The organism is Natronococcus amylolyticus DSM 10524 (assembly GCF_000337675.1).
Taxonomy (GTDB): Archaea; Halobacteriota; Halobacteria; order Halobacteriales; family Natrialbaceae; genus Natronococcus; species Natronococcus amylolyticus.
The window spans coordinates 54,629-112,299 of sequence record NZ_AOIB01000021.1 but is presented as its reverse complement, the minus strand read 5'-3'; the positions used below and the strand labels follow the sequence as shown (position 1 = coordinate 112,299).

Sequence of the window (57,671 nt, the reverse complement as noted above, 5' to 3'; positions counted from 1 at the left end):
GTGTAGGTCGGGGAGTGGTCGCTCGAGGCGGGACGCTCGTCGTCGATGCGGTCGGCCGCAGTCGTCCCGGGGCCGTCGCTCGAGCGACGACGCGCGCGTCCGGAGACGCTACTGATGGCGGTCGAACACCTCCGTTGAACGGTCGCGGAGCATACCCCTGCGTACGCGGCGGATCGTCTTGAATCCAGTGCACGACCGAGAACCGTCGACGGAGCCGGCCTCCGAGGAAGGAACGAGGACGCGGCCTACCGCGTGTTGAGGTCGTCCTTGTCCTTGATAAGTTCCGTCTCGGCCTCGCCGCTCGAGTGTTCGTTGACGGTGTCGTAGAACTCGTTCTGTAGCCCCGCGGGGAACGTTAGCACGCCGATCCAGGAGCCGTCGGCCTGCCACTCCTCGCGCTCGAGGTCGCCGAACTCGCGGATCTTCGACTGTGCGCTGCCGGCGTGCTCGGCGGGGATCTGGACGGCCATCGTCACCTCCTCGAACCGGATCGGGATCACGGGCCGCAGATCGTCGAGCGCGTCGTCGACCTGCTGCTGGGCGGGTTCCATCGGGTCGACGGTGAAGCCGGCCTCCTCGAGGGCGTTGTCGATCCGTTCGGGAGGGTGGGGCGCGTTGTCCATCTGCGGGTTGACCGCGTTGCGCGTGATCGTGTCGATCAGCTGTTTGCGCTTTCGCTCCTGCATCTCGCGGCGCTGGTCGGCCGTGATCTGGATCTCCCCCTCCCTGATGACCTCGGGGATGATCTCCATCGGATCGGTCGTGTCGAACACCTTCTCGAGGTCGTCCTCGGCGGGGCGGTCCCCGCGGGAGGCGTTCTCGAAGACGTCCTCGGCGGCGATGACGTCCTCGAGATCGTCCTCGAAATCGCCGCGTTTGATCGCCAGCGCTGCGTCCGGGTCGACAAGCACTTCGAAACGCGCCCCGTGTGACTCGAGTCGCGCCGTCACCGCCTCGTCGAGCGATATCATACCCGAGCATACCTCCGGCCGGGTAAAAGAGCTTTTCCTGCCGGCGTTTCGGCGATTACTCGTCGGTGTCCTCGTCCTCGCCGTCGTCGAGCAGGTCGTTCTCCTCGAGGTGGGTCTCGATCTTGTCGTGGTCGAACTGCTCGAAGGACTCGCTCTCGACGTCGATCGTGGCGAGTCCGACCTCGCTCGGCAGCAAGGAGCCGTCGTTGACCGACGCGAGCGCGTCGAGCGCGAGGGCGATGCCGCCGTCGAGGTCGGCCTCGTCGTCGTAGTTCTCCTCTAAGTACTCCTGGAGTTCGCCGCGGTCCGAGCCGACCGCCAGGGCCTTCCACTCGTAGGGCGTCCCCGAGGGATCGGTCTCGAACAGTCGCGGCTCGCCGTTGTCGATACCGCCGACGATCAGGGCGACGCCGAACGGCCGCGCCCCACCGACCTGGGTGTACTGCTGGATGTGGTCGGTGACCTCCTTCGTCAGCGTCTCGACGCCGATCGGTTCGCCGTAGCGGAGGTGGTTGACCTGCGCCTGCCGACGGGCGAAGTCGATCAGCTGGCGGGCGTCGGCCACGTGGCCGGCGCTCGCGATGCCGACGTGGTCGTCGGCCTTGTGAATCTTCTCGACGCTCGAGTCCTCCAGCAGCGGGGAGGGGACTCGCTTGTCGACGGCGAGCACGACGCCATCGCTGGTTCGCACGCCGATGCTTGCTGTGCCTCGCTTGACCGCCTCGCGAGCGTACTCGACCTGGTACAGTCGGCCGTCGGGCGAGAAGATCGTGATGCCGCGGTCGTACGCCTGCTGTTGTTGTTGTCCCTGCATAGTATCACGCGAAACTGCAATCGAGGTCTGTCGCGCCCACGAACGCGTCATCGAGTCGCACGTCTGCAGACCCGTCGCGCACGACGGCGACTCGCTCCTCGTTCCGGAACACGACGTTTCTCTCCTTCGATTCTTGCCGGCGGCGTCCTAAATAGTTTTCTTCACCGGCACGGATCGTGCCACTGATACCGCAGACCCGAATCCCGACCGCAGCGCCGTCGATCTCGTCGATACAGGCGATCGCCGCCCTGGCAGGTTCGGTCTCGCCGCGGCGGACCCGAACGATCGCGGAACCGGTTCCGTCTTCGAACTCGAAACGAACGACCGTCAAATCGGCCGCGGCGCTGCCCGGATCGCCGAGCAGGTTCTGGCCCGCGTACCAACACTCCCGCTGGAACGCCCGCCGGCCGATCTCGGCGCCAGGCCAGCCCTCGAGCTCGAGGGCGAGGTAGCGCCACCGGGGCTGGAGGTGTTTCGGGAGGTGTTTCATTCGTCGGGAGCCTCGGCCTCGGCGACCGGACTCCGCTCGGCGACCAGCACGCCGACCTGGTCGTGGACCCGCTCGACGGCCGTCAGCGAGAAGCCTGCGCTCGTGAACGCGTCCGCGAGCGTACCGACCGTCGCCGGGTCGTCGACGTCGGGCGAATAAAACGGCGCCTCGGGGTCGGGCTCCCCGAAGAACATCACGTCGCCGAGGACGAACGTTCGGGGCTCGAGGCCGGCGATCACGTCGATCGCCTCCCGTTTCTCCTCGTCCGAGAGGTGGTGCATCGCGAAGTTCGACGTGACGATGTCGACGGGGCCGTCGTACTCGGGTTCGCGGAACGTGCCGCGGTCGAGTTCCACGTTCTCGAGACCCTCATCCTGGGCTTTCGCCCGTGCCTCGTCCATCATCCCCTCGCTGATGTCCCGACCGACGACCCGCTCGGCGTCGGGCGCGAGCGCGAGCGCGATGGCGCCCGTTCCGGTTCCCAGATCGAGGACGACGTCCTCGGCGTCGGGGGCGGCGTGTTCGATCACCAGGTTCGCGCAGGCGCGGTACTCGTCGGATTTCGACTCGTCGTACTCGCTGGCTTTCTTGTCGAAGCGGGCGGCGTGTTCCTCAGGACTCTTCTTCATATCTGCCCCGTTCGACCCCCGGCTCAATGAACGACTCGGAGTGGACGTGACGATTGCGCTCGGCCAGTCGCCCCCACTCGGCGAGGCCGTCCTCGACGAACGCCCCCGAGAGGCCGATCTCCTCGCCTAACGCCTGCAGTTCGCGGGGCGCGCGAAGCTCGAGGTGCGACGCCGGGTCTGCGCTGACCACGTAGGGTGCGTCGTAGTAGTCGACGATCTCCTCGAGCTTCCGCAGTGACTGGATTGCCCGCACCCGACGACCGCCGCTCGCTCGGAGGACGCCCGAGAGGTCGAACTCGATGCGGACGCCGTTCTCGACGGCTGCCTTCACCAGCACGTGGTTGACGTCGCCGTCGCCGGCCATCGGGCCAGCCAGCACGTCGATCTTCGCCTGCTCGACGGCGAACCGGTTCAGGGCGTCGGTCCCGCCCTCGAGCGCGAGGATCGTATGTGAGGGACGGAAGTTGCCGACGGAGCCGCTCGCCTGCTCAGGGTCGTTGGCCCGGATCTCGACGCCGTCGACGACGTCGATCCCGTACTCGTCGGCGATCGCGTCGGCATCGTAGTCGGCTCGAGTTCCGGAGTGGTTGCGCACGACCACGCCCTCGTAGCCGTAGTCGGCCGCCCGTTTCGCGAGCCTGGCGACCGTGCTCTGTCCCTCGGGATGGGCGCGGACGGCCTCGTACATACTCGAATGCTCTCGCGGCCGCGACTTGGGGTTTGCGTCACGTGCTCGCCCGGTCCACCCTCGAGCAACGGATTACGGCCGGGAGCGCGCTCGCCGAAGTTCGGCGAGTGCGCGACCCGGGGAAGGGCAGGCAGACTCACGGTACTCACCGCGAGCGAACCCGAAGGGTGAGCGAGCGGGCCGACGACTGACTCGGAGTGAGTGAAACGAACGGAGAGAAAGGAGGAGTGCTTTTGATCAACCTTTTACCGAGGGACAGCGCGCTGGCGGCGGCTCTGATGCCGCCAGCGCGTAAGACCGCAGAGTAAAAGGTTGTTAGTTGAGAATCGACTGCGCCACAGTTGCGAGCTGACCGTTGTCGGCCTCGGTGAGTCGCTCGTCGCCGATCTTCAGGCGCAGGCGCGGACGGCCGACGTCGATGGGAACCTTCTCGGTGTCGATCAGGCCCATGTCCTCGAGCTTGGTCTTCGTTCGGCTGAACGTCGCCTTGCTGGCGATGCCGACGTCCTCGCCCCACTTGCTGATGTCGTACAGCAGGGCCTCGTTTTTCGCGGCGACGAGCAGCGAGATCGTGACCTCGTCGAGTCCGTCGCCGTCACCGCGGGCGGTCTCGAGCGAGTCGAGGATCGCGCTGAAGTCCTCCTGTGCGTCGGGGCTGATCTCCTCGGAGAGCGTGTTCTGGACGTCCGAGATCGGCGGCGTCCGGAGGTTGAACTGCGAGGCGTCCTCCCAGCGGGTCGCGTAGGCGTCGTGGGTGTCCTCGACGAAGCTCTCGTCGTCGGTGACGAGTCCGCCGACGCGGTCGTTGGCGTGAACGATGGCGACGACGCTGTCCTCGGTGACGAGCAGGGAGTTCTCGGGAGCCTCCTCGAGCGAGCGCAGCGAGAGCGCGCCCTGGCTGACGAGGTCGGCTGCGTTCGAGGCGACGATGAAGTCGTCCATGACGTCTTTGAGTGTCCGTTCGTCGGCGAGCATGTGCACCGACGGGAGGTCGCCCTCGAAGGCGGTTGCCACGGAGACGAACTGTTCGATGGCATCCCGGGAGGGGTTTACCATGTACACGTCGCCGCTCGCGTCTTCGAGTACCGATTCGAGGATATCGTCAATCTGGTGATTGAGTAAATTCGAGGTCATGCCAATACAGAAGTAAACGAGGTACAGTTACTTAATTTTGGTGGCCGTTTTTCCCGGCAGAACCGACGGTTTCCGCTGTGGCGAGACAGGGGGATCGCGAGACCACCGTCGAATCAGGCCGTCCGGGGCTCGTCCGACCACCTATTTCTGCCCACATTTAGTGACAGTAAATTAGTATTGTAGCTCGCTGCATCTATATTTATATTTGAAATTACGACAAAACTTATGTTCACCTTCTGTTATTGTAGGGTTGCATGGGTGCATTTGGTAACCTGATCGAGGCGGTGCGGATGGGTGTCGAACGACGAGTACGAACTAGCGGCGACGACCGCTCGCTCCTCCGAGCGAGCGGCGTCAGCACGTACAGCGGCCCGTAGCGGTTCAGACTAACCGCGACCACAGTTCTCCGGACCAGTAGATATCGCCGTCGTAGATGACCGACGACTCCGTATCCTTGAGCAGTGACAAAAGTTCCGATCGATCCAACGTGAAACTGGATTCGTTGCCACAGAGGTAGGCGTACTCGCTGCCGGTCGTGTGTGGCACGTAGTACGATCCCGTCGCACGCGTCGAGTAGCAGTCGAACGTCGCCAGATACCGGTCGCTCTCGAGTTCCTCGAGGGTAATCGTCGTCGGGAGCCGGCTGTCGCTCTGGGTGAGCGAGTGGGTTCCGTCGCCGACGACGGCGTAGTCCTTGCCCATCATGATCCGGCGGCGGGCGAGTCGAAGCGCGCGCTCGATACTGAACCCGCGAACGAGTAGCTTGGCGAACGTCGATCCGACCTTGATGGCGTGGTCGTTCAACACCTTCCGGAACGTGACCGCGCCCGCGACGCTCCCCTTCTCGATCAGCTCCATGCCCTCGTAGTAGGAGCCACAGGCGTTGAGGAAGAACGTCTGTGCGGAACACTGCTCGAGGCTCGATGCCGAGAGCGTCCCGTCGGTACAGCGGAGGCCGTCGGTTTCGCAGTGACCGATGTAGTGGACGAAGTCGTACTCGCTCTCGAACACTGTCGCGAGTTCGGCCCTCGTCAGCCCCTCCTCGACGGTGATGTCGATCCGGACCTCGTTCGAACGTCGCCGGTATATCTCGGCGACGTCGTCGTGTTCCCCGGCCATCTCGGGATCGTTCAGGACGACACAGATCGAGGTCGACTCGCTCGAGCGCTCGAGGTACTCCAGTCGGTTGTGGTAGGCAGCCGCCGTCGATTTGAAAACGTCGATCGGGACGCCGTCGGCGAGCCAGCCGTGAACCCGTGCGTCCCGGAGATCGGGTTTGACGATGTCGACCGACGCGACCTGTCCGGAGTGGGCTCCCCCCGGCGAGCCGTTTCCGCCGCGATAGAAGTCGGTCAGCGAGCGTTCGATCAGCTCCTGGCCCTCGAGTTCGGAGGTTCGGGGCGTGTACAGCAGGCTCATTCGGTCGAGCAGGAACGGCAGCGTCTCGACGGTTTCGTACTCGGGAGCGACGTACGTCGCGAGGTGCCACTCCGGAAGGCGGTGCTCGACCGCCTCGTAGGGAACGTCGAGGTAGGTCGCGAGCCGCGTCGAGGGTGGCGCCTCGTAGAGCCGCTCGGCGTCGAGTTCGAGGACGTCGAGCAGACTGGACTCGGCGAGTTGGGTCCCGTACGGGCCGACGTTGCGGGCCAGACAGTCCAGAAAGAACGTCTTCCGGAGGAGCCGTTCGACGTCTCGTTCGAGACCCGGCATGGGTGCCAGCTCTCGTTCGACGCCCTGGTCGGGAACGCGAAGCCGCGGGCGCGTTCCGACGATGTCGTCGCTGTTTGTCGTTCGCACCGTCGCCTGGAGGTAGTACGCGAGCGACGCGGTAGCGTACAGCGCCTCGTAGTTGGGCGGGACGACGAACTCGATGCCGCTCTCTCGGTGCTCGGATCGGATCCCCTCGGGGATCTCCAGTTCGTCGCCGAACTCGATCAGCGGTGGATGACCGCGCAGCGTCGGATACGTGCGGTCGGGGCTGGTTGTCTTGTACGAGGAGGCGAGATGGGAGATAGCCGTCGCGATTTCGGACGGGGAGTCGGGGACGGTAATCGTTCCGGCGGGACGCTCGTGGCGACTTCGAAGGCCGACGATGACACGAATCGGCTCCGGAAAGGAGACCACGATCGACTCGAAGTCGTCGGTCTTCCGGATCGTCGCGCGCCCGGAAAAGCGGAGGTAGCTCTTGATCTCCGTGTCCACGTCGATCACGTACTCGTCAGGCGGCAGGGAGAGGGGTTTGCCGCCCGGATCGAGCTCGTACCGCGCGCTCGAGCCGAGCGCGAACGCGTAGACGACGGCGTTCGGGAACCGAAGCTCTTCGGTCGTGACGGTGATCGTCTCGTCGACCGGGCGCGGTATCTCCTGGCCGGAGCCAACGACGGAGAGGTCGCTCCCGACGACGGTGAGTTCGGCGTTATCCGTGTCCATCACGTGGAGCGTTTCCCCGGCCGTCGCCCACTCGATCATTCGGTATGCTCAATACCCGCCCGATTAGTTAGGTGTATCGGACGTGTCCTCCGATCCGGAACGTTTCGCCGGACGAGAGCTACTGGCTCGACTTGCCGTAGACGGGTACACTTATGCGCCCACCGAACCGCACACCAGATATGGATCACGAGCACGTCCGGGACGTCGACCCCGCCGTCGCCGACGCACTCGAGGGAGAGGTCGATCGACAGCGGGAGTCGCTCCAGATGATCGCCAGCGAAAACCACGTCAGTCGCGCCGTCATCGACGCCCAGGGAAGCGCCCTGACGAACAAGTACGCCGAGGGCTACCCCGGCGAGCGCTACTACGGCGGCTGCGAGTACGCCGACGAGGTCGAGGAGCTGGCGATCGACCGCGCCACGGAGCTGTTCGGCGCCGAGCACGTCAACGTCCAGCCCCATTCGGGCACCCAGGCCAACCAGGCCGTCTACTTTGCGATGCTCGAGCCCGGTGATAAGATCCTCTCGCTCGATCTGAACCACGGCGGCCACCTGAGCCACGGCCACCCCGCGAACTTCGTCGGTCAGCTCTACGACGTCGAGCAGTACGAGGTCGACCCCGAAACCGGCTACCTCGACTACGAGGGGCTTGCCGAGCACGCCGCCGAGTTCGAACCCGACGTCATCGTCTCGGGGTACTCGGCGTACCCCCGGGAGGTCGAGTGGGAGCGCATCCAAGAGGCCGCCGACGACGTCGGCGCCTACCACCTCGCGGACATCGCCCACATCACCGGACTCGTCGCCGCTGGGGTCCACGAGTCGCCGGTCGGCGTCGCCGACTTCGTCACCGGCAGTACGCACAAGACGATTCGCTCGGGTCGGGGTGGTATCGTGATGTGCGACGAGGAGTACGCCGACGACATCGACGCCGCCGTCTTCCCCGGCGGCCAGGGCGGCCCACTGATGCACAACGTCGCCGGCAAGGCTGTCGGCTTCAAGGAGGCCCTCGAGTCGGAGTTCGAAGAGTACGCCTCTCAGACCGTCGCCAACGCGAAGGCCCTCGGCGAGGGACTCTCGGAGCACGGCTTCTCGCTGGTCTCGGGCGGAACCGACAACCACCTCGTGCTGGTCGACCTCCGTGAGAGCCATCCCGACACCTCCGGCGGCGACGCCGAGGAGGCCCTCGAGGACGCCGGCATCGTCCTCAACGGGAATACGGTTCCCGGCGAGACCCGCTCGCCGTTCGACCCCTCGGGGATCCGCGCCGGCACGGCCGGACTGACGACCCGAGGGTTCGACGAGGACGACTGCCGCGAGGTCGCCGACCTGATCGCTCGCGTCGTCGACGCCCCCGATGACGAGGACGTCATCGCCGAGGTCCGTGAGGACGTCGAGACGCTGTGTACGGAGAACCCGCTGTATGAGTAGTCGGGCCGATTCGGACCGGTTGTGTTCGGCTTTTCGCGTTTGTTTCCACCGGTGACTCGTGTCCAAATGTGCACCCGGCACGGTCTCCTGTGGCGCGCGGTGGCGTCCTAGTCGTCGTTGCCACCGCTGTTTTCGTCGATGGCCTCGTGTTTGTGGAGCAGGGTCATCCTCTCGCGGAGGTCTTCGCCTTCCTCGCCGTAGGTTCGCACACGATAGACGTACAACAGCGATACCAGTCCGATCCAGACGGCCTGTAGTACGAGCGCCGACGGAGCACCGAGGGCGACGAAGATCATGAACGCACCCGAGACGGCGACGTTGCCGACGGCGACGACCTTCAGCAGCCACAGCGGGAGCTTGTAGAACGAGTACTGGTAGCGCTGGGGGAACGTCTTCGGCAGGTTCCACAGCGCGACGGCGCTGATCATGAAGCTGATGAAGATGCCGGTGACCGTCACGGTGACGAGCCAGTCGAGGACGTCGACTGTGAGGATCCCGTCTAGGGGCCCCATTAGCGGCGTAGCGAGCAGCGGCGGGAGACTGAGCAACAGGAGCGCGCGATGTGGGGTATTGTACCGATCGTGGATTCCCGCGAAGAAGCCGGGGACGACGTCGTCACGGGCCGCACGCATGATCGTTCGCGAGTAGGAGGTGTACAGCGTATTGGTCGTCGTCGCCGCGGCGACGAGCGCGCCGAGCGCGACAAACGCGATCGCCCAGTCAGGCATGACGCCATCTGCAACGGCCGCGAGACCGCCCTCGACGGCCTGTCCATCCTCACCGACGATCGACTCCCACGGAACCGCACCGACGAGCGCCACGACGGTTCCGATCGTCAGGACGGCGACGAGCGCCATCCCGGCAGCTAGCACACGCGGGATGTTCTTCGCCGGATTCTCGAGTTCCTCGCCGATCTCGATGATCATGGCGAAGCCCTGGAAGGGGATGTACAGCGTCACGGCGGCCAGGAAGAAGGGCGCGTAGCCGTCGGCGAACGGTTCGCCCTCGCCCGCCGGGAACAGCGGCGTGACGTTCGACGCCTCGAAGGAGGTGAGTCCGCCGGCGATGAACGTCAGCATCGCCGCCATCAGGAAACAGACCAGAAGGATCTGGACGTTCGCGGCCAGTCGCACGCCGACGTAGTTGAACGTCAGGAAGACACCCAACAGCAAGTAGACCGAGACCACCGTCGGGAGCTCGACGAACACGGGGACGTACTCGGCGAATCCGAGCGCGGCGAACAGCAGATACGCCCAGACCGCCATCACCGGAACCGCGACTCCCAGGAATCCCCAGTACGGACCGACCAGCCGCGAAGCGTAAACGTACGTACCGCCGGCGACCGGGATCGCCCCGCCGAGTTGCAACAACAGGAGGATCCCCAGTACCATCGGAATCACCGATAGCAGGATTGCGACGACGATGCTCGGCCCCGCGACGGCCGCCATCTGTGTCGGTACGATGAAGATGCTCATTCCCACCGCCGTCCCGATGAGCAACGCTACTGCGGCGATCGGGCCGACCCGCTCGTTGATCAGCTTGAACTCGTCCCCAGACATCGAAGTATGCAAGACAATACCAGGCAGTCAAACATTAACATTGTTGTTTATACGCCGATCACTAGTGGGGATCGGAAGGGTGAAACCGAGTTAGCCTGATACTGTACAGAGCACGTGCTGGTAACGAATACTGGTTGGCTCTGCTATGAGAGTCCCCCGTCAACTTCGATGGGAGATATTGGTCGATGACGGATCGGTGACTACCCTTCGACTGTCCGGTTACCGGTCGCGAAATCGGTCGATTTCACGAGAAACTGCCTACAAATGGGCTTATTAGATTCAAAGGTGGTGGTCATAGAACGAATACGAGTATTAATTGGTCTCGTAGCCGCCACCCAAGTGGGCCTCGAGCGACGCGACGAGTCGTTGCATGCAGATAACTTATAGACGAGCGTGACGGTCGGGAACACATGCCATTCGATCGAACGGCTGTCGGTCGTCGAACAGTGCTCTCGGCCGTGGGAACCGCAGGAATCGCCGGCCTCACCGGAAAGGGCGGAGCGACACGAGGGTCGCTGGCTCGCGGTGACGAGCCCGGAGCGGGAAGCGACGAACCGGCGATCGTTCCCGACGGTGTCGAACGGATCGGTCGGACCTTCGAGTACCACCTCGAGCTGGGACTGCACCACGGTGCGCAGCTCTCGGTGTGGGAGGATGGCGAGCTCGTCGCCGATCTCGCGGACGGCGTCGACGGGCCTGATGGCGACGAGGTAACCGACGACTCCCGGTTTCTGCTGTTCTCGTGTACGAAACCGTACGCCGCGGCGTGTCTCCACGTGCTTGCCGACCACGGGGAGATCGGCTTCGACGACCGCGTGGTCGATTACTGGCCCGAGTACGCCGAGTCGGGGTCGCCGAAAGCCGAGACGACGATCCGACACGTCCTGAGCCACCAGGCCGGAATCCCGGCGGTCGACGTCGACGAGACGCCGGAGCTGTGGGATGATCCGCGTGAGATCGACTGTGCGGTCGAGGAGGCCGACCTCGCCTTCGAGCCCGGCGAGACGGCCCAGTACCACGTCTTCAGCTTCGGGTGGATCATCGCCGGGCTCGTCCGGCGAATCGACGGTCGGCGAATCGACCGGTTCGCGCGCGAGGAGGTGTTCGAGCCGCTGGGGATGGACCGAACCCACATCGGACTCCCCGAGGACGAGCCCGACGACGTCGCGACGCTCGTCGGATTCGAGCCGTTCGACCGCGTCGGCGAACCGGAGCCGATCGTCGGCTACACCACCGAGGAAGCCGCCGCGGAGTTCAACCGGGAGGACGTCCAGCGAAGCGTCGTTCCCGGCGCAACCGGGGTCGGAACTGCGGGCGACCTGGCCCGCTTCTACGCCTGCTACGTCAACGGGGGCGAACTCGAGGGAACCCGGCTGCTCGAGACGGAAACGGTCGACGAGGCGGCCGCGCCCCAGGCCGAGGTCGGACCCGAGGGCGGCGTCGGCACCGCACAGCGGTACGGGCTGGGGTTCCAGCTCGGCGGCACCGTCCCGGACCGTCACGGCGTCCCCGATCCCGCAGCCACCTACGGCCACGCCGGACTCGGCAGCAGCATCTCCTGGGCGGATCCCGAGGACGGACTCGCGTTCGCGTACGTCACCAACGGGATCCGGGACGCCTACGAGCACGACGTTCGGATGGCGACGATGGGCGAGACGGCTCGAGCCGAGAGTCGCTGATCCTCGAGCTGTCCACGATCGTAGGTATCGAGCTTCTCCGTGACGGAACGATGCCATGGATCCGAGCGTTGATTAGCCTCGCGGCCGCCCTCTCGAGTATGACCGAGATCATCGACGGGAAGGCCGTCGCGAGCGAGATCCGCGACGACCTGACGGACGCGATCGAACGACTGGCCGACGCGGACGCACGGCCGGGACTGGCGACGGTGTTGATGGGCGACGATCCCGCGAGCCAGACCTACGTGAACATGAAACAGCGCGACTGCGAGGAGGTCGGCATCGAGAGTACGCACGTCGACGTCGACGGCGACGCTCCAGCCGAGGCGCTGTACGACGCGATCGCCGATCTCAACGACGACCCCGAGATCCACGGCTACATCGTCCAGGCGCCGGTTCCCGACCACGTCGACTACCGCGAGGTGATCCGTCGAGTCGACCCCGCGAAGGACGTCGACGGTTTCCACCCGGAGAACGTCGGTCGACTCGTCGCGGGCGACGCCCGATTTCGGCCGTGTACCCCCCACGGCGTCCAGAAGCTGCTCGCCCACGCGGGGGTCGACCTCGAGGGCGCCGACGTGACCATCGTCGGCCGATCGGACATCGTCGGCAAACCGCTGGCGAACCTGCTGATCCAGAAGGCCGACGACGGCAACGCTACGGTGACGGTCTGTCACTCCCGGACCGATAACCTCGCGGAGAAAACCCGTCGAGCCGATATCGTCGTCGCGGCCGCGGGTGCTCCCGAGCTGATCGACGGCTCGATGATCGGCGAGGGTACAGTCGTGATCGACGTCGGCGTCAACCGAGTAGATGCGGACACCGAGAAGGGGTACGAGCTCGTCGGCGACGTCGAGTTCGAGAGCGCGAGGGAACACGCGAGCGCGATAACGCCCGTTCCCGGTGGCGTCGGCCCGATGACCCGCGCGATGTTGCTGTACAACACCGTCAGGGCCGTGAGTCTGCAGGCGGACGTGGACGTCGACCTGCCCTGACGATACCGGTCAGTACGCACCCGGCTCGAGCTCCTCGAGTCGGTCCTGGGCCTGCGTAAACGCCAGTTCGTCCCCCCGGAGTCCGTTCGCGAGGTCGCGAGTCGCCTCGAGCAGACGCTCGGCCGTCTCCGAGTCGACGTCGCCGTCGAGCATCCGGATTCGCTTGACGTGATCGCCCAGTGTCTCGAGGGCGCCCCGTTCGGCATCGGTCAGCTCCCGGTCCTGAGTCCAGTTTCGAACGTCCCGCCGGTACTCTCGAACTGCGTTCGCGTACGCGAGCCCGCGAGCCCCTCGCAGCGTGGGAGGCACCTCGTCGGTCGTGGGTCGTTCCCCCGCGTCGGCCCCCCGGAGCAACGAGAGGAAGTACAGCTCCTCGCGGTCCTCGAGATCGCGTCTGCGGCCGACAACGTCGGCGACGTGGCGCAGTTCGGCTGCCGCGAGGTAGCGATCGTCGAGGTCGCGGAGGTCGCCGGCGTTGATAAATCCTCGTCGCTTCGTGTGTTCCCTCGCGCGATCGCGCGCGCGTTTCGCGAGGTCGTCGACCGAGACCTCGTCGATGTCGTTTCTGACCGGGGTGAGATCGAACTCGACGGCGAGATCCGTGTGCTCGGTTCGGTCGTCGAGACCGACGCTGCGCAGGCTTCCGCAGCCCGGACAGCCGACGCTTCCCGTCTCGTAGTACGACCACCGAGTTCCACACGCCGTGCACTCGCGCTCGCCCCTGATCTTCATACGCGGCGACTACGATCGGAGCGGCAAAAAGATCCACCGGACCGACTACGACTCCCCCATCAGGAGCACTCCCGCGGCAGCCCCGCCGATTGTCACCGTGAGCCAGTACGTACAGAGCCGGTAGATCAGTGCGATCGTCAACGCGGCCGCCGGATCGAGCCCGCCCAAGGTCGTCAGCGTCGCGGTGACCATCGCCTCGACGCCGCCGGTGCCCCCGGGAGCGGGGACGACGGATCCGAGCTTCCCGAACGCGACGGCTACCGCGACGACCGCGAACGAGAGCTGATAGCCGAGCGCGACCGCCCCGATGTAGACCGGGAGCATGAGAAACACCATTCCGACGTGAGCGGCGGCGACGGCGATCAGCAGCGTCCGCCTGTCGGCGGAGATCGTCTCGACGGTCCGGTAGAAGCCGTCGAGGCGATCCCGTACCGACTCCGGAGCGAGGGGGTCGTCGAGTCGGCTACTGAACCGACCGACGAGTCGTCGGATGACACTCGTGAGGCTGACGACGACGGCGTAGACGACCGAGGGCCGATAGACGACCAGGGAAACGATTCCGACGAGGGTGAAAAAGAGGGCGCCGAAGGCGACGAACTGGTCGATCAGCCCGTCTCCGAGCGCGTCGCCGACGGTCAACAGCCCGAGCGCGACGAACCCGAACGTGTAGTACGGGACGTAGTTCAACAGATCGGCCGAGAGGACGCTCGCAAGGCCGTCCTCGTAGGCCATCGACTCGTCCTTCGAGACGAGGTAGGCGACGAGGGGCTCCGTCGCGATCTGCCCGTACGGGGTGATGTACTTGAGAAACATCGCTGTCAGGAACAGCCCACCGATCTGGGTCCGGGAGAGCCCCTCGTCGACCAGCGAGAGAAACTGCTCCCACACCACTCCGCGGAAGGTCAGCGCGAGAAGTCCCGAAAGGACACCGAGCGTGAGCATCGCGGGATTAGCCGAGAACAGCTCCGCGATGAGGTCGTCGCTACCGACGGTGTAGATCAGAATCGCCAGCAGGAAGACGGCGAATACGAACCCGACGACGATCCGCCGTTTCATAAATATACCATCACAGCAGGTGTTCAATTACGTTGTGGATCGGCGCGTGCCGGATCCGGGGCGCGACCGGTCGACCGCCGACCCGACGTCGATTGGCTCCCGCCGAACTAATTCTCGCCGCTGTAGTTTTAACCCGCAAATACTCCGGAACCGATGACCGTCATCAGAACGTGTCCGATTGCTAATAGGTCATTAACGTACGGCAGTTGCAGGCCACATCACCACCAGCGCGAAGCTATTATCGGTGTGTATGTCCCAAGAACGACTCAACCGACGGAAGTTCGTCGCCGCAGCGGGTACCACGAGCGCACTCGTCCTGGCCGGCTGTGCCGACGAAGGGCCCGGAGACGAAGACGACGAGGACGACGGCCTTGAAGACGACGAGGATCCGATGGACGGCGAGGACGACGTGGCGGACGAAGAACCGGAGGACGACGAAGACGATGACGAGACGTACACGCTGACGGTAACCCTCGAGGACGACGGCGAGCCGGTCGAGGGTGCGACCGTTTTCCTCGAGGACGAGGGTATCGAAGAAGGTGAGGGTCTGGACGACGAGGACGTCATGGACGACGAGGACGAGGAAGACGACGACCTCGAGGACGATGACGAGGCCATGGACGACGAGGACATCATGGACGACGAAGATGATGACCTCGAGGACGACGATGAGGCCATGGATGACGAGGACGACGATCTCGAGGATGACGAAGACGACGACGTCGTGGACGACGAGGAGGATGACACGGCCGACGAGGACGACTGGGAGGACGAAACCGACGAGGACGGCGAAGTCGAGTTCGAGGACCTCCACGACGGGGAGTACACGGTTGCCGCCATGTACGAGGACCAGGAAGCCGAAGACGAGGTCGAGATCGACGGCGACGACGAAGAGATCACGCTGGACTTCGCCGAGGACGGCGAGATATCCGACGAGGGCGACGCGCGGATGGACGAGGACGACAACGAGCTGCAGGACGACGAAGACGCGGTGGAGGACGACGAGGACGACGAAGAGGAGTAAACACGGATCACCGCCCGCGACGGTGGGAGCTCACCGGTAGACGACTACAGCGCGAAGGCCCACGACTTCAGTCACGGGGGGGGGGAGATTGGTGGCTGGAAAACCACCGCTTACTCGTGAAACGGACCGTCGCCGCGACGCGTCGCCGGTCGCGGAGAGTGCCAATAGCAAATTAGCGTTTCCACGCGACCTTTTTTGCGTCCGCTTCGCTAACTGTGGGTATGCGAGACGAGGAAGAAATCCGAGAGCAGTACGAGTTCCTCGAAGAGCACCTCGAGAGCGAGGAGATGCGCCACGACGGCGTCAGGGAGATGTTTACCTACTACAAACGCGCACTCGGGTGGGTACTCGAGGAAGAACACATCTGAAGAGTCTCACGGATCGGAACCTATCACTACTCGTCCCGTTTGCGACAGAGTTAAGTACGGAGAACGGAATCTTTCGAGTGACGCTTCGCTTGGAGGGCCGAAGCGTCAGCGGGGACCAATTCAGGGCGGCAAGCGGCCGCGCGACAGTTTTCCGTCGCGCGGCTCGCTTTCCTGTTTACTACTACCGTCGAGCGACCGCCACGTGAGCGGTCGGTGAGCCGAACACCGACGTAACCGACAGTTCGAACTGGACGATCGGAGACATGAAAGCGGAGTTACGGTCGGCGACCGGGCGTCCCCTCGCTCCCGTTATCATTTGAAACTCGGCGAAACAGCTATCTTCGATGGTAATATGGCTGTTTCACTCGAAACGACCCGATAGCCTTATTAAAATTCGACAGTAAGTACCGGTGGTACTTTCCCAATGTACGACCTGACAGGATTCCAGCGGGATCTACTCTACGTCATCGCTGGCGAGGATGAGCCACACGGACTGGCGATCAAGGAGGAACTCGAGGAGTACTACGAGAAGGAGATCCACCACGGCCGGCTGTATCCGAACCTCGATACCCTCGTCGACAAGGGGCTCGTCGAGAAGGGGAGCCGCGACCGGCGGACCAACTTCTATACGGTCACTCGCCGGGGCCGCCGGGAACTCGAGGCCCGCCGGGAGTGGGAGGCGCAGTACGTCGATCTCTAACGGTTTCATCTCGTTCACTCCGCCAGTTCCCATCGCGGTTCGCTCCTGTCGGTCGCCCGAGCACTGCCGTCCTCGAGCGGGCGTCGCGCCGAGACGACACGTTTCGGGGGCGGGTCGCCGTCGACAGGTCGTTTGCGTTCACCCGTCGCAGCGGTGTCACGTGAACGGCGCCGAGCGGTTCCGATAGAGCCGACGCGACGCCGCCGTGCTCGAATCGTGCTCGCGGAGTCGTCCCCGAACGCCCGTTTCACTACTGGGTCGCGCTCTACGGCGTGGCCCTCCTGTTCACCGGTGGCTTCGAGACGTCAATCGTTCCGTCTCCCGCGAGGCGAGGAGTATCTCTTTAACTCGTCGGCATCCCAATCGCCCGCATGGACCGCGATACGGTCGAACCGAAGGGAGGGACGATTCCCGGCGAGCGGGCGAAACGCTGGGCCGAGTACCACCACCGCTACGCCGCGCCGAGTACGTACGTCTACGAGTTCGTCTGGGACACGCAGGCCGACGCCGTCGGCCCGTTCTGTACCGATGTCGACGGCAACATCCTGCTCGATTTTACGAGCCATGTCGCCGCCGCCCCGCTCGGATACAACAATCCCGTCATCCGCGAGAAGCTCGAGGCGTTCGACCTCGTCGACCCGCTGAAGATCGCCGGTCAGGACTTCTACGCGAGCGGCGGCTGGCCGCCGGAGGACCCCGAGTTCCCCAGCCCGACCCAGCTTCAGGACAGACTGATCGCGATGACCGACCACTACGATATGGACCGGGTGTTTCTCTCGAACTCCGGCGCTGAAGCCATCGAGAACGCCATCAAGATCTGTTACGCCTCGGGCGGCCACCGCGCGTTCACCTTCGACGGCGCGTTCCACGGCCGCACTCTGGGGGCGCTCTCGCTCAACCGCTCGAAGGCCGTCCACCGGACGGGGTATCCCGAGATTCCCGGCGTGGTCAGCGTCCCCTACCCCTCGAGTCAGGAAACGTACGAGACCGACTGGCTGACCGACGGTCCCGGCGGGAACGTCGTCGCCGACAAGCTCCATCCCGACCGGGGCGTGATCGATCCCGACGAGGTCGCCTTCCTCATCCTCGAACCGATTCAGGGCGAGGGCGGCTACCGCGTCGCCCATCCGGCGTTCGCCCGGGACCTCGAGGAGTTGCGCGAGCGCTACGACCTGAAGATCGTCGCCGACGAGATCCAGACCGGACTCGGGCGCACGGGCGAGCTGTGGGGCGTCGACCACCTCGGGCTGACACCGGACGTCATCACCGCCGCGAAGGGGCTGCGCGTCGGCGCGACGATCTCGCGGTCGGACGTCTTCCCCGAGGAGACGGGCCGGATCTCCTCGACCTGGGGTGCCGGCGACGTGACCGCCGCGATGCAGGGGGTCCTGACGATCGACGCGATCCACGAAGAGAACCTGCTCGAGAACGCCCGTGAACGCGGCGAACAGCTCCGAAGTCGACTCGAGCGAGCCGAACTGCCGGGAGCGATCGACGTCCGCGGACGCGGCCTGATGCTCGCCGTCGAGTTCGACACCAAAGCGCGACGGGAGGCCGTTGTCAAGGCCGCCTTCGAGCGCGGCCTGCTCACCCTCGGCTGTGGCCACAAGTCGCTGCGACTGCTGCCGCCGCTCGATGTCACCGAACGCGAGATCGACCTCGGCGTCGAACTGCTGCTCGAGGCGAGCAAAGCCGCCTCGACGTAGTGGGCGACTCATACGAAAGCCCCACGTTCATACCGCCGTCTCGCCTACTATGCGTACGATGATCGGTGCTTTCACCGTCGGTAAGAAGATGCTACTGTTCGGGTACAAACGCTACGGGGTTCCGGGGGCGATCGTCTCCGGCGCAATCTTCGTGGCCGGCTACGTCGCCGTTCGCCGGGCGCTGAGCGGCGGCGCGAACGCCGACTCCCTCGACGAGGCCCTCGAGGCCGAACTGGGTCCAACCGACGAGAGCGACGACTCCGATCTCGACGACTCGCCGGACGACTCGAGCGCGTCGAACTAACGACCGCGGTCGGTCGCCCCGACGACCGCAACAGTATCCTGCAGTCGCTGCAAAGCGCCGGTAGATGTCACAGGAACCGCGGATCCGACGACTCGTCGAGGAGCTCTCGCTCGAGGAGAAGGTTCGGCTCACTCACGGCGCGAACGACCCCGAGGGACGAGCGACGGGCTACGTGGCGGGTGTCGACAGACTCGGAATACCCCCGCTTCGGATGGCCGACGGCCCCCTCGGTGTGCGGATTCCGGACGAGTCCGCGACGGCGTTTCCCGCATCGATCGCGCTCGCCGCGACCTTCGACGTGGAACTCGCACGCGAGCACGGAGAGGCGCTCGGACGGGAGACCCGAAGCAAGGGCCAGGACGTCCTGCTCGCGCCCGGCGCCAACCTCATTCGAGTCCCTCATAACGGACGAAACTTCGAGTACTTCGCCGAGGACCCCGTCCTCTCGGCGTCGTTCGCGGGCGCGGTCGTCGCGGGGATTCAGTCCCAGGACGTCGTCGCGACGCCGAAACACTACGTCGCGAACAGCCAGGAGACCGCCCGCGCCGCCGTCGACGCCGAGATCGACGAGCGCCCGCTGCGCGAACTCTATCTTCCGTCGTTCCGCTCGGCCGTCGAGGCCGGGGCGGGCTCGGTCATGACCGCCTACAACGACGTCAACGGGACGCGCATGAGCGACCACGAGCGGCTGGTTCGGGACGTGCTGAAAGGCGAGTGGGGGTTCGAGGGGTACGTCGTCTCGGACTGGTTCGGCACCGAGGGTACGGCTGCCGCAGCGAACGGGGGGCTCGACGTCGAGATGCCAGGCATCTCAATGGCGGAGATGCAGTCCGCGATGGCGGGCGACGACGCCGACGCGCCCGACGCCACGAATGGAGACGGCGACGACGAAGCGGGCGAACTCCCGGACGCCATCGCCGAGGGAATGCCCGATCCCGAGAGCTGCGAGCGGTTCGCCGACTCGCTGGTCGAGGCCGTCGAGTCGGGCGCCGTCTCGGAGGAGCGACTCGACGACATGGTCGCTCGAGTGCTCGGAGCGATGGACACTGTGGGCCTGCTCGAGGGTAGCGAGGTCCGACGCGCCTCGAGCAGTCGGACGGAGTCCGACGATAGTGCGGTCGATACGCCCGCTCATCGCGAGCTCGCGACTCGCGTCGCGACGCGGGGGACGGTCATGCTCGAGAACGACGGAATCCTGCCGATCTCGGACGACGCGGACGTGGCCGTTATCGGCCCGAACGTCGACGAACCCGTCCTCGGCGGCGGGGGCTCCTCGGAGACGACGCCCGTCGTCGAGACCGATCCGCGAACCGGGATCGACGAGCGCGCCGAGGGAGAGATGACGGTCGCGTACGGCCTTCCGCGAGTCGAGGCGGTGTCGATGCTCGAGGAGTTCACCGGCGGCGGCGAGGACGAACCCGCGGACCCGAGTCGGGAGCCCGACCTCGAGGGCGCCGCGGCGGCCGCACGCGAAGCCGACGTCGTAGTCGTCTTCGTTCGCGACACCGCGAGCGAGGCGATCGATCGCGAAAACCTGCGCCTGCCCGACCGCCAGGAGGAGCTGATCGAGACGGTCGCCGCGGCCAACGACCGTACGGTCGTCGTCGTCAACTCGAGCGGGCCGATCGAGTGCCCCTGGCGCGAGGACGTCGCGGCCGTCCTCGAGAACTGGTACCCCGGCCAGAGCCACGGCGACGCAGTTGCGTCGGTTCTCTACGGCGACGCCGATCCGGGCGGGCGGCTGCCGGTGACGTTCGCCCCCGGGGACGCCTATCCGACGGCCGACGAGCGTCGCTATCCTGGCGTCGACGGAACGGCCCGCTACGACGAGGGCGTCTTCGTCGGCTACCGCCACTTCGATTCGGCCGAGCAGGAGCCGACCTACCCCTTCGGCCACGGCCGCAGCTATGCCGACTACGACTACGTCGACGCCAACCTGGACCTCGAGGACGGAACAGTCCACGTCACAGTCGAGAACACGGTTGATCGAGACGGCCGAGAGGTCGTCCAGGTTTACGTCCGCCCGCCGTCAGTCGCGGATGTCGACCGACCCGTTCGCGAACTCGCGGGCTTCGAGAGCGTCGCGATCCCGGCCGGCGAACGTGTCTCCGTGGCGATCGACCTCGAGGAGCTCGCGTTCGCTCGCTACGACGAAGACGGGTGGACGGTCGATCCGGGCGAGTACGCCCTCGAGATCGGTCGGTCCTCGCGGGATATTCGTGCGACGGTGCGAACGGAACTCGAGGCGGCGTTCCGGGAACGGGTTCGGGAGTCGCTCGCGACCGGTGGGGCACCACCTACCGACGGATAGCAGCGGCACCGCGACGTCCGCGTGCGAACCGGATGCGGAATCGCCCGTTCGGCGGAAACTATCATGCGGGTGGACGGTCTCGTCCGTGCTATGTCCCGCCGGTACTGCCCGAAGTGTGACGTCGAGATGGAGGCAACTGCCGTGACTACGGCGGAGACCGGAGGTCTCTACGTCAAAACTGAACGGGAGGGCGGAATACTCAAACGGCTCGGTATCGGTGAGAGAACAGCTCTCGACGCGGTTCTCTGTCCCGACTGCTGACTGACGCAGCTCTACGCCGACCTCAAGGAGTAGTGCTCCAGTGTCCGTTCCGAGTTCGAATACTGAACCCGGTTTACTGATCCCCTCGCAGCTCCGCGACGTGGTCGATCCGCTGCTGGACCAGGTCGGGTTTGCCGATATCGTGGCGGACGTGCAGTCCCTCCTCGCCGGCGACCTCGAGGGCGTCCTCGGCGATCTCCTCGGCTGCGGTGATCGAGTCGTCGACGCCGACGACGGCGAACGCCCGCGAGGTCGTCGTGTAGATGCCGTCGTCGCGCTCGTCTACACTGGCGTAGTACAGTAAGGCGTCGCCAGCACTTTCCTCGTCAACCTGCACCTTCGCACCCGCCTTCGGATCCGTCGGGTACCCCTCCGGAACAGCGTACTTACAGACCGTCGCCTGCGAGGCAAACTCGAGTTCGGGTAGCTCGTCGCCGTCGCGGGCGGCCGTGAGGACGTCGAGGAACGGCGTCTCGAGCACGGGCAGGGTGTTCATTGCCTCGGGATCGCCGAAGCGGGCGTTGAACTCGATCACCTTCGGTCCCTCGCTGGTGAGCATGAACTGGCCGTAGAGGATCCCGCGATACCCCTCGAGGGCGTCGACCGTCGCCTCGATGACCGAAACGGCCTCCTCGTAGTCGGCCTCGGTCATGAACGGAAGCTCGAGCGTGGCGTCCGAGTAGCTGCCCATTCCGCCGGTATTGGGCCCCTCGTCGCCCTCGTAGGCCCGCTTGTGATCCTGGACCGCGGGGGCGGTCCGAACTTCGCCGTCGGCGACGAACGCCTGGACGGTGAACTCCTCGCCGACCAGCCGCTCCTCGAGGACGATCCGGTCGTAGTCCGAATCGCGGATGTACGCCTTCCCCTCCTCGGCGGTGACCTGGTCGCCGATGACCTTCACGCCCTTTCCGCCCGTGAGCCCGGCGGGCTTGATCGCGAGGTCGCCGTCGTACTCGTCGATAAAGTCACAGGCCGCGTCCATGTCGTCGAACGTCTCGAACTCCGGACAGCCGGGGACGTCGTGTTCGGCCATGAACCGGCGCTGGAAGGCCTTGTCCGTCTCGATGCGGGCCTCCTCGGCTTTCGGGCCGAAGGCGTAGATTCCCGCGTCCTCGAGCTCGTCGACGACGCCGGCCTCGAGGGGCGCCTCGGGGCCGACGACCGCCAGCGTCGCCCCGACGTCCTCGGCGTACTCGCGGACGGCCTTCGGGTTGGTCGTCTCGAGCGTCTCGAACTCGGTCGCGAGCCGGGCGATCCCCGGGTTTCGGTTGCCGGCGCAGGCGTAGAGGTCGACCTCGTCGTCGGACCCGTTCTCGAGCGCCCGCGCGATCGCGTGTTCGCGCCCGCCGCCGCCGATCAGGAGCACGTGCTCTGCCATGCTCGATAGCGAAACGCACGAACCTGTAAGTGTTACCCTTCGAGCGAGCGAGAAGTATGCATGAGTACGGGTATACCTCGCTCGAGCGTCAGTCGTCGTCGGCGGGCGAGGGCTCGAGGGGCGCGCCGGCGTCCTCGTCGGTGTCGCCCTCCTCGATACCCTCCGGACGCGGAAACTGCTCGATCGTCCGCTCGCGGAACGCCTCCTCGTCGAACTCGTACTCGCCCTCGAGGAACTCGAGCACCTCGAGGGTGTCACGCCGCGCGTTCTTCAGGCAGGTCGAGGCGCCCGGCGAGGGCGTGATGTTGAAGATGATGTCGTCGCCGACGATCTTGGCCTCGCCCATGTCGAGGGACTTCCGCTCGGTGTCGACGATCTGGGGGCGAACGCCGCCGTACCCCTTCGCGCGCTCGATGTCGTCGAGTTCGACGCTGGGAACGACCTTCTGAACGTGGGGCAGGAACTGTTTCGGACCGACGTTCGGCACGTCGTAGAGGAGGTTTCGGAGCACGTACGGCAGGAGGATCCGATCCGAGAGGACGTTCGCGTAGCTGAGAAACGCCGCAGCGTTGAGCCCGAAGACGTCGAAGAAGTCGGTGACGGTGGAGATGCGTCCCCGCTCGAGGGTCGGGACGAGCTTCGCGGTCGGACCAAAGCGCGTGATCGAGGGATCGTGGACGTCCGCGTCGCCGTGGACCGCGGCGAAGGGGAGCTTCTTCATCTGGAGGGTGTAGACCTTCCCGTTGAGCAGGTCGTCCCCGAGGAAGAAGCTGCCCGCGACCGGGAGCAGGACCTTGTTCTCGCCGTAGCCCAGCTCCTTGGCGATCTGGAGGCTGTGGGAGCCGGCGGCGACGACGGTCGCCTCGCAGTCGAAGCGGCCGTCGGTCGTCTCGATGGTGTAGCCGTCGAGCGTCGGCGTGATGTCCTCGACCTTCGTCCCGGTGTAGACGTCGACGCCCGCCTCCTCGCGCGCGAGTTCGACGAACGACTGGGTCGTCGCGCCGTAGTCGACGACGTAGCCGTCGGGTGTCTGGAGCGCGCGCAGCTCCGTATCAGGATCCCGGCCCTCGACGACCTTCGGCTCGATCTCGGCGATCTCCTCGCGGCCGATCGAGCGCAGCTTCGGGAACAGGTCGCCGAAGCCGTCGCCCTCGTAGCGTCGCTCGAGCTCCGCGACCTCCTCGCGACCCACGCCCAGCACCATCTTGCTGCGTTTGTCGTGCATCTCCCGGTCGGGATCGCGGTTCTCGAGGTAACCCGCGAGCATCTCCGCGCCCTCCTTCACCTCCCGGGCCTTCTCGAGGGTGTAGTTGGTCTCGATATCCCCGAAATGCAGCGTTTGGGAGTTGTTCGTGTGATTGGAGTTGATCGCCGCGATCTCGTCTTCCTTCTCGATCAGTGCGATAGAGTCGATATCGGTGAACGTCGCGGTCGTGTACAGCAACGAGGCGCCACTGATACCGCCGCCGACGATAACGAGGTCGTACTTGCCAGACATTGTTATGGTGGCCGCTACTTGCCCAACTTCGGTCCAGACGTATAACTCATCTTTTTCTATCAAACTGCCGTCGATCGACGAATACGGTATCGACAGCTGCTGTTTCGGCGAGACCTCGAGCGGCGCAGCTGTCGGAAACGGCGGGTCGAACGGGGTCGGTTCCGCCGGAGAGGGGCTGGCCCGGTTCGAGTGAGTTGCCCGGACCGCGTACGGCACACCGATCCGGGTGGCGTCGGGACGCGGCGCTTGCGTCGTCACAGTCGCTTCCGGACCGGAGACGAGGTTCCGCAACCGGTCGCTTCAAGGTGTCAGCGTTGGACACTGTCGGTATGAACTCGGGTGGGCCGCCTCGGACGAAACGCGAGATCACGAGCTACGAACGACACGGCGACCTCGTAGACGATCCCTATCTCTGGCTCGAGGACGAGGGCGAGGCGGTCGACGACTGGGTCGACCGCCAGAACGAGTACGCCGACGCGTTCCTCGAGTCGGTCGACGCTCGCGAGGAGTTACGGCCGCGCTTCGAATCGCTCGCGCGGACGACCGACTACGGGACGGTGACGGCCGCACCGACGGGGTACTTCCAGGAGGTCGAGCGACCGGAGGACGACCAACCGATTCTGTACTTCCGGGAGTCATTCGAGTCTGACCGGGCGATCCTCGTCGATCCCAACGAGTTCAGCGACGACGGGACGAAGTCGATGGGCTGGTGGACCGTCTCTCCCGACGGCAAACGACTCGCCTACGGCGTCCACGAGGGCGGCGACGAGCTGTACGACGTGACGGTTCTCGAGGTGCCCGACGGACCCGTCCTCGAGGAACTCACCGCCCTCGGCCGGGTGAACCCGGGGATGTTTGCGTGGACGCCCGAGGGATTCTACTACGGCCGCACGGGTCTCGAGAACGAGAGCCAGCTCGAGAAGGAGATTCGCTACCACGAGCACGGCGACGCCCTCGACGCGGACGAGCTCGTCCGCGAGGTCGACGATCCCGCGACCTGGCCGCTGCTCACCACCGACAGGAGCGGGCGCCACCTGCTCGTCGCGCTCGTGACCGGCTGGGAGCGAAGCGATCTGTTCTACGCTGACGTCGGCGACACGGAGCTGACGCCCGTCATCACCGACGCCGACCACTTCTACACGCCGCTGATTCACGACGAGACGGCCTACCTGCGAACCGACCTCGAGGCACCCTTCTACCGATTCCTCGAGCTCGATCTCTCCAGCGACGTCGACGAGGTCGATCCCGCCGAGCTACCGGAGGTCGTTCCCGAACGCGACGGGATCGTCAAAGGCGCGACCGTCGCGGACGACCGCCTGCTGATCCAGTACGAGCGCGCGGCCGTCTCCGACCTCGAGGTGTTCGACCTCGACGGCGATCATCTACGATCCGTCGAGCTGCCCGGAACGGGAACGGTCGCCGGGCTGAGCGGCAACCGCGACGCCCCCGAGGCGTTCTTCAGCTACCAGTCGTTCGATCAGCCGTCGACGGTGTTTCGGTACGATTTCGAGGCGGGCGACGTCGCGGAACTCGACCGCCCCGACGTCTCGCTGGGCTTCGACGTGACCATCGAACAGGTTCGGTACGAGTCCGCCGACGGCACCGAGGTTCCGATGTTCGTCGTCCACCGCGCCGACCTCGCGCGCGACGGCGACAGTCCGACGCTGCTGTACGGCTACGGCGGCTTCGAGAACAGCCTGCCGCCGACCTTTCAGAGGTTCGGACGGGAGTTCCTCCGTTCGGGCGGGGTCTACGCCCAGGCGAACCTCCGAGGTGGCGGCGAGTTCGGCACGGAGTGGCACGAGGCGGCTCGCCACGAGAACAAACAGAACACGTTCGACGATATGATCGCCGCCGCCGAGTACCTGATCGAGGAAGGGTACACCTCGAGCGACCGACTGGCGATCCGGGGCGGCTCGAACGGCGGGCTGACCGTCGGTGCCGTGTTGACCCAGCGGCCGGATCTGGTGGCGGCAGTCTGCTGTCAGGTCCCCCTACTCGACATGCTCCGGTTCCACACGTTCCTGCTCGGCGCGTCCTGGACGAGCGAGTACGGGTCACCGGACGATCCCGACGCGTACGAGTGGATCAAGGAGTACTCGCCGTACCACAACCTCGAGCCGTCCGAGGAGGGTGGCCCGGAGTATCCCGCCGTCCTCTTCGAGACCGCCGAGAGCGACACGCGCGTCCACCCGGTCCACGCCTGGAAGATGGCCGCCCGCATGCAGGCCGTCGCCGACGGCGGCCCGTTCCTCTGCAAGACGAACCGCGACACCGGCCACGGGACGGGCAAGCCGACCTGGATGGTCGTCGAGGAACAGCTCGACCTCTGGTCGTTTTGCTTCGACCGACTCGAGGTCGAGTACGTTGAACCGTAGTCGCCATGGATTCTGTGCCGCGAATCAAGAGTAGAACAGCGGGGGCCGCCGATCGCTGCCGGATTCGCTCTCGGCGGCGTCGGCCTCAAGCGCCTCTCCACTCTCGTTTCCGAGCAACCGATCCAGCACGTCGACGGCCGCCTCGCGGTGTAACGGCTGGTTGTCGTTGCCACACTGGTCGTCCATCACGCAGGCCGGACAGCCGTCGACGCGGCCACAGTCGCAGTCCGCGATCAGCTCTCGGGCCCGCTCGGCGACGGCCTCGAAGTTCTCGTAGATCGCCCGCGAGAAGCCGAGGCCGCCGTCGATTCCGTCGTAGATGAACCAGCCGCTCTTCGGCTCGTGCTCGAGCCCGTCGGCGATTTGCCTGACGGTCGCCTCGGCCGCGGCGACGTTGCGCGGGGCCTCGCCCGACGTCCCGCCCTTGCCCGTCGTCCCGTTCTCGCCTCGTTCCCGCTCGAGGTGCGAATCGATCGACAGCGTCGCGAGTCCGCCCAGATCGCGCTTGTCGACCATTAGCTCGAGCGGCGCGACGCCGATGGTCGCGTGTTCGGCGGCGTGGAGGCCGCCCGCGTAGCCGAGGTGGGCGGTCTCCGCGATTCCGTCTTCGTCTCCGTCCCCGTCCTCGTCCTCGAGCGAGAACTCGCGGTAACGCTCGACGAGCGCCCGCTCGAGAGCGTCGGGTACCTCGAGCCAGCAGAGCTGAGTCTCGATCGACAGCGGCGGGTTCTCCGTCGGGAGTCCCTGTTCCTTCGGATCGCCGTTGTCGACGTCGACCCGGTCGTAGGTGCCGTGGTAGACCAACACCTGTCCGCGCCCGAAGTGCAGCGTGAAGTCGCCGATCTCGCGGGATTCCTCCGAGACTGCGTCGAGAACGGTCACGTCGGTTCGGGTTCGAGTGTAGCAGTCGGCGTCCGTCGGCCGGAGCGTCACCGTGGGTCGGGGCGAGTCGTGGTCGACCGCGCACACCTCGTACTGTCGGCCCTCGTGGAGCCTGACCGCGCCCTCGTGAAAGTCCCGCAGGACTCGCTCCTCCGCGAGGGGCTCCATCTCGGGATCGTGTCGCTCGTCGACGCCGTCGGCGAGTTCGACCGCGTACTCCTCGCCCGACGTCGCGTACAGCGAGATCGACCCCTGGGGGCGGGGCGGGCCGACGTAGGAGATCCCGGTCTCGAGGTGGCCCGCCAACCGGCCCGCGCGGCACCACATCTCGACGGCGCGCTCGAGTCGCTCGCGCTCGGCGAACGCGCCCGCGTCGGCTCCCTTGAGGGCGAGTTCGTCCGCCGCACACAGGAGGTGCCGGGCGAACACTGCGTCGTTGTCGACGTCGACGACCGCGTCCTCGACGTCGGTCTCGAGCAGGTAGTCGGGGTTGTTCGCGACGTACTGATCGAGGGTTCGATGTCCCGCCACGAGCACCGAGAGCGCCCGCCTGGTCCCGCGGCCCGCGCGGCCGATCTGCTGCCAGAACGACTGGCGCTGCCCCGGGTAGCCGAGCTGGACCGTCGTGTCCATCTCGCCGACGTTGATCCCCAGCTCGAGGGCGTTCGTCGAGGCGACGCCGTCGAGCGCGCCGGTCTTGAGTCGGTGTTCGGTCCCGTGGCGTTTCGTTCGGGAGTGGCCGGCGTGGTAGGGTTCGATTTCGCTCCCCCGATCGGGGTTCGCGTAGTACCGGCTTCGGTCGCGGCGGTGGGTCGACGCCCGCTTGACCGACAGCTCGGCGAGCTTCCTCGAGGGCGTAAACAGCAGCGTCTGGGCGTCGTGGTAACACAGGTGCGAGAGGAGCTTCGGCGCCTCGACGCTCGCGGGGACGCGTTCGACGACGGCGTTGTCAGCTTCGTCCTCGCTCCCGCCGGCAGTCGCCGAATCGCCGTCCGAACCGTCCGCTCGCGCTCGAGCCGGCGGGTTCCAGAGCACCAGTTCCCGCGGTCCAGTCGGAGAGCCGTCCTCGTCGACGACGGTAACAGATTCGGCGATCAGGGCGCTCGAGTGCTCGCCTGGGTTGCCGATCGTCGCGCTCGTGAGCGCGAACTGCGGGTCGGCGCCGTAGTACTCGAGCACCCGCTTCAGCCGACGAATCACCCAGGCGACGTGCATACCGTGGACGCCGGTGTAGGTGTGGGATTCGTCGACCACGACGAGGTCGCAGGTCGAGAGAAAGCGCGCCCAGCGGTCGTGATCGTGCAGGTACGTGTTTACGCCCGCGAAGTTCGAGATAATCACGTCGGCCCCCTCGCGGATCTGCCGTCGGGTCTCGCCGGGGTCCGTGTCGCCGTCGTAGACCCGGACCGAGATATCGAGTCCGAGCACATCGAAGAAGTCGTTCAGCTCCCGCTCCTGATCCCGCGAGAGCGCCTTCGTCGGGTACAGCACGTACGCGGTCGAACGCTCGCCGCGAGCGCGCGCCTCGAGGACGTTCCGGGCGATCTGGAGGGCGTAGATCCGGGTCTTGCCCGACGACGTGCTCGTCGCGACGCAGATGTTCTCGTCGTGCTCGAGCGCGGCGAGCGCCTCGGCCTGGTGGGCGTACAGGTCGTACTCGAGGGGGCCGGCGAGTTCGGGCCGCAGGACCTCGTCGTTCGGCACCGTCGACGCCTCGCGGCCGGGGATCTCGAGGACGGAGACGTCTTCCTCGTCGCGGTAGCGGGGGAACGTCTCGAGCAGCTCGTCGCCGGTGACCGGCACGTCCTCTCGGCTCCCGTCGGTCGGCTCGGTCCCGTCTTCGTCCGCGGCGTCGTCCGTATCCATGCTCAAAAATCACCCAGTCCGGTCTGTTCGCCTCCCGTCGTTCCGCTCGGGGTCGCTCCCTCGGCCTCCGCCGGGGACGTGTCGCTCGAGTCCGTCGCCCGCGGCGCGTCCCGAAGTCGCTCGTAGACGTGCCACAACGCTCGACAGTCGTCCTCGCAGTAGGCCTCGTGGCGACCCCAGTCGAACTCCTCGCCGGTTCGCAGAAACCGCTGGTAGGCCGCCGCGGTCTGCGCGCCGTCGAGGCCCGTCTCCGCACCCTCGTACCCGAGCGCGCCGGCGACGTCCTCGAGTTTGTTCGTCCGACCCGGGAGGAGCGCATGCCCCTCGCGGACGGCCCAGTCGTAGAGGTCGAACTTCGGCACCGACTCCCACTCCTCGACGTAGTACGGCACGTGGCGTGCGACGAACGCTCCGAGGTGGCGGTAGTCGAAGCGCCAGCCGTTCCAGGTGAGCAGCGCTCTGTCGGGGTGGCTGGCGAACAGCCAGTCACAGAGGGCCTCGAGCACCGGCGCGGGATCGTCCGGATCGTCGCGCTCGACGAACGCCCGGTAGGAGTCGTCGGCCGGGTCGTAGACCCCGATCTGCCAGAGGATCGTCGGCGAGAGCCCGTCGGTCTCGATGTCGAGACACAGCGGCGGTCGACCGCTCTCGGCCGGCAGCGACTCGTCGGTGAGCCGTCGGGGTTCGCCTGCCTCGAGGACGGTCGCATGGCGGTGCATCCGGTGTGCGCTGTCCCGACCGACGCCAGGGTAGCCCGCGAGTTTGTCGATCGGCGTCTCGAGCAGTTCGGCTCTGGTCGTCACCTCGGCGTCGGCGAGTCGCTCGGCCGTTTTCGGTCCGATTCCGGCAACCGCCTCGAGGCCGAAGTCCGAACGCTCGTAGGTGTCGACGGCCGTGACACCGGTTTCGTCGAGTTCGAGGACGGACAGCGACGCCGAGCCGCCGTAGCCCTCGACGGGACCGGCACCTCGAACCCGAACGGAGACGCAGTCGTCCCCCGCGGGTTCACACTCGAGTTGCGGCTCGTGCTCAACGGCCCGAATCGCGCCCGTCTCGGCTGCGAGGTGCCACAGCTCGTCGTAGCCGGCGGGGACACCGCTAGTCAGGACGGTCGTCACGCGGCCGGGCGGCAGTGCGGCCGCGAGTTCGGCCGCCCCCTCGAGGCCCGTCTCGAGCGCCGTCGGTCGCGTCGTCGTCGTCACGTCGTCACAGACGACCGCGATCGGGGTCGAACGCGAGTCGGACAGCGCACTCGAGACGTCCGCGGGAGACGCCCGAAGCGCGCGAAGACTCCGAACGACCGCAATCTCAAGTTCCGTTCCGATGGGCTGACGGGAGACGACTTCCCCGTCCGTCTCGAGGGGTGGGTGAAACGCCGGCGCGTCGAACATCTGTCGTGTCCGCGCGAATGCCCGCGCCTCGCGTTCGGGGCCGAGCAGCCAGACCGCGTCGGGCTCGAGGGTCGTATCGACATCTGCGAGGGTCTCGGTCGGACGCCCGAGAACGGCTGACGGCGGCAGGGCGAGCAGGCGGGCGCCGTCGCGATTTGTCATCGGACGGAGAGACGGATGGACGGACAAAGAGGGTTTGGGCAGCACGGTGAAAGTGGACGATGTCGGCGTTCGGCGCCGCAACGGTTAACCGCTGGCTGCACACACGTGTATACATGGCCGACACGGAGTACCGAAACGTTCGGCTCACCGAGGAGGCGTACCGACGGCTCGAGAGCCACAAGCGAGCGGGCGAGTCGTTCTCGGACACCGTCGAACGGATTGCCGGTGAGCGGTCGCTGCTCGACCTGTCGGGGATTCTCACCGAGAACGAAGCCGAGGAGATGCGCGAGGCGATCCACGAACGCGACGATCGGTCCCGCGAGGAACTCGATCGCCTCGTCGACGATCTGGACTCGTGATCGTCGACACCGACGTCCTCATCGACGTGATGCAGGACCGCGATGTGGCGAAACGGAAGATCGCGTCCCTCGAGGAACGCGGCGTTCCGCTTCGCATCTCGGCGGTGTCGCAGTTCGAGCTCTACCACAGCCTCGAGCGCGTCGAGAACGCCGGCGAACGTCGTCGGCAGATCGAACTCGTTCTCGACACGCGGACGGTGTACCCTGCCGACAGCGCAATCATGAAGAAGGCGGGGAGAATTGACGGCCGACTCGCCTCTGCGGGACGGGCGATCGGCATCGGCGATACGATCATCGGGGCGACCGCGCTCGTCCACGAAGAGCCCGTCCTTACGAGAAACGTCGCACACTTCGAGCGCATCGACGGGCTCGATGTCGACTCTTACTGAGCCGAGACCATCTCGGAACCCACAAGACCGAGCGTCCGAAACGCAGGTACAATGCACCAGTACCTCGAGCTCGTCGACTCGGTACTCTCGGACGGGACCCACAAACCCAATCGGACCGGGGTTGACACGATCTCGTCGTTCAGTGAACACTACGAGGTCGACCTGCAGGAGGGGTTTCCGCTGTTGACGACCAAAAAGATGGACGGCTACCGCTGGAACTCGATGCTCCACGAGGTCGCCTGGTACCTCTCGGGCGAGGAGCACATCCGGGAGCTGCGCGAGGAGACGAAGATCTGGGACGCGTGGGCCGACGACGAGGGGCACCTCGACACCGCCTACGGCCGGTTCTGGCGGCGGTATCCGGTTCCCGCCGACGAGAGCCAGCTCGATGGCGAGTCCTGGCCCGACGAGAGTCACCGCTGGGTCACCGAGGAGGGTAATCGAAGAACGTTCGATCAGCTCCAGTACGTCGTCGACACGCTCTCGGACTCGCCGAACTCCCGACGACTCGTCGTCAACGCCTGGCACCCCGCGAACGCGGCCGTCTCGACGCTGCCGCCCTGTCACTACTCGTTCGTCTTCAACGTTCAGGGCGATCGGCTGAACTGCCACCTCACGCAGCGCTCGGGCGACGTCGCGCTCGGAATCCCGTTTAACATCGCGGCCTACGCACTTCTGACGAAGGTCGTCGCCAGACAGACCGGGTTCGAGCCCGGCACCTTCGCCCACACCGTCGTCGACGCCCACGTCTACTGCGGACGCGGCGAGCGCGGCGAGTGGTACGCCGACAACCTCGAGGCCCTCCAGTCCCGGCTCGCAGACGTCGACGACCGCGAGGAGTACCTCGAGATCCGCGAGTGGCTCGAGAGCGAAGCGCCCGCCGAGGCCGACGGCGACGAACGGCTCGATCACGTTCCCGGCCTGCTCGAGCAGTGCTCCCGAGAACCGCTCGAGCGGCCGATCCTCGAGATCGGCGACGCCTCGATCGACGACCTCTCGGTGGCGGACCTCGAGCTGCGTGGGTACGACTCCCACGAGGGGCTTCGGTTCGCGGTGGCCGAATGACCGCTCCCGAACTCGAGACCGACCTCGAACTCGCCGCCATCGTCGCCGTCGCCGACAACGGCGTCATCGGGAGGGACGGCGAGATGCCGTGGCACCTCCCGGCGGATCTGGAACACTTTAAGCAGACCACCATGGACCACCCGGTGATCATGGGGAGGGTGACCTACGAGGGGATCCTTGAGGCGCTGGGCGAACCGCTGCCGGGACGGACGACGGTCGTGCTGACGAGCCGAGAGCTCGAGACGCCCGAGAACGCCGTCGTCGCGAACGATCTCGAGACGGCTCTCGAGGAAGCCGAGCGCGCGGCAGAGGTGCGCCACGACGGCGCCGACACTGCCTTCGTCGCGGGCGGGGCGACGGTTTACGAACAGTTCCTGCCCGTCCTCGATCGGCTGATCGTCACCGAGATTCACGATGCTCCCGACGGCGACACCGAGTTCCCCGACTGGGAGCGCGACGAGTGGACCGAGGTCGACCGCGACGAGCGCGACGGGTTCGCGTTCGTGGAGTACGTCTGCGAGGAGTGATGGCCGAGTCGATCGCCGACGCGGTCGCCCGCGCGATCGGGACCGACGTCGTCGGGACAGCCGCGCTCGAGGGCGGCCAGATCGGTTCGGTCCACCGCGTCGACCTGGCCGACGGCTCGTCGGTCGTCGCGAAGACGGGCGAGACGCCCCTCGAGGTCGAGACGTTCATGCTCGAGGCGCTTGCGAGCGAGAGCGAACTCCCGGTGCCGGAGGTCTACCACACCGATTCCGACCTGCTGGTGCTCGAGTACGTTCCCGGGACGACCGACCACGGCCCGGCCGCTGCGCGGGACGCGGCGGACCACCTGGCCCGGCTGCACAACGTCGGGGCCGAGGCGTTCGGGTTCGAACGGGACACCCTCACCGGTCCGGTTCGTCAGCCGAACCCGTGGACCGACTCCTGGATCGCGTTCTACCGCGACCAGCGCCTCGCACACGCCGCCGAACTCGCGCTCGAGTCGGGGTCGCTGTCGCCCTCGCTCGCGGAGCGCCTCGAGACCCTCTCCTCGGAACTCGAGGACCTGCTCTCCGAGCCCGCAGCGCCCGCGCTGATCCACGGCGACGTCTGGACCACGAACGTCCTCTCTCGGGACGGCGAGGTGACGGCGTTTCTCGACCCCGCGACGTACTACGCCCATCCTGAAATCGAACTCGCCTATATCGACTGGACTGGAACCTTCGGCGAGGAGTTCTTCGAGCGCTACCGGGAGCGCCGCGGAATCGAGGCGGGCTTCTTCGAGCGCCGGCGGCACGTCTACCGGCTCTATCCGCTGCTCGTCCACGTTCACCTCTTCGGCGGTCGGTATCCCGGACGACTCGAGGCGACGCTCGAGCGATTGGGGTACTAACTTCGACCCGGGAGGGAACGAACTCCTCGAGCGACTCTCGAGTCCCGCCCGCTTACTCCGGACCCCTCGAGCTACTGAAACACACCCCCTGACCGCCAAATATAGGGAGTATATGTTCTCTAGGGAATATTCTCGAGGGATTCAAATACCACGGGTTCGCAGCTCGAATATGGTAGTTGATGAGTTCTCGGAGGCGATCCGGGAGTTCGAACACGACGGCGAGACGTACAAGATGGCGGACCTCACGGTCCTCGAGGAGGAGGGGCTTTGCGAGCTCGAGACACTGCCGGTGAGCATCCGGATCCTGCTCGAGTCGGTGCTGCGAAACGCCGACGGCGATCAGATCGACGCCGAGTCGATCCGCGCCGCGGCATCCTGGGAGCCGGACGTACCCGACGCCGAAGTACCCTTTACCGTGTCGCGGGTCGTCCTGCAGGACCTGACCGGCGTTCCCGCAGTGGTGGACCTCGCGGCGCTGCGCTCGGCCGCGGACCGCAAGGGCGTCGACCCGACGGTCGTCGAACCCGAGGTCCCCTGCGACCTCGTGATCGACCACAGCGTGCAGGTCGACCACTTCGGCAGCGACGACGCCTACGAGAAGAACGTCGAGATCGAGTACGAGCGAAACGAGGAGCGCTATCGCGCGATCAAGTGGGCCCAGCAGGCGTTCGAGGACTTCGAGGTCGTCCCACCGGGAACCGGGATCGTCCACCAGGTCAACCTGGAACACCTCGGGCGCGTTGTCCACGAGCGCGAGGTCGACGGCGAGCAGTGGCTCGTCCCCGACACGCTCGTCGGCACCGACAGCCACACTCCCATGATCGGCGGCATCGGCGTCGTCGGCTGGGGCGTCGGCGGCATCGAGGCCGAGGCCGCCTTGCTCGGCCAGCCGATCAATATGAGCCTGCCGGAGGTCGTCGGCGTCCGCCTCGAGGGCGAACTCCCCGAGGGCGCGACCGCGACGGACCTCGTGCTCCACATCACCGAGAAGCTGCGCGAGGTCGGCGTCGTCGACAAGTTCGTCGAGTTCTACGGCCCCGGGGTCGCCGAACTCTCGGTCGCCGACCGGGCGACCATCTCGAACATGGCCCCCGAACAGGGGTCGACGATCAGCATGTTCCCCGTCGACGAGAAGACCCTCGAGTACCTCGAGCTCACGGGCCGGGATCCCGACCACGTCGAGCTCGTCCGCGAGTACCTCGAGGCCCAGGGGCTGTTCGGCGAGCAGGAGCCCGAGTACACCGAAACCGTCGGCTTCGACCTCGGCGACGTCGAGCCGAGCCTCGCGGGCCACAAGAAGCCCCACCAGCGCATCCCGATGGGCGACCTCGACGAGCACTTCCCGAACCTGCTGCGGGAGGAGGGCGTCCTCGGCGCGGGCGGCGAGCCCGCAATCGGTGACGGGAGCGGTGCGACCGCGGCGGATGCGACCGACGCCGGCCCCGGCCTCGAGCTCGACGAGAAGGTCCCCGTCGAACTCGAGGACGGCACCGAGGTCGAGATCGGCCACGGCGACGTCCTCGTCAGCGCGATCACGAGCTGTACGAACACCTCGAACCCGTCGGTGATGGTCGCCGCCGGCCTGCTGGCCCGCAACGCGGCCGAGCAGGGACTGGCGGTGCCCGACTACGTCAAGACGAGTCTCGCGCCCGGCAGCCGTGTCGTCACGGAGTACCTGAAACGTGCGGACCTACTGGACGACCTCGAGGAGCTGGGGTACCACGTCGTCGGCTACGGCTGTACGACCTGTATCGGCAACTCCGGGCCGCTTCCAGAGCCGATCGAGAACGCGATCGACGAACACGACCTCTGGACGACGAGCGTCCTCTCGGGTAACCGGAACTTCGAGGCCCGCATCCACCCGAAGATCAGGGCCAACTACCTCGCCAGCCCGCCGCTGGTCGTCGCCTACGGACTCGCCGGCAAGATGGATATCGACCTCGAAAACGAGCCGCTCGGCACGAACGGCGACGGCGAGGCGGTGTACCTCGAGGACGTCTGGCCGGACGCGGAAGAGATCCGCGAGACGATCCACGACGCCGTCTCCCCCGAGATGTTCGCGGAGAAGTACGCCAGCGTCTACGAGGGTGACGAGCGCTGGGAGGCCCTGGACGCCCCCGAGGGCGACGTCTACGATTGGGACGACGAGTCGACCTACATCCGCGAGCCGCCGTTCTTCAAGGAGTTCCCGCTCGAGAAACCCGGCGTCGGGAACGTCGAGGGCGCTCGCGCGCTGTTGACCCTCGGCGACACGGTCACGACCGACCACATCAGCCCCGCCGGTCCGTTCAGCGAGGGGCTCCCGGCGGGCCGCTGGCTCGCCGCACAGGGGGTCGAGCCCTACGAGTTCAACACCTACGGCTCCCGCCGCGGGAACCACGAGGTCATGATGCGGGGGACGTTCGCCAACGTCCGCATCGAAAACGAGATGCTCAACGGGACGGAGGGCGGGTACACGGTCCACCACCCGACCGGCGAAGAGACCACGGTCTTCGAGGCCTCCGAGCGCTACCGCGAGGAGGACACGCCGCTGATCGTCATGGCCGGGATCGAGCTCGGCACCGGCTCGAGTCGCGACTGGGCCGCCAAGGGGACCGACCTGCTCGGGGTCCGCGCGACGATCGGCAAGAGCTACGAGCGGATCTACCGCGACAACCTCATCGGGATGGGCGTCCTCCCGCTGCAGTTCGACGACGGCGAGGGCTGGAAGGAGCTCGGCCTCGCAGGCGACGAACACTACACGATCGAGGGGCTCGAGGACGGTCTCGAACCCAACGCCGAACTGACCGTCACCGCCGAAGACGACGACGGCGAGACGACGGAGTTCACGGTGACCGCGCAGGTCGACACGCCGATGGCGGTCGAGTACGTCGAGAACGGCGGCGTGCTCCACCTCGTGCTGCGGCGGCTGCTGCAGGCCGAACTGAACTGATCCCGAGCGACACCGACTCTTTTCGTGGCTCGCCCGAACCCGGCGAGCGCGAGGTAGAGAAGCGTCCCGCCGGAGAGCGAGCGCCAGCGTCTTTGGGGTTCCGGACACAACGTCGAGCGATGACCGACCTGCGATACCTCCCCGACGCGGACGACGTGACCGCGTTCACCGCAACGATCACGGAGACGGGCCAGGACAGCGTCTTCCTCGACGGGACGTACTTTTACCCCGAGGGCGGCGGCCAGCCCGCCGACCGCGGCGTCCTCGAGTGGGACGGCGGCCGCGCGGACGTGGTCGACGTCCGGAAGGATCACGGCGACGTGCGCCACGACGTCGAACTCCGAACGGGGGAGCTTCCGACCGAGGGGACGACGGTCGAGGGTCGGATCGACGAAGACCGTCGGCGGAAACTGAGCCGGATGCACACTGCCCAGCACGTCGTCTCCCGCGTCGTCCTCGATGAGTACGGGGCGGGCACCGCCGGCAACCAAATATACCCGAATCGGTCGCGGATCGACTTCGAGCCCGCGTCGTTCGGCGAGGAGGATCTCGAGCTCATCGAGCGGCGGTCGAACGAGGTCGTCGAGCGCGACCTCCAAGTTGCTAAGAAAAACCGTCCGCGGCCGGCCGTCGAGGAGTCGGTCGACGAGGGTCGCGCACTGTTGGATCTAATCCCCGACTCCGTCGACCCGCTTCGCGTGGTCGAGATCGAGGCGTTCGATCTCTGTCCCTGTGGCGGTACCCACGTCTCCCGGCTCGGCGAGATCGGGCGGCTAACCGTCACCGACCACGTTTCGAAGGGCGAGAACACCGAGCGAATCGAGTTCGAGCTCGAGGAGCCGGCCTGAGTGACGGCTCGCGTTCCGGTCACAAGGAGCGGGGGCTCGAGCGCGTCGTCACCCCCATCGTCGCGTTCACGGGTACGCCGAGCTTTTCCGGCGTCCGACCCTACGGTATCTCATGAGTACCCCGACCGAGCGCAATCGGCTCGACGAGGAGGAGAGCCCCTATCTGCGCCAGCACGCGGACAACCCCGTCAACTGGCAGCCCTGGGACGAGCGGGCCCTCGAGAGCGCGCGCGAACAGGACAAGCCGATCTTCCTCTCGATCGGTTACTCGGCGTGTCACTGGTGTCACGTCATGGAGGAGGAGAGCTTCGCCGACGAGGAGGTCGCTGACCTCCTCAACGAGGAGTTCATCCCGATCAAGGTCGACCGCGAGGAGCGCCCCGACGTCGACAGCATCTACATGACCGTCTGCCAGCTCGTCAGCGGCGGGGGCGGCTGGCCGCTGTCGGCCTGGCTCACGCCGGAAGGAAAACCGTTCTACGTCGGCACGTACTTCCCGAAGCGCTCGAAACGGGGCCAGCCGGGCTTTCTCGACCTGCTCGAGGGGCTGGCGGACTCCTGGGAGACCGACCGCGAGGAGATCGAGAGCCGGGCCGACGAGTGGACCGCGGCTGCAAGGGATCAGCTCGAGGAAACGCCCGACTCGATCGGCGCCGCCGAACCACCCTCGAGCGACGTCCTCGAGCGAGCGGCCGACGCCGCGCTGCGCAGCGCGGACCGCCAGAACGGCGGCTTCGGCTCCGGCGGGCCGAAGTTCCCCCAGCCCGCCCGACTGCGGGTCCTCGCCCGGGCGTACGACCGCACCGGACGCGACGAGTACCGCGAGGTCCTCGAGGGCTCGCTCACCGCGATGATCGAGGGCGGACTGTACGACCACGTCGGCGGCGGCTTCCACCGGTACTGCGTCGACGCCGACTGGACGGTCCCCCACTTCGAGAAGATGCTGTACGATAACGCCGAGATTCCGCGGGCGCTGCTCGCGGGTTACCGGCTCACCGGCGACGAGCGCTACGCCGGCTACGTCCGGGAAACCCTCGAGTTCGTCTCCCGGGAGCTGACCCACGACGAGGGCGGCTTCTTCTCGACCCTGGACGCCCAGAGCGAGGACCCCGAAACCGGCGAGCGCGAGGAGGGCGCCTTCTTCGTCTGGACGCCCGCGGAGGTCCGGGAGGTCCTCGGGGACGAAACCGACGCCGACCTCTTCTGTGCCCGGTACGACATCACGGAGTCGGGCAACTTCGAGGGGCAGAGCCAGCCCAACCTCGCGGCCTCGATTTCCGAACTCGCCGACCGGTTCGATCTCGAGGAGCGCGAGGTCGAGGAGCGTCTTGAAAGCGCACGCCAAAAACTGTTCGAGGCACGCGAGGAGCGCCCGCGACCCAATAGAGACGAAAAGGTGCTGGCGGGCTGGAACGGCCTGATGATCTCGACCTGCGCCGAGGCCGCCCTCGCGCTGGGCGAGGATCGGTACGCCGAGATGGCGACAGACGCCCTCGAGTTCGTTCGGGATCGGCTCTGGGACGCCGACGAGGGGCGGCTCTCACGGCGGTACAAGGACGGAGACGTCGCCGTACAGGGAAACCTCGAGGATTACGCCTTCCTCGCTCGCGGGGCGCTCGGCTGCTACGAGGCCACCGGTGAGGTCGACCACCTCGCCTTTGCGCTCGAGCTGGCTCGCGGGATCGAGGCCGAGTTCTACGACGCTGAGCGCGAGACGCTGTACTTCACGCCCGAGAGCGGCGAGTCGCTCGTGACCCGGCCCCAGGAGCTGACCGACCAGTCGACGCCCGCCGCCGCGGGGGTCGCGGTCGAGACCCTGCTCGCGCTCGAGGGCTTTGCCGACGAGGACGACGAGTTCGAGGGGATCGCGGCGTCGGTCCTGGGAACCCATGCCGGTCGCCTCGAGTCGAACGCGCTTCAGCACGTGACGCTGTGTCTGGCCGCCGACCGCCTCGAGTCGGGAGCGCTCGAGATCACGGTTGCCGCCAACGAGCTTCCCGACGAGTGGCGCGAGGCGTTCGGCTCGCAGTACCTGCCCGATCGGCAGTTCGCGCTCCGACCGCCGACCGAGGCGGGGCTCGAGGAGTGGCTCGACGAACTGGAGCTCGCGGACGCACCCCCGATCTGGGCCGGCCGCGAGGCTCGCGACGGCGAGCCGACGCTGTACGTCTGCAGAAATCGAACCTGCTCGCCGCCGACCCACGACGCCGACGAGGCGCTCGACTGGCTCGAGGCGTCGGAGACGAGCGGAGAACTGGGCGACGACGCCGACGACGTCCCCTTCTAGGGACTCAGACCGTTTCAGTCTCGAGTTCGGACTCGAGCTGTTGTGCGAGCCAGACGGCGGGCGGGATGCGTTCTTCCTCGACGAATCGGGTGATCTCCTTGCCATCGTCGTCCTCGACGACGATCGTCGGAATGTACTCGACGTCGTAGGCGTCGACCTTCGGTCCCTCCTTGTTTTCGTCGAGGCTGATCTCCTCGATCCGGTCGTCGGGCACGTCGGCGGCCTCGAGCGCCGCGGCGAAGTCGGGCAGCAGCGCTCGGCAGTCCTTACACCAGTCGCCGGCCCAGACTCGGTAGGTCACCTCGTCGCGGTGGGCCGCCAGCGTATCGACGGCGTCTTCGTAGGAGGCGGCGTCCCACGTCGGGTTCGGTCGCATGGTCTCGAGGCTCATACCCTCGAGTTTCGGCTCCGGGGGCTTAACCGCCGCGCTTCGGCGAACGGATCGGTGACATTTTTACGGGAAGCAAAAGAGATATTAGTCATGGTATTCGACGCGATCGGCGACGCCGGCCACGAACAGGTATCGTACTTCACTGATCCGGAGACGGGGTTGCGAGCGATCGTCGCGATCCACGACACGACGCTCGGGCCCTCACTGGGGGGCACGCGGATCCTCGACTACGACTCCGAGGAGGCGGCCCTCGAGGACGTGCTTCGACTCTCTCAGGCGATGACGTACAAGGCGGCCGCGGCCGACCTCCCGCTGGGTGGCGGGAAAGCGGTCATCCTCGGCGACCCCGACGAGGTCAGAACCGAGGCGACCCTCGAGGCCTACGGCCGCGCGGTCGACCGCCTGGGCGGACGGTACATCACGTCGGTCGACATCAACTCGAGCGCCGCGGAGATGGACGTCGTCGCCCGCCGGACCGACCACGTCGTCGGCGCGAGCGACGGCCTGGAGAACCCGTCGGGCGTGACCGCACACGGGGTATTCTGCGGGATCCGAGCCTGCGTCGACCACGTCTACGGCGAGGACGACCTCGAGGGGCTCGAGGTCGTCGTTCAGGGACTCGGCAAGGTCGGGCGGTCGCTGGCCGAGGAGCTGCTCGAGGCCGGCGCCGCGGTGACGGTTTCGGACGTCGACCGGGAAGCGACAGAGGCGTTCGCGGCCGAACACGGCGCCGACACCGTCGCGCCTGACGTGGTGTACGAGCAGCCCTGCGACGTCTTCGCTCCGTGTGCGATCGGCGGAATCCTGAACGACGAGACGATCCCCACGCTCGAGTGTGAGATCGTCGCGGGCGCGGCGAACAACGTGCTGGCCGAACGCCGCCACGCCGAGGCGCTTCACGAGCGGGAGATCCTGTACGCGCCCGACTACGTGATCAACGCCGGCGGCCTCGTGACCGTGGCCAAGGACCACTTCGGGGGTAGCTACGAGGAGGCCTACGCGGAAGCCGAGGCGATCGAGGGACGGCTGCGCGGGATGATCGAGCGCGCCGACGACGAGGGGACGACCGTCCTCGAGGCGGCCGAAGCTTACGCCAAGGACCGGATCGCGGGCGCCGACGGCGAGTCGCGGTCGGTGCCGCGGCCGTAGTCCGTCGAGCCGGTTCGCTCGCTTCCGGTCGCCGACACCGGCACGTCCTGCGAGGGCCAGTACGGGTTTACGTCTCGGCTTCCTACGCGCTCGCAATGAAGGGAAGCATCCTGGACACGATCGGTTCGCCGCTCGTCCAGGTCGACTCGCCGGAGGGGGCGACCGTCGCCGCGAAGGTCGAATCCTTCAACCCCGGAGGGTCGGCCAAGGATCGGCCGGCCCTCGAGATGATCCGAACGGCCGAACAGGAGGGGTTGATCGAGCCCGGCGACTGGCTCGTCGAGCCCACCAGCGGCAACACCGGGATCGGCCTCGCGCTGGTCGCGGCCGCCCGCGGCTACGATCTGACAATCGTGATGCCGGCCTCGAAATCCGAGGAGCGCCGCCGGATCATGGCCGCCTACGGCGCCGAGCTCGAGCTCGTCGAGGGCGAGATGACGGAAGCCCGCGAGCGCGCCGACGAACTCGAGGAACGAGGGGCAGTCCAGCTCGGGCAGTTCGAGAACCCCGCCAACCCGCAGGCTCACTACCGAACGACCGGCGAGGAGATCCTCGAGCAGGTCGGCGACCGCGAGGTCGACGCCTTCGTCGCCGGCGTCGGCACCGGTGGCACCCTCTCGGGAACGGGCAGACGACTCCGCGAGGAGTTTCCCGAGATGGACATCGTCGCCGTCGAACCAGCCGAAAACGCCGTTCTCTCGACGGGCGAACCCGGTAACGACGACTTCCAGGGGATGGGCCCGGGCTTCGTCAGCGACAACCTCGACGTCGACCTGATCGACCGCGTCGAGACGGTTCGCCTCGAGGACGCCGAGGACGAGTGTCGCCGCCTCGCCCGCGAGGAGGGGATCCTCGTCGGCCAGTCCAGCGGCGCGACGAGCCTCGTCGCGAACCTGATCGCCGAGGAGATCGCCGAGCCCGAGGCCGGCTGTCCCGAAATCCCGGACGTCTTCGACCGACAACCCCAGGCGACCCCCGAGCCCGACGGCGGGTCCCTTGAGGACTGCCCGCTGGTCGTCACCGTTTTCTGGGACAGCGGCGAGCGCTACCTCTCGACTGGTCTCTTCGACTGAGGGTACAGTCGCTCTTTCACCTTGCCGAACGCTCTTTATATCACACCTCATCGGTCTGATGTATGAACCGTCACTCGAGACGCGGGCTGCTGACCGGGACGGCTGGCGCAATCGCCCTCCTCGCCGGCTGCATCGGCGACGACCCGTCGGGCGCTGACGGCGGGACGAACGACGACGGACCCACGGACGACGAGACGTCGACCGACGACGAGGAGAGCGATGACAGTGCAGACGACAGCGAGAACGAAGATACCGAGGCGGACGATAGTGCGGAGACCGACGACGAGGACGAGGACAAGGGCGGGAACGGGGATGAGAGTCCGTCGATCGAGGACGCGCCGTTTACCACCACGGAGCCGCGCTCGGAGCCGGCCGCGACACTGCTGGCCGACCGGGAGGATGCCGACGCGTGGCTCGAGGACCGAAACGTCGGCGAGGAAGCCGAGACGTTCCTCGAGGAGACCATGTTCGACGAGGCCTCGCTCGTCGCGCTCGAGGCCCGTGGGCCGAACCTCTGTTACGAACTCGCTCTCGAGGCGGCGACACTCGAGGCGGGAGCGATCCGGCTCGAGGCGGTCGCCGACGACGGCGACGACGCCGACAGCTGCGCACAACAGGAGGTGACGGTAGGTCGGCTGGTTCGAATCTCCGACGGCGGTGATCCGGTCGATGAGGGGTCCGCGACGATCGCTGACCGCTCCGGAGACGCCCACGAGTTCGAACTCGGCGCCGACGAGTGAGGAGCGATCGGGGCTCGAGACCGTCGGCTACGGCGAGTGTTCCGCTTCGGTCAGTCGGACGATCAGCGTGTCCGCGACGTCCCGGAGGTCGTACTCGGGGAGTTCGCCGTCGGTGCGACGAACGTACAGCGGCTCGACGAGCCGCGGTCTCGTCGGGGCGTTCTCGGGACCGTCTGCCGTCTCGTCACCCTGATCGACGTCGGGTTCCTCCGGGCGCTCGAGCCCGTAGATCTTGCAGAACTCCCCGGTGTCGCCGGCCTCGAGGTCGCCATTTCGAAGCTCGGTCGCCAGCGACCGCGAGAGCCACTCCGTCTCGCTGACCGAGGGCTCCTGGACGAGCGCCTCGTCGACGAATCGGGTGAGGTACCAGTCGAGATCGTTCAGTAGCGAGACCGCCGCGCCGATACTGACGGTTCGAACGGCGAGGGCGTTCTCGAACGGCCGCTCGAGGTCGTACGTCGCGAGCGCCTCGCGGGAGGTTTCCCTCGAGAGCAGTTCGTACTGGAGGTTCACCTCGGGATCGCCGACGAGACAGACGCGGGTCACTGCCGGGGTGTTGGCGGATCGCAATAATGGGCGTTTCGTCTCCCGACGGAGCCGTCACTCGATCTCGGAGTCGCGTCTGACGACCAGTACGTCAGCGGGCGCTTCGTTGACGACGTACTTCGAGGCAGTGCCGAGGAGCTTCTCCGACACGCCGTCCGCGCCGGTCGAGCCGATGACGATCGCGTCGATATCGTGGTCGTCGGCGTAAGTTTCGATCGTCGTTCGCGGGATCCCGGTCGTCACGGTCGATTCGACCGTGATCCCGGCGTCGGCCGCGTCGCGTTCGATCCGTTCGATGACGCTCCGGGCCGCTTTTCGCTCCTCGGCGATCTTCTCCTCCAGTCCCTTCTGCTCCGGCTCATCGCGAGACTTCTCAACGACGTAGAGCACGTGCAACTCGGCGTCGTACTGCTTTGCCATCCGCAGGGCTCGCTTCGCGGCCAGCTCGGCGTTGTCGCTGCCGTCGGTCGGACAGAGAACCCGCTCGTACATATGCCGATTTGCGTTCCTCGAGGGAAAACGATCCCTCCTGAATGATCGTGGGTTGCCGTACCCGCGGGTGTGCTTATGGCTCGACGAGCGTCGCGTTCCGCGCGGCCGCCTCGGCTCGCTCGAAGAGGTCGTCCGGTTCGGCCTTGAGCAGCGGTTTCAGCCGGGCGTTGGTCTCGGCCCTGTCGGGCGCGACGCGGTTGCAGCCGGCGTCGATCGTCGACTCGGCGAAGGTTCCGATCTCGCGGGCCTGGGCGACGATCTCGTTTTTGTCTCGAGTCAGAAGCGGCCGGTGGATCGGCAGGCGGGTCGCGCGGCTCGTGACGCCGAGGTTCTGGACCGTCTGGCTCGACTTCTGACCCGCGGCCTCGCCGGTGACGATCCCGTGGGCGTCGACGCGCTCGGCCAGCACCTCCGCGGCCCGGTAGAAGAAGCGTCGCATCGAGAGCATCCGCCCCTCCTCCATCTCCTCGACGAGGACGGAGATGGTCTCTCCGCCGGGAACCTTGTAGACCTGCATGTCGAAGTTCGGGGCGTACCGCGAGAGTACTCGAACCGTCTCCATCGCGCGGGCCTCGTGATCGATCCCGCCGAACGGGCCCAGATCGACGTACACCGGGACGATCGGACTCCCGCGCTTCATCATCTCGTAGGCCGCGACGGGCGAGTCGATCCCGCCGCTGACCATCGCGATTACGGGCTCCTGGGCGCCGAGCGGAAGTCCGCCCGGACCGGATCGCTTCTCGAGGGAGAGGAAGGTACCCTCCCGGCGAACCTCGACGCCGAAGGTGAGATCAGGGTCGTCGAGGTCGACCTCGGGCTCGAACTCGTCTGCGACGGTCTCCCAGATGGTCGATCCGCCCTCCCGGGCGAGGTCCTCGCTGTCGTAGGGCAACTCCTTGTCGGCTCGTCGCGCGTCGACGGCGAAGCTGCCGCCGTCGTAGCGGGCGCGTGCGACCTCCTCGAGCGCGTCGAGGATCAGTTCCTTTTCGGTGCTGACCGTCAGACACGGACTGGCAGAGACGACGCCGAACGTGTCGGCCGCTGCGGCCGTCGCGTCTTCGACCGCCTCCTCAGTCGTGTGGATCAGGAGTCGGCTCCACCGGCGCTCGACCTCCCCGGGAACCGAACGGTCGTCGAGGACCGCCTCGAGGTTCTCAGCGAGGAGGTCCTCCATGTACCGCCTGACGGTGTTGCTCTTGGTGTTGATGTCCCCGTGGCGGACGAGGACGGTGTCGGCTCCCGGCGGGTGCATACCGAATCGTAGCCGGGTGGGAGTATAAGGGGATTACGAGGGGCGAGCGTCAACGCTCGGCGACCGCGAGGCTCTCCTCGAGCACCGTCCGGATCTCGTCGGCCGCGGCGTCGTCGGTCGAGACCAGTGGCGGACGGACCTCGTCGGAGGGGATCACGTCGCGGTGGACGAGCCCCGTCTTCGTCGCCTGGGCGAAGCCGTGGCTCGCGCAGGTCTCGAACAGCGGGGCGATCGCTTCCGACTGCAGTTCCTGTCCGCGCTCGGTTTCGGCCGCGTCGACCGCCTCGCGGAACGTCCGCGGAACGACGTTCGACAGCGCGTTGATTCCGCCGTCGCCGCCCAGCCGGATCGACGGCACGAGCAGGGAGTCGTAGCCCATCAGACAGCGGAACGCCTCGGGGGTCTCCCGGACGAGCGACTGGAAGTAGGTGAGATCGCCGCTCGAGTCCTTGATTCCGACGAACTCGTCCCGTTCGGCGAGAGCCGAGACCGTCTCGGGCTCGATCCGCTGGCCCGTGTACTGGGGGATGTTGTACAGCACGATCGGCAGGGTCGTCTCCTCGGCCACCCGCTCGAAGAACCGCTCGTTCCCCTGAGGGGCGTTCGCCGGGGTGAAGTACGGCGGGACCAGCGCGGCCGCGTCCGCGCCGGCGTCGGCGGCGTTGTCGACGTGGTCGACGGCCTCGCCGACGCTCGTCGCGCCCGAGCAGGCGATCACCGGGCCGTCGGCGTGGTCGACGGTTAGCTCGATCACGCGGCGGCGTTCCTCGGGGCCGAGACTCGGAAACTCCCCGGACGTGCCGCAGGCGAAGACGCTATCGACCCCGCCCTCCCGGAGGTGTGCGAGCAGGTCGACGAGCGCGGCCTCGTCGACCTCGCCGTCGTCGAACGGCGTGATGGTCGGACAGGCAATCCCGCTGAGTGCGTCGTGAAGGTCCATGGTAGGGGCAGTATCGCTCGCGTGAAAATCGTTGCTGTCGCGGCGATACCGCGGGGGATCAGGCCGCCGACTCCTCGACGGTCGGGCTCAGGCTCCCGGTGTGGCTGTAGACGCCGGCGACGAGGACGACCCCGGCCAGCAGAGGAACGACGGTGCTCACCGCGTACATCACCTCGAACCCGATCGTCTCGGCGAACGGCACCGCGATCATCGGACCGAGTCCGCCGCCGACGTCGCCGAGGACGTTGTTCGTCCCCATCGCCCGTCCCATCCGATCCTCTTCTGTGAGATCCGCTAGCAAGGCGGTCAGCGGACCGCCGACGCCGCCTTGCCCCGCCCCGATCAGCGCACAGGCGAGCACGACGGCGGGTAGCGAGGGCGCCACCGTCAGGACTGCAAAGCCGACACAGGCCGTAACCAGGAAGACGACGAGAATCGGAACCCGTGCGCCGACGGAGTCGCTCAGCGCGCCCCCGACGATCGTAAACACCGCTCCGGCCAGCACGGAGACCGCCATCAGCATCCCCGACGTCCCCTGGGCGCCGTACTCGAGATCGTAGCCGAACGCCGTCGTCGAGATCGTCAGCGCCTCGACCTGCAGGTAGATCACCAGCGTCGAGAACAGGACGCCGACGTACGCGAAGTAGAGCCCGAAGTTGACCAGCCCGACGGTGAGCGCGGGGACGGTTAGCTCGAGGTCCCACGGTTTGACCGAGGAGTCGCGCTCCTCGACGTGAGTCTCGGGGACGACGAAGTAGGCAATAACGCTCGCCAGCCCGGCGAAGGCGGCCGCGAGGACGAACGCCTCGGCGTTGCCGTAGCTCTCGCTGACGACTCCGCCGAGCACGAGTCCCGCGGGGAAGCCGAACGTGATCCCCGCGCGGACGATGCCCATGCTCGTTCCTCGCGAACCAGAGTCACTGACGTCGGCCGTGATCGTGTACGCCGTCGCGAACACGAGCGCGCTGCCGACGCCCCACATGACTCGAGCGACCATGAACCAGGCTTCGGGGACGTCCGGCAGGAACCACAGTGACGGATGGGCGGCGAACAGGGCGACGACGTAGCCAAAGGTCGCGACGCCCTCGATCGCCAGCCCCGCGATGAACGGTTTCCGGGTGCCGATCCGGTCGACGAGCACGCCCGCGGGCGCGTTCGCGACCAGCCTGGTCCAGCGGTTGGCCGCGAGGATCGCTCCGACCATAAACGCGGAGATTCCCAGCACTTCCCCGAGATTCGGCAGGATCGGGAAGATGACGCCGCCGCCGAAGCCGACGAAGAAGGTGCTCACGACGACGGCGAGGACGACCGAACGAGGGGAGACGTCGAGCGGTTCGCTCGAGTCCGGGGACGCTTCGGACATGCCAGTGTTTCGATTCGTAACTCGATAGGCCGGACCCGATCTTGATTATTCCGAACGACGGAGATCGTGCCGGTACCGGGTGGCCGAAAACGACGGCCGAACGCGAAACAGCGCTAGAACGTGGTCAGCTCGCCGTCGATGACCTGGCGGGTGATCTCGGTGACGTCGCCAAGTTCGGCGTCGACGATCGTCTCGACGTCTTCCTCGACGTCCTCGAGGGCGACGCCCTCGTTGGTGACGACGTGGACGTCGGCGACGTGGGGTTCGTCGATCGGGCGACCGATCTGGGAGAGCAGCCGAACGCGCAGGTCGCGGATCCCGTCGACGTCGTCGACGACCGACTCGGCGATCGACGTTGAGAGCAGGTTGTAGATCTTCCCGATGTGGTTGACGGGGTTCTTCCCGCTGGTCGCCTCCATCGACATCGACCGGTTGGGGGTGATGAGGCCGTTCGCGCGGTTACCTCGACCGACGGAGCCGTCGTCGCCCTGTTCGGCGGAGGTGCCGGTGACGGTCAGATAGATCGACCCCTCCTCGTAGTCGTCGGCGGTGTTGACGTGGACGTCGACCTCGCGGTCGGTGTGGTCGTCCGCGACCTCGCCAACGAACTCGCGAACTGACTCGACCGCGTCGGCGTACTCGTCGATGTCAGCAATGTACTCGTCGACCATCGCTGCGGCGACGGTGACGTCGATCCGGTCGCCCTCGCGTTTGCCCATGATCTTCACGTCGGGACCGAGTTCGGGGTGGGTGCTCGCGTACTCGCCGTTGAGCCGGCGCTCGGCCTCGAGGACGATTTGTTCGGTTTCCGTGAGCGGTGCGTGGCCGACGCCGAAGCTGGTGTCGTTGGCCATCGGAACGCTGACCTCGTCCTCGCCGAAGACCTCCTGGAGGTCGCCGCTGCCCTCGCCGAGCTTGACGTCGACGACGATGTCCTCGCCGTAGGTGAGCTGCGGGATCGTCTCCTCGAGATACTCGCGGGCGGCCCGCAGCGCGATCGTCTCGGCGGGGATCGCCTGCCCCTCGTAGCGTTTGGTCGCGCGGCCGACGATCAGCAGGTAGATGGGATCGACGACCTCGCCACCGCCGAAAGCGGGCGCGGCCTCGCCGGCGACCAGCTGGGTTTCGTCGGTGTTGAAGTGGAGCACTTCGCCGACGCGGTCGATGTACTCGCGGGCGAGCGCCCCGGCGACGCTCTCGGCAACGCCGTCACAGATCGAGTCGGGGTGACCGATCCCCTTTCGCTCGACGATTTCGACCTCCTGGTCCTCTACTGCCTGGCGGTCGATCGGTTCGACCCGGATATTCCGCTGACTCATTACTGGGAGTTAACCGAGCGTGGTTCTATAACTTGCGGAAACAGATTCCGACCAGAAAATGCCGAGGGGTAATACTGTCGGATGCTGTACACCGATGATCGATCCTGGCGGGCGCGACGGGTGATCCTCCAACGTGATGTTCAGCGAGTCACCTATCCGGACTCGAGCAACAGCTCCAGATACGACGTCCGAAGCTGATCGTCGGGATCGAGCCCGAGTCGCTCGAGGACGTCGAATACGCCCTCGCGGGCGTCCTCGAGGGCGCTCTCGTCGTCGACCTCCGTCTCGACTTCGACGTACTCGCCGACGTCCTCGACCGAATCGAGGGTGATCGTGTACCCCTCGAGGGCGAACCGTTCGCGCTCTTTGCGGACCGTCGCGGCGGGTTCGAACCCGAGCTTCGTCAGGACGGCGTCGACCTTCTCCCCGTCGCCGACGGCGGTCTCGACCTCCTCGCGGCTCTTCGAGGCGTCGTCGACGAGGGGTCCCTTGTAGGTGAGGCGGTTCTCGTCGGGACCGTCCTCGAGTCGTTCCGTGCGGATGCGCAGCGCCTCGTCGGTCTCGGGAAACGAACGATGGGGCGCGTCGTAGTAGGTGTCCGCCTGGACGACGGCGCCCGTCGGCGTCGCCTCGAGTTCGTCCAGCCGAGTGCGGACGACCTCGAGATCGGCGGGCACTTTGACCTCGACCTCGTACATACGTCGGAAAAGGCGGACGGGTCCTAAGTAACAGTTGCTCTCGGGAGAAAACGTCGTACTTAAATGTGGACGGGCGGACGTACAACGTATGACCGAGGAAGAGGAAGCCGAAGCCGAAGCGCAGGCCGATGACGTCGACGAGAACGAAGACGCCAACGAAGCCGAGGGGCTTCAGGCCGGCGACTTCGTAACGCTCGCCTACACCGCCTACACCACCGAGGACGACCAGCTGGTCGACACGACCGACCCCGAGGTCGCCGAGGAGGAGGGCGTCGCCGACCAGGCCGAGGAGTTCGAGCCGCGGACGCTCGTCCTCGGCGAGGGCCACATTTTCGACGAGGTCGAGGACGCCATCATCGGCGGCGATGTCGGCGACTCCGGCACCGTCACGATCGAGGCCGCGGAGGCCTTCGGCGAGTACGATCCGGACGACGTCCAGACCGTCAGCGCCGAGAAGATCGACGAGGACGACCGCTACCCCGGCGCGAACGTCCAGATCGACGGCAAGCAGGGCTACATCAGCACGATCGTCGGCGGCCGCGCCCGCGTCGACTTCAACCACCCGCTCGCGGGTGAGGACGTCGAGTACGAGTACGAGGTCGTCGAGGAGGTCGACGACATCGAACAGCAGGCCGCCGGCCTGTTCGAGATGTACCTCGGAATGGAGCCCGACCTCTGGATCGAAACCGACGAGGTCGAGGAGGAGGTCCCCGTCGAGTCCGACGAGGACGACGAAGACGAGGACAGCGAGCCCGAGTTCGAGACCGAGGTCGTCGAGAAGGAGACGCTCTACCTCGAGGCCACGCCCCAGATGACGATGAACCAGCAGTGGATGATGGGCAAACAGCAGATCGGCCAGGACGTCATCGACAAGCTGGGCGTCGACCGCGTCATCGTCCAGGAGGTCATCGACGGCATGGGCGGCATGGGCATGCCCGGCATGATGGGCGGCATGGGCGGCGGTGCCGGCGGCGAGGCCGACATCGAGGAAGCCCTCGAGGAGGCCGACGTCGACGCCGACGAAATCGTCGAGGAGCTCGAAGGCGCCGAGGAGTAACGGTTCCGTTCTTGCGGTTTTCGTAATCCCGTCCAGACGCATCGCTGTTCGTTCGGTTCGGGCGACTCGAGCCGTCTATACCAGTAAGCATAATTTCGTTATTCAGAGTGGGGTATGAAACTCGCGTTCCGTACAGGTCGAGCAGGCAACGGAGCAGCAATCGAGTTCTCCGATAGCTGCCAAGAGAGGTCTGCTGAATAGAGAGCGTGTATGCAGCACACGCCCATTTGAACCTCTCTAATCGATCAGCTCTTAGCATTTTCAAAGATAAGGTTAATAAAGCAAGCAAGATAACACCGTACGAAACTAAATGCCCTTTTCATTTGATACCACTTACAAAAATGTAGACTCAAACCTTTATTCGAGGGTAACGCCCGAAAGTATCTCTAACCCTGAAATTCTGTTTCTTAATGACGGGCTGTGTGCTGATCTTGGACTGGATACGGCGGAGCTCGATGCTGAGATTCTAGCCGGTCAGGATCTCCTGGAAAAACCAATCGCCCAGGCATATGCAGGCCACCAGTATGGAAGTTTTACCGTCCTGGGCGATGGGAGAGCGATGATACTCGGCGAACATGTTCACGATGGTAATAGATACGATATTCAACTGAAAGGGTCTGTCGAACGCCGTACTCCAGAAGAGGCGATGGCAACGCAACTGTCAGCTCGATGCTCAGAGAGTATCTGTACTCGTATGCGATGCAGAATCTAAATATCAAAACGTCGAGAACTCTGGCGGTCGTCGAAACTGACGAAGCAGTCGAACGACGGCGGACAGAACCTGGGGCCATCCTTGTCCGAGTGATGAACAGCCACATTCGATACGGGACCTTCCAGTATGTTGCAGGCCACGCATCCGACGAACTACAGCGATTCACTGACTATGTTATCGACAGGCATTACCCGCAGCTAAATGCAAAGGATCGCACATACCTAGAGTTCTTCGATGGAGTCATGCAGTCGTCGATCGAGATGGTTGTTGACTGGCTGCGTGTCGGATTCATCCATGGCGTCATGAATACGGACAACATGAGTATCGATGGAGAAACGTTTGATTACGGACCCTGTGCCTTCATCAATTACTATGATGAGGAGACGGTCTTCAGTTCAATCGATAAGCACGGGCGATATGCATTCGGAAACCAGCGACCCATCTTGCGGTGGAATCTTGAACGGTTCGCAGAGGCACTCCAACCGCTGTGTACGCAATCGGCGCTCACGTACGATGAACTCGAAGCCAAACTAAACGAATTCGAGGATCGATTTGATGCGCAATACTACACGATGATGCGGAAGAAACTGGGGATCAACGCAGATGGCGAGGAAGAACTCGTCGATGAATTCCTGGGGTGGCTTCGCAAATCGAACGCAGATTATACCAATACGTTCCTCGAATTAGAGACGCCTGGTACGTTTGATGACCCAGTGTTTGCAACTGCAGAATTCGAACAGCTTCGGGAGAAATTGGCTGCTGTCGGCCTAGATGAGGAGTTGATGCAGGAATCCAATCCGCGGTATATCCCCCGCAACTACCTGGTTGAAGAGGCACTGGATGAGTATCTCGAAACTGAGGATCTATCCAAGTTCAAGGAGTTATTGACCGTATTGGAAAACCCCTATACATCGAAGGATATGGGTTCACAATTCCAGCAACCACCGCCACGAGAATTCGATGCAGAGTATACAACGTACTGTAATACTTGATCGGCTATCACCAAAATGAACATAGTTATTAATATTAGCTGTCACAAGCGGTTTCCATCTCCTCGATGCCATCGCAAACTGTCAGTAAGGCTGGCCGATCCGTAGCTCCGCGAGGGGTATGAGGTTCCGCTCGGGTTGGAGTATTCTCTATTGCTCAGGATAGGAGGCAATCATCGGGCGAGCGGTAGTCGCTGTCGGCGAACTGGGCATTGCCGATTGAGAGAGCAGCTTTTGCAAATACATGACACGCGCTCTGTATTCAGCACGACTTCCTCAAAACCTCTATTAGTTGATGGAAGAGACGGCATTTACGTAACGATTCGCCCAGTTCAGATTCACAGACCAAACTGAATAAGGAGACCATATTACCAACTACTGAAACGATCGCCAGTTCTCCGATCGGGTCGTCCGATACTGTGGCTACGCCCTGGGAAACGCCGGCAGCGCGTGAGTCGCCGTCACCGAGACGTCGACCGACGTCCCCACGTCGTACCAGTCGTCGTGGGACTGGCGACTCGAGACGCGCTCGCCGCCCTCGACCTCAATCCGGTAGCGAACCGTCTCTCCGTTGAACTGGCGGCCGACGACCCGTCCGTCGCCGGTCGACGACGGCGTTATCGCGACGTCGTCGGGACGGACGAGAACCTCGAGGGCTTGTTCGTTCTCGGGCAGGGAGACGCGGTCGGCGTCGAACGCGCCGAGAGGCGTCTCGACGACCCCGTTCTCGAGCCGCCCGTGAAGGTAGTCGCCCCGACCGAGGAAGTCAGCGACCATCCGCGAGGCCGGCTCCATGTACAGCGCCCGGGGCGACGCGAGCTGTTCGATCCGCCCGGCGTTCATCACGGCCGTCCGGTCGCCGACCGAGAGGGCCTCCTCCTGGTTGTGCGTGACCCAGACCGCGGTGACGTCGACCTCCTCTAAGATCCGCTGAACGCTATTTCGCATTCGGGCCCGGAGCCCGGCGTCGAGGTTCGAGAGCGGCTCGTCGAGCAACAGCACCTCGGGGCGGGGCGCGAGCGACCGGGCCAGCGCGACCCGCTGTTTCTGCCCGCCCGAGAGCTCGTTGGGGTAGCTGTCGCGGTACGCCGAGAGGCCGACCAGCTCGAGCAGCTCCGCGACCGTGTCGGCCCGCTCCTCGTTGCCAGCGTCCTCGAGTCCGAAAGCGACGTTCTCCGCGATCGTCTTGTGTGGAAAGAGCGCGAACTCCTGGAAGACGATGCCGACGTCGCGCTCCTCGGCGGGGCGGTAGGTCTCCCCGTCCGCGACCGTCTCCCCGTCGATTCGGATCGTCCCGCCGCCGGGGCGCTCGAGCCCGTCGATCAGCCGCAGCGTCGTCGTCTTCCCGCAGCCCGACGGCCCGAGGAGGGTGAGGATCTCGCCGCGACGCACCGACAGCGAGATCCCGTCGACCGCGGGGCGGCCGTCGTAGCGCTTGCGAACGTCCTCGAGCTCGAGGACGACCTCCCGCTCCCCAGAGCCCTCGTTATCCGCACTGCCCGCCCTCGAGCCCGTTCTCGCGGCGTCGACGGTCGTCCCGCCGTCCATCACGGCCCGGTCACCCGTCCCGTCCGGACCGGGGAACGGCTCCTCTCCGACGTCCGCGGCGTCGCCGCGATTGCGACGCCACTTGCGGAGGGCCGCCAGCGTGTCTGGGTACTCCCGGGAAACCACTCCGAGGATCGAGAGCCCGGAGATGAAGACGAGCACCAGCGCCGGCACGGCGGCGTAGCCGTAGTAGGCGTTTCGTTCCGCGGCCCAGATGAACGTCGCGAGCGTGTCGAACCCGATCGGGCGAAGCAACAGCGTTGCGGGCAGCTCCTTCATCCCGTGCAGGAAGACCAGCGCCGCGCCGGCGACCACCCCCGGAAACACGAGCGGGAGCGTGATCCGGCGGAACGCCTGGAACGGCGTGTTCCCGAGCGATCGGGCGGCCTCGACGAACTGCGGGTTGACGTAGAGGATCGCCGCCCGGGTCGAGCCGACGGCCAGCGGCAGGTAGAGCACGACGTAGGCGAAGACCACGAGCGGCACCGTCTGGTAAACCGAGGGGAGATAGCGGGTGGCGAAGTAGACGAGGCTGAGCCCGATGACGACGCCGGGGACGGCGAAGCCGACGTACGTCGCCCGCTCGAGGGTTCCCGAGAGCGGAGCGGGGTGTCGCGCGGCGAGGTACGCCACCGGGAGCGCGAGGCAGGCGGCGACGGCCGCGGCCAGCGCGGAGACGTAGACGGAGTTGATCGCGTACCCCGGCTCGAACCCGAAGCTGCCGGCGTAGGCGTCGGGCCCGGTAACCAGCCAGGAGAACAGAAACCCGACCGGAACGAGGATCGCGAGTGCGACGATCGCGGCGGGGACGATCAACGCGGGCCAGCGCCAGCGGCCGAGCCGGATCGTGTACGGCCCCGAGTTCCCGCGAGCGCTGCCGTGGATCCGCTCGTGGCTGCGAACCTGGGACTCGACGAGGAGGATCACGAGCGTAATGGCCACGAGATGTAGGGAGAGCATCGCCGCGTAGTCGTGGGCAAGCGCGTTGTACTCGAGGTAGATCTGTCGGGTGAACACGCTGAGCCGGAGGATCGCCGGAACGCCGAAGTCGCCGGCGGTCTCGAGGGCGGTGAGCAACGCACCGGCCGCGATAGCCGGTTTCACCATCGGGAGAACGATTCGGACGAACACGCCACGGATCCCGGTCTCGAGGCTGCGGGCGGCGTCGACGTAGGTCTTGTCCAGCGCCCGGAGCCCCGCAATCGTCGTGAGGTAGACGAACGGGTAGTTGTACAGCGTGAGGACGAACACGGTCCCCGGCATCCCGTATATTTCAGGGAGGGATTCGACGCCGAGGGGTGCGAGAACCGACTGCAGCCGGCCCTGGGGCCCCCAGACGGAGACGAACGAGAACGCGGAGACGAAGCTGGGGACCACGAGTGGCAGGGAGAGCGCGACGATCCAGAACCGCTTGAACGGCAGGTCGGTGAGGACGGTGAGGAAGGCAAGCGGCACCGCGATCAGCACCGACAGCGTCGTCACCGCGACGATCAGGACGACCGTGTTGAGCAACACGTCGAGCATCCCTCGTCGGAGGACGATGGAGGCGGCTCGATCGAGGTCGACGCTCAGGGCGACGACGCCGATCCAGACTACCGGGATCACGACCGTCGCGGCGACCGCGCCGGCCAGAAGCGTGAGTCCGACCGGCGTCCGCTCGTCGTCGTCCTCGTCGGGGCCGTCCTCGCGTCGCCGGTGCTCTTCGTCCGGGTAGTCGTCGACGGTCTCGAAGGGGGAAAGCGAGGACATGGGAGGCGACGGTGCTCAGAACGGCACGCCCACGTCCCGCAGGATCTCCTGGGCCGGTTCGGGGTCGGCCAGCTCGTTGAGGTCGAACTCCGGGGGTTCGAACTCGTCGGTTCCCGGCACCTCCTCGATCGGCTCGACGCCGTCGATCGTCGGATACTCCCAGGTCGTCGTCGCGAAGTACTCCTGGGCCTCCGCCGAGACGAGGTGTTCGACGAACGCCTCGGCCGTCGACTGGTCGTCGCTGTCGGCCATGACGGCCCCGCCGGTGACGTTGTACATCGCCCCGGCGTCGCCGCTCGTGAACGTGATGTCGTAGGTCTCACCCGGGCTATCCGCGAGCGTGTAGTGGTTGGTGAGCCCGACGCTGACCTCGCCGTCGGTGACCGCCTGCGCCAGCCCGCTGTCGCCACCGGGGGAGATCTCGGCGTCCTGTTCGTTCATCAGGGCCTCGATCCACTCCCGGGTCTCGTCCTCGCCGTGAATACCGATCATCGCCGTGAGGAACGCCTGCGTCGACCCCTGATCGGGAGCCCACATGACGTCGCCGGCGAACCGGTCGTCCTCGGCGTAGGCGAAGATATCGTCCGGGAGGTCGTCGGCGTCGTACGCCTCCGTGTTATGGGCGATCGCCCGGTACCGCCTCGTGAACCCGATCCAGTGGCCGTCGGGATCCTTGGAGCCGTCGTCGACACGATCGAGGACGTCGTCGGAGAGTTCGACCGTGTACCCGTCGTTCTTGAGGTCGGTCATCGACTGGCTCTCGCTCCCGTAGAAGACGTCCGCCGGCGTCTCGGCCTCGGCCTCGATCGCGCCGACGAGGTCGGCGGTATCGTCGTAGCGCACCTCGAGCGAGAACTCGTCGTACTCCGACTCGATATACTCCATCAGTTCGCCGATTCGGGGCTCGCTCCGACCGGAGTACACCGTCAGCTCGCCGCTCAGGTCGGGTAGGTCCTCCATCGATACCCCACCGGGGTCCGAACGTCCCTCCACGTACTCCGGATCCCCGAGGACGTCCTCGTCGTCGGCTCCGCCGAGACAGCCGGCTGTCAGTCCGATTGCAGTTCCCCCGATCGCCGCGAGCGTGGCGCGTCGGGTCACCACCCTTCGGTCCATGTTACCGTGCCTGTACGAGAGGGGTGATAAATCCACGTTTCCGGGTACGTTCGTTCGTTGAACAACCGTACACGCGTGACCGTTTTCCGAACCGACTGGTTCCAGTCTCCACCGATCGAGTTATTTTCCGGAGAGGGCCGCGAGCCGCGGCCGGGATCGGTGACGGTCCTGTCGAGAGTGAGCAAGCGGGTGCGTCGGCGGTCGGTCAGGCGATGTCCCGGCTGGTGTCGATCGCGACTCCGTCGGTCAGCTCGAGCGTGATCGCCTCGACGGGCTGGCCGTCGTAGCGAAACTTCGGTATCGCGAGGGTGGTCTCGAGGCGGCCCCCCGCGCGATCGGTACGAAGCTCGAAGACCGCGTCGGCGGCGTGGAGGGTTCTGGTCCGGTTTCGGGGTTTCGCGCCGCGCAGGCAGTGGAGGACGGCGACCCCGTCGGTCTCGAGCAGGGTTTCC

At 66.0% G+C, this 57,671-nt stretch carries 49 protein-coding genes and 1 pseudogene (1 of these 50 cut by a window edge); 25 read left to right on the top strand and 25 right to left on the bottom strand.

Annotation, left to right across the window (positions count from 1 at the left end):
- Positions 1-245: 245 nt before the first annotated feature.
- The 6 genes from C491_RS09440 to tbsP all read right to left on the bottom strand — a co-directional run bounded on the left by C491_RS09440 (position 246) and on the right by tbsP (position 4,726).
- A complete protein-coding gene (locus C491_RS09440; protein ID WP_005555591.1) occupies positions 246-971 on the bottom strand; it encodes a ribosome assembly factor SBDS in 726 nt (241 codons plus the stop codon).
- 55 nt (positions 972-1,026) lie between these two features.
- Positions 1,027-1,785: an archaeal proteasome endopeptidase complex subunit alpha gene (gene psmA / locus C491_RS09435; RefSeq protein WP_005555589.1), complete on the bottom strand. Its 759-nt coding sequence runs from the start codon at positions 1,783-1,785 to the stop codon at positions 1,027-1,029.
- A gap of 4 nt (positions 1,786-1,789) precedes the next feature.
- A complete protein-coding gene (locus tag C491_RS09430; RefSeq protein ID WP_005555587.1) occupies positions 1,790-2,275 on the bottom strand; it encodes an Rpp14/Pop5 family protein in 486 nt (161 codons plus the stop codon).
- Positions 2,272-2,904: a class I SAM-dependent methyltransferase gene (locus C491_RS09425; protein ID WP_005555584.1), complete on the bottom strand. Its 633-nt coding sequence runs from the start codon at positions 2,902-2,904 to the stop codon at positions 2,272-2,274. Before C491_RS09425 ends, C491_RS09430 begins: the two co-directional genes overlap by 4 nt.
- The gene (locus C491_RS09420; RefSeq protein WP_005555582.1) at positions 2,888-3,592 is read right to left on the bottom strand and encodes an RNase P subunit p30 family protein; all 705 of its coding nucleotides are present in this window, start codon (positions 3,590-3,592) and stop codon (positions 2,888-2,890) included. Before C491_RS09420 ends, C491_RS09425 begins: the two co-directional genes overlap by 17 nt.
- Before the next feature lie 315 nt (positions 3,593-3,907).
- A complete protein-coding gene (gene tbsP, locus C491_RS09415; protein ID WP_005555580.1) occupies positions 3,908-4,726 on the bottom strand; it encodes a transcriptional regulator TbsP in 819 nt (272 codons plus the stop codon).
- Between the two features lie 254 nt (positions 4,727-4,980).
- On the opposite strand from tbsP, the gene C491_RS23975 reads away from it, so the two are divergent.
- Positions 4,981-5,103 carry a hypothetical protein gene (locus C491_RS23975; RefSeq protein WP_275040008.1) on the top strand — a complete coding sequence of 41 codons (123 nt, stop codon included), beginning with the start codon at positions 4,981-4,983 and terminating at the stop codon, positions 5,101-5,103.
- Between the two features lie 4 nt (positions 5,104-5,107).
- Here the strand turns inward: C491_RS23975 and C491_RS09410 are convergent, their stop codons facing one another.
- Positions 5,108-7,195 carry a hypothetical protein gene (locus C491_RS09410; protein ID WP_005555579.1) on the bottom strand — a complete coding sequence of 696 codons (2,088 nt, stop codon included), beginning with the start codon at positions 7,193-7,195 and terminating at the stop codon, positions 5,108-5,110.
- Between the two features lie 140 nt (positions 7,196-7,335).
- On the opposite strand from C491_RS09410, the gene glyA reads away from it, so the two are divergent.
- Positions 7,336-8,583 carry a serine hydroxymethyltransferase gene (gene glyA, locus C491_RS09405; RefSeq protein ID WP_005555577.1) on the top strand — a complete coding sequence of 416 codons (1,248 nt, stop codon included), beginning with the start codon at positions 7,336-7,338 and terminating at the stop codon, positions 8,581-8,583.
- A gap of 107 nt (positions 8,584-8,690) precedes the next feature.
- On the opposite strand, the gene C491_RS09400 is transcribed toward glyA, so the two are convergent.
- The gene (locus C491_RS09400; RefSeq protein WP_005555576.1) at positions 8,691-10,142 is read right to left on the bottom strand and encodes an APC family permease; all 1,452 of its coding nucleotides are present in this window, start codon (positions 10,140-10,142) and stop codon (positions 8,691-8,693) included.
- 410 nt (positions 10,143-10,552) lie between these two features.
- Between C491_RS09400 and C491_RS09395 the strand changes: the two genes are divergently transcribed.
- Together C491_RS09395 and C491_RS09390 are read left to right on the top strand one after the other, a co-directional pair.
- A complete protein-coding gene (locus C491_RS09395; protein ID WP_083909299.1) occupies positions 10,553-11,821 on the top strand; it encodes a serine hydrolase domain-containing protein in 1,269 nt (422 codons plus the stop codon).
- Between the two features lie 98 nt (positions 11,822-11,919).
- A complete protein-coding gene (locus C491_RS09390) occupies positions 11,920-12,813 on the top strand; it encodes a bifunctional methylenetetrahydrofolate dehydrogenase/methenyltetrahydrofolate cyclohydrolase (protein WP_005555574.1) in 894 nt (297 codons plus the stop codon).
- A 9-nt stretch (positions 12,814-12,822) separates the two neighbouring features.
- Here the strand turns inward: C491_RS09390 and C491_RS09385 are convergent, their stop codons facing one another.
- Entirely contained in the window at positions 12,823-13,545 is a 723-nt protein-coding gene (locus C491_RS09385) for a DUF7117 family protein (protein ID WP_005555573.1), read from the bottom strand.
- 45 nt (positions 13,546-13,590) lie between these two features.
- Positions 13,591-14,601 carry a lysylphosphatidylglycerol synthase transmembrane domain-containing protein gene (locus C491_RS09380; RefSeq protein WP_005555571.1) on the bottom strand — a complete coding sequence of 337 codons (1,011 nt, stop codon included), beginning with the start codon at positions 14,599-14,601 and terminating at the stop codon, positions 13,591-13,593.
- Positions 14,602-14,851: 250 nt separating this feature from the next.
- On the opposite strand from C491_RS09380, the gene C491_RS09375 reads away from it, so the two are divergent.
- From C491_RS09375 to C491_RS23215, 7 genes are all read left to right on the top strand, one after another.
- The gene (locus C491_RS09375) at positions 14,852-15,625 is read left to right on the top strand and encodes a hypothetical protein (protein ID WP_005555569.1); all 774 of its coding nucleotides are present in this window, start codon (positions 14,852-14,854) and stop codon (positions 15,623-15,625) included.
- A gap of 221 nt (positions 15,626-15,846) precedes the next feature.
- The gene (locus C491_RS23220; RefSeq protein ID WP_005555567.1) at positions 15,847-15,993 is read left to right on the top strand and encodes a hypothetical protein; all 147 of its coding nucleotides are present in this window, start codon (positions 15,847-15,849) and stop codon (positions 15,991-15,993) included.
- Positions 15,994-16,417: 424 nt separating this feature from the next.
- Positions 16,418-16,693 (top strand): PadR family transcriptional regulator, encoded by a 276-nt coding sequence (locus C491_RS09370; protein WP_005555565.1) that lies wholly within the window; start codon positions 16,418-16,420, stop codon positions 16,691-16,693.
- 371 nt (positions 16,694-17,064) lie between these two features.
- Positions 17,065-18,399, top strand: coding sequence for an aminotransferase class III-fold pyridoxal phosphate-dependent enzyme (locus tag C491_RS09365; RefSeq protein WP_005555563.1), 1,335 nt, complete (start codon positions 17,065-17,067; stop codon positions 18,397-18,399).
- 58 nt (positions 18,400-18,457) lie between these two features.
- Entirely contained in the window at positions 18,458-18,703 is a 246-nt protein-coding gene (locus C491_RS09360; protein ID WP_049891731.1) for a hypothetical protein, read from the top strand.
- 64 nt (positions 18,704-18,767) lie between these two features.
- A complete protein-coding gene (locus C491_RS09355; RefSeq protein ID WP_005555559.1) occupies positions 18,768-21,014 on the top strand; it encodes a beta-glucosidase in 2,247 nt (748 codons plus the stop codon).
- A gap of 90 nt (positions 21,015-21,104) precedes the next feature.
- Positions 21,105-21,275 (top strand): hypothetical protein, encoded by a 171-nt coding sequence (locus C491_RS23215; RefSeq protein WP_005555557.1) that lies wholly within the window; start codon positions 21,105-21,107, stop codon positions 21,273-21,275.
- A gap of 73 nt (positions 21,276-21,348) precedes the next feature.
- On the opposite strand, the gene purD is transcribed toward C491_RS23215, so the two are convergent.
- Complete coding sequence (purD, locus tag C491_RS09345; RefSeq protein WP_005555554.1) at positions 21,349-22,653, bottom strand: phosphoribosylamine--glycine ligase; 1,305 nt, start codon at positions 22,651-22,653, stop codon at positions 21,349-21,351.
- Between the two features lie 88 nt (positions 22,654-22,741).
- The gene (locus tag C491_RS09340) at positions 22,742-24,151 is read right to left on the bottom strand and encodes an FAD-dependent oxidoreductase (protein ID WP_005555552.1); all 1,410 of its coding nucleotides are present in this window, start codon (positions 24,149-24,151) and stop codon (positions 22,742-22,744) included.
- Positions 24,152-24,480: 329 nt separating this feature from the next.
- On the opposite strand from C491_RS09340, the gene C491_RS09335 reads away from it, so the two are divergent.
- Positions 24,481-26,529, top strand: coding sequence for a prolyl oligopeptidase family serine peptidase (locus tag C491_RS09335; RefSeq protein WP_005555550.1), 2,049 nt, complete (start codon positions 24,481-24,483; stop codon positions 26,527-26,529).
- A gap of 24 nt (positions 26,530-26,553) precedes the next feature.
- Here C491_RS09335 and C491_RS09330 read toward each other — a convergent pair whose 3' ends face one another.
- Both C491_RS09330 and C491_RS09325 read right to left on the bottom strand, forming a co-directional pair.
- On the bottom strand, positions 26,554-29,277 hold the full coding sequence (locus C491_RS09330) for a DEAD/DEAH box helicase (protein ID WP_005555548.1): 2,724 nt from the start codon (positions 29,275-29,277) through the stop codon (positions 26,554-26,556).
- 2 nt (positions 29,278-29,279) lie between these two features.
- Positions 29,280-30,830 carry a ribonuclease H-like domain-containing protein gene (locus C491_RS09325; protein ID WP_005555546.1) on the bottom strand — a complete coding sequence of 517 codons (1,551 nt, stop codon included), beginning with the start codon at positions 30,828-30,830 and terminating at the stop codon, positions 29,280-29,282.
- 113 nt (positions 30,831-30,943) lie between these two features.
- On the opposite strand from C491_RS09325, the gene C491_RS09320 reads away from it, so the two are divergent.
- The 8 genes from C491_RS09320 (at position 30,944) to C491_RS09285 (ending at position 40,085) form a co-directional block, all read left to right on the top strand.
- Positions 30,944-31,189: an antitoxin VapB family protein gene (locus C491_RS09320; RefSeq protein WP_005555544.1), complete on the top strand. Its 246-nt coding sequence runs from the start codon at positions 30,944-30,946 to the stop codon at positions 31,187-31,189.
- On the top strand, positions 31,186-31,578 hold the full coding sequence (locus C491_RS09315; protein WP_005555541.1) for a PIN domain-containing protein: 393 nt from the start codon (positions 31,186-31,188) through the stop codon (positions 31,576-31,578). The genes C491_RS09320 and C491_RS09315 overlap by 4 nt, the downstream gene beginning before the upstream one ends.
- A gap of 51 nt (positions 31,579-31,629) precedes the next feature.
- Positions 31,630-32,643, top strand: a complete 1,014-nt coding sequence (thyA, locus tag C491_RS09310) for a thymidylate synthase (RefSeq protein WP_005555538.1) — start codon at positions 31,630-31,632, stop codon at positions 32,641-32,643.
- Positions 32,640-33,170 carry a dihydrofolate reductase gene (locus C491_RS09305; RefSeq protein ID WP_005555536.1) on the top strand — a complete coding sequence of 177 codons (531 nt, stop codon included), beginning with the start codon at positions 32,640-32,642 and terminating at the stop codon, positions 33,168-33,170. Before thyA ends, C491_RS09305 begins: the two co-directional genes overlap by 4 nt.
- A complete protein-coding gene (locus tag C491_RS09300; RefSeq protein WP_005555534.1) occupies positions 33,170-34,018 on the top strand; it encodes a fructosamine kinase family protein in 849 nt (282 codons plus the stop codon). The genes C491_RS09305 and C491_RS09300 overlap by 1 nt, the downstream gene beginning before the upstream one ends.
- Before the next feature lie 169 nt (positions 34,019-34,187).
- Positions 34,188-36,950, top strand: a complete 2,763-nt coding sequence (acnA, locus tag C491_RS09295) for an aconitate hydratase AcnA (protein ID WP_005555532.1) — start codon at positions 34,188-34,190, stop codon at positions 36,948-36,950.
- 119 nt (positions 36,951-37,069) lie between these two features.
- Entirely contained in the window at positions 37,070-37,798 is a 729-nt protein-coding gene (locus C491_RS09290; protein WP_005555530.1) for an alanyl-tRNA editing protein, read from the top strand.
- A gap of 112 nt (positions 37,799-37,910) precedes the next feature.
- Positions 37,911-40,085, top strand: coding sequence for a thioredoxin domain-containing protein (locus tag C491_RS09285; protein ID WP_005555528.1), 2,175 nt, complete (start codon positions 37,911-37,913; stop codon positions 40,083-40,085).
- Between the two features lie 4 nt (positions 40,086-40,089).
- On the opposite strand, the gene C491_RS09280 is transcribed toward C491_RS09285, so the two are convergent.
- The gene (locus C491_RS09280; RefSeq protein WP_005555526.1) at positions 40,090-40,476 is read right to left on the bottom strand and encodes a TlpA family protein disulfide reductase; all 387 of its coding nucleotides are present in this window, start codon (positions 40,474-40,476) and stop codon (positions 40,090-40,092) included.
- A gap of 90 nt (positions 40,477-40,566) precedes the next feature.
- Here C491_RS09280 and C491_RS09275 point away from each other — a divergent pair, with 90 nt between their 5' ends.
- The 3 genes from C491_RS09275 to C491_RS09265 all read left to right on the top strand — a co-directional run bounded on the left by C491_RS09275 (position 40,567) and on the right by C491_RS09265 (position 43,438).
- Entirely contained in the window at positions 40,567-41,625 is a 1,059-nt protein-coding gene (locus C491_RS09275; RefSeq protein ID WP_005555525.1) for a Leu/Phe/Val dehydrogenase, read from the top strand.
- Positions 41,626-41,720: 95 nt separating this feature from the next.
- Positions 41,721-42,698, top strand: a complete 978-nt coding sequence (locus tag C491_RS09270; RefSeq protein WP_005555523.1) for a PLP-dependent cysteine synthase family protein — start codon at positions 41,721-41,723, stop codon at positions 42,696-42,698.
- Between the two features lie 62 nt (positions 42,699-42,760).
- Positions 42,761-43,438: a hypothetical protein gene (locus C491_RS09265; protein WP_005555521.1), complete on the top strand. Its 678-nt coding sequence runs from the start codon at positions 42,761-42,763 to the stop codon at positions 43,436-43,438.
- A gap of 27 nt (positions 43,439-43,465) precedes the next feature.
- Here C491_RS09265 and C491_RS09260 read toward each other — a convergent pair whose 3' ends face one another.
- The 7 genes from C491_RS09260 to cyaB form a co-directional block, all read right to left on the bottom strand.
- Entirely contained in the window at positions 43,466-43,984 is a 519-nt protein-coding gene (locus C491_RS09260; RefSeq protein ID WP_005555519.1) for a DUF5804 family protein, read from the bottom strand.
- 54 nt (positions 43,985-44,038) lie between these two features.
- Entirely contained in the window at positions 44,039-44,476 is a 438-nt protein-coding gene (locus tag C491_RS09255; RefSeq protein ID WP_005555517.1) for a universal stress protein, read from the bottom strand.
- Positions 44,477-44,549: 73 nt separating this feature from the next.
- Entirely contained in the window at positions 44,550-45,728 is a 1,179-nt protein-coding gene (locus C491_RS09250; RefSeq protein WP_005555515.1) for a tRNA sulfurtransferase, read from the bottom strand.
- 49 nt (positions 45,729-45,777) lie between these two features.
- The gene (locus tag C491_RS09245; RefSeq protein WP_005555513.1) at positions 45,778-46,668 is read right to left on the bottom strand and encodes a dihydrodipicolinate synthase family protein; all 891 of its coding nucleotides are present in this window, start codon (positions 46,666-46,668) and stop codon (positions 45,778-45,780) included.
- A gap of 58 nt (positions 46,669-46,726) precedes the next feature.
- Entirely contained in the window at positions 46,727-48,031 is a 1,305-nt protein-coding gene (locus C491_RS09240) for an MFS transporter (RefSeq protein WP_005555511.1), read from the bottom strand.
- A gap of 113 nt (positions 48,032-48,144) precedes the next feature.
- On the bottom strand, positions 48,145-49,350 hold the full coding sequence (locus tag C491_RS09235) for a methionine adenosyltransferase (protein WP_005555509.1): 1,206 nt from the start codon (positions 49,348-49,350) through the stop codon (positions 48,145-48,147).
- Positions 49,351-49,502: 152 nt separating this feature from the next.
- Positions 49,503-50,048, bottom strand: coding sequence for a class IV adenylate cyclase (gene cyaB / locus C491_RS09230; protein ID WP_005555507.1), 546 nt, complete (start codon positions 50,046-50,048; stop codon positions 49,503-49,505).
- 88 nt (positions 50,049-50,136) lie between these two features.
- Between cyaB and C491_RS09225 the strand changes: the two genes are divergently transcribed.
- The gene (locus C491_RS09225) at positions 50,137-51,105 is read left to right on the top strand and encodes an FKBP-type peptidyl-prolyl cis-trans isomerase (protein ID WP_005555506.1); all 969 of its coding nucleotides are present in this window, start codon (positions 50,137-50,139) and stop codon (positions 51,103-51,105) included.
- A 310-nt stretch (positions 51,106-51,415) separates the two neighbouring features.
- Positions 51,416-52,809 (top strand): annotated as a pseudogene (locus tag C491_RS09220) (protein adenylyltransferase SelO).
- Between the two features lie 420 nt (positions 52,810-53,229).
- Here the strand turns inward: C491_RS09220 and C491_RS09215 are convergent.
- The 3 genes from C491_RS09215 to C491_RS09205 form a co-directional block, all read right to left on the bottom strand.
- Positions 53,230-56,103 carry an ATP-binding cassette domain-containing protein gene (locus C491_RS09215; protein WP_005555500.1) on the bottom strand — a complete coding sequence of 958 codons (2,874 nt, stop codon included), beginning with the start codon at positions 56,101-56,103 and terminating at the stop codon, positions 53,230-53,232.
- Between the two features lie 15 nt (positions 56,104-56,118).
- Complete coding sequence (locus tag C491_RS09210; protein WP_005555498.1) at positions 56,119-57,219, bottom strand: extracellular solute-binding protein; 1,101 nt, start codon at positions 57,217-57,219, stop codon at positions 56,119-56,121.
- Between the two features lie 205 nt (positions 57,220-57,424).
- On the bottom strand, positions 57,425-57,671 hold the 3' end of the coding sequence (locus tag C491_RS09205; protein WP_005555496.1) for an RAD55 family ATPase. Its footprint extends 374 nt past the window's final position; only the last 247 of its 621 coding nucleotides appear in the window; its start codon lies beyond the right edge, outside the window; the stop codon is at positions 57,425-57,427.

Bases quoted from the DNA above. Each gene is read 5' to 3' on its own strand.
- C491_RS09440 (WP_005555591.1), bottom strand. From the start codon at position 971: ATGATATCGCTCGACGAGGCGGTGACGGCGCGACTCGAGTCACACGGG.
- psmA (WP_005555589.1), bottom strand. From the start codon at position 1,785: ATGCAGGGACAACAACAACAGCAGGCGTACGACCGCGGCATCACGATC.
- C491_RS09430 (WP_005555587.1), bottom strand. From the start codon at position 2,275: ATGAAACACCTCCCGAAACACCTCCAGCCCCGGTGGCGCTACCTCGCC.
- C491_RS09425 (WP_005555584.1), bottom strand. From the start codon at position 2,904: ATGAAGAAGAGTCCTGAGGAACACGCCGCCCGCTTCGACAAGAAAGCC.
- C491_RS09420 (WP_005555582.1), bottom strand. From the start codon at position 3,592: ATGTACGAGGCCGTCCGCGCCCATCCCGAGGGACAGAGCACGGTCGCC.
- tbsP (WP_005555580.1), bottom strand. From the start codon at position 4,726: ATGACCTCGAATTTACTCAATCACCAGATTGACGATATCCTCGAATCG.
- C491_RS23975 (WP_275040008.1), top strand. From the start codon at position 4,981: ATGGGTGCATTTGGTAACCTGATCGAGGCGGTGCGGATGGGTGTCGAA.
- C491_RS09410 (WP_005555579.1), bottom strand. From the start codon at position 7,195: ATGATCGAGTGGGCGACGGCCGGGGAAACGCTCCACGTGATGGACACG.
- glyA (WP_005555577.1), top strand. From the start codon at position 7,336: ATGGATCACGAGCACGTCCGGGACGTCGACCCCGCCGTCGCCGACGCA.
- C491_RS09400 (WP_005555576.1), bottom strand. From the start codon at position 10,142: ATGTCTGGGGACGAGTTCAAGCTGATCAACGAGCGGGTCGGCCCGATC.
- C491_RS09395 (WP_083909299.1), top strand. From the start codon at position 10,553: ATGCCATTCGATCGAACGGCTGTCGGTCGTCGAACAGTGCTCTCGGCC.
- C491_RS09390 (WP_005555574.1), top strand. From the start codon at position 11,920: ATGACCGAGATCATCGACGGGAAGGCCGTCGCGAGCGAGATCCGCGAC.
- C491_RS09385 (WP_005555573.1), bottom strand. From the start codon at position 13,545: ATGAAGATCAGGGGCGAGCGCGAGTGCACGGCGTGTGGAACTCGGTGG.
- C491_RS09380 (WP_005555571.1), bottom strand. From the start codon at position 14,601: ATGAAACGGCGGATCGTCGTCGGGTTCGTATTCGCCGTCTTCCTGCTG.
- C491_RS09375 (WP_005555569.1), top strand. From the start codon at position 14,852: ATGTCCCAAGAACGACTCAACCGACGGAAGTTCGTCGCCGCAGCGGGT.
- C491_RS23220 (WP_005555567.1), top strand. From the start codon at position 15,847: ATGCGAGACGAGGAAGAAATCCGAGAGCAGTACGAGTTCCTCGAAGAG.
- C491_RS09370 (WP_005555565.1), top strand. From the start codon at position 16,418: ATGTACGACCTGACAGGATTCCAGCGGGATCTACTCTACGTCATCGCT.
- C491_RS09365 (WP_005555563.1), top strand. From the start codon at position 17,065: ATGGACCGCGATACGGTCGAACCGAAGGGAGGGACGATTCCCGGCGAG.
- C491_RS09360 (WP_049891731.1), top strand. From the start codon at position 18,458: ATGATCGGTGCTTTCACCGTCGGTAAGAAGATGCTACTGTTCGGGTAC.
- C491_RS09355 (WP_005555559.1), top strand. From the start codon at position 18,768: ATGTCACAGGAACCGCGGATCCGACGACTCGTCGAGGAGCTCTCGCTC.
- C491_RS23215 (WP_005555557.1), top strand. From the start codon at position 21,105: ATGTCCCGCCGGTACTGCCCGAAGTGTGACGTCGAGATGGAGGCAACT.
- purD (WP_005555554.1), bottom strand. From the start codon at position 22,653: ATGGCAGAGCACGTGCTCCTGATCGGCGGCGGCGGGCGCGAACACGCG.
- C491_RS09340 (WP_005555552.1), bottom strand. From the start codon at position 24,151: ATGTCTGGCAAGTACGACCTCGTTATCGTCGGCGGCGGTATCAGTGGC.
- C491_RS09335 (WP_005555550.1), top strand. From the start codon at position 24,481: ATGAACTCGGGTGGGCCGCCTCGGACGAAACGCGAGATCACGAGCTAC.
- C491_RS09330 (WP_005555548.1), bottom strand. From the start codon at position 29,277: ATGGATACGGACGACGCCGCGGACGAAGACGGGACCGAGCCGACCGAC.
- C491_RS09325 (WP_005555546.1), bottom strand. From the start codon at position 30,830: ATGACAAATCGCGACGGCGCCCGCCTGCTCGCCCTGCCGCCGTCAGCC.
- C491_RS09320 (WP_005555544.1), top strand. From the start codon at position 30,944: ATGGCCGACACGGAGTACCGAAACGTTCGGCTCACCGAGGAGGCGTAC.
- thyA (WP_005555538.1), top strand. From the start codon at position 31,630: ATGCACCAGTACCTCGAGCTCGTCGACTCGGTACTCTCGGACGGGACC.
- C491_RS09305 (WP_005555536.1), top strand. From the start codon at position 32,640: ATGACCGCTCCCGAACTCGAGACCGACCTCGAACTCGCCGCCATCGTC.
- C491_RS09300 (WP_005555534.1), top strand. From the start codon at position 33,170: ATGGCCGAGTCGATCGCCGACGCGGTCGCCCGCGCGATCGGGACCGAC.
- acnA (WP_005555532.1), top strand. From the start codon at position 34,188: ATGGTAGTTGATGAGTTCTCGGAGGCGATCCGGGAGTTCGAACACGAC.
- C491_RS09290 (WP_005555530.1), top strand. From the start codon at position 37,070: ATGACCGACCTGCGATACCTCCCCGACGCGGACGACGTGACCGCGTTC.
- C491_RS09285 (WP_005555528.1), top strand. From the start codon at position 37,911: ATGAGTACCCCGACCGAGCGCAATCGGCTCGACGAGGAGGAGAGCCCC.
- C491_RS09280 (WP_005555526.1), bottom strand. From the start codon at position 40,476: ATGAGCCTCGAGACCATGCGACCGAACCCGACGTGGGACGCCGCCTCC.
- C491_RS09275 (WP_005555525.1), top strand. From the start codon at position 40,567: ATGGTATTCGACGCGATCGGCGACGCCGGCCACGAACAGGTATCGTAC.
- C491_RS09270 (WP_005555523.1), top strand. From the start codon at position 41,721: ATGAAGGGAAGCATCCTGGACACGATCGGTTCGCCGCTCGTCCAGGTC.
- C491_RS09265 (WP_005555521.1), top strand. From the start codon at position 42,761: ATGAACCGTCACTCGAGACGCGGGCTGCTGACCGGGACGGCTGGCGCA.
- C491_RS09255 (WP_005555517.1), bottom strand. From the start codon at position 44,476: ATGTACGAGCGGGTTCTCTGTCCGACCGACGGCAGCGACAACGCCGAG.
- C491_RS09250 (WP_005555515.1), bottom strand. From the start codon at position 45,728: ATGCACCCGCCGGGAGCCGACACCGTCCTCGTCCGCCACGGGGACATC.
- C491_RS09245 (WP_005555513.1), bottom strand. From the start codon at position 46,668: ATGGACCTTCACGACGCACTCAGCGGGATTGCCTGTCCGACCATCACG.
- C491_RS09240 (WP_005555511.1), bottom strand. From the start codon at position 48,031: ATGTCCGAAGCGTCCCCGGACTCGAGCGAACCGCTCGACGTCTCCCCT.
- C491_RS09235 (WP_005555509.1), bottom strand. From the start codon at position 49,350: ATGAGTCAGCGGAATATCCGGGTCGAACCGATCGACCGCCAGGCAGTA.
- cyaB (WP_005555507.1), bottom strand. From the start codon at position 50,048: ATGTACGAGGTCGAGGTCAAAGTGCCCGCCGATCTCGAGGTCGTCCGC.
- C491_RS09225 (WP_005555506.1), top strand. From the start codon at position 50,137: ATGACCGAGGAAGAGGAAGCCGAAGCCGAAGCGCAGGCCGATGACGTC.
- C491_RS09215 (WP_005555500.1), bottom strand. From the start codon at position 56,103: ATGTCCTCGCTTTCCCCCTTCGAGACCGTCGACGACTACCCGGACGAA.
- C491_RS09210 (WP_005555498.1), bottom strand. From the start codon at position 57,219: ATGGACCGAAGGGTGGTGACCCGACGCGCCACGCTCGCGGCGATCGGG.